A 54,910-nucleotide genomic window follows, 5' to 3' on the forward strand; every position below is an offset into this window, starting at 1 on the left:
TACGGAATTGCGGCATATCTCGTGTTTTTCGTCACCATTCTCTACGCGATCGGCTTCGTCATGGGGGTGATGGTGCCCAAGACCATCGATACCGGTGCCGAAGCGCCCATCGTTCGCGCGGTCGTCATCAATCTGCTGCTGATGTCGCTGTTCGCGGTTCAACACAGCGTGATGGCGCGCCAACAATTCAAGGCATGGTGGACGCAGTTCGTCCCCAAGCCGGTCGAGCGAAGCACGTATGTGCTGTTCGCGAGCCTGTCATTGCTCCTGCTGTTCTGGCAGTGGCGTCCGCTACCCGCGGTCATATGGGAGGTCGAGAACCCCGATCTTGCCGTGACACTGGTCACATTGTCCTTCGCTGGCTGGGTGCTGGTGTTCACCTCGACCTTCATCATCAACCATTTCGAACTGTTCGGCCTGCATCAGGTGACGAATCATCTCGTCGGCAAGGAAATGCAGCCGCCGCGTTTCAAGACGCCGCTGCTCTACAAATTCGTCCGCCATCCGATCTATCTCGGTTTCATCATCGCGTTCTGGGCGGCGCCAGTCATGACCGCGGGTCATCTCTTGTTCGCGGCCGTGACCACGCTCTACATCTTCGTCGGCATCGCGCTGGAGGAGAGCGATCTCGTCGATCTCTTCGGCGACGAGTACCGGCAGTACAAGCAACGCGTCTCCATGCTTATTCCCTGGCGCCGGTCGGTATAGTCTAGGTCAAGCCCCGCGCATCCAATCGAAACGGCGCGCGGGGCGCCGACGCGCGATAACGATCCATCAGAAAAAGGGAGACGTCCAAATGAAACATGTCGGAAACTGCTTCTGCGGCGCGGTCACGGTCGAGGTCACGGGCGCGCCGGAGGCGATGGGCTATTGCCATTGCCGCTCCTGCCGCTCGTGGTCGGGCGGTCCGGTCAACGCTTTCAGCCTTTGGAAGCCGGAAGCCGTGCGCATCATCGAAGGCGCTCAGAATGTCGAGACCTTCGTCAAGACGCCGCTCAGCCAGCGCAAATATTGCAGGAAGTGCGGTGGCCATCTCATGACCAACCATCCGCCGCTCGGTCTGGTCGACGTTTTCGCCGCCACCATCCCCACCCTCGCGTTCACGCCCAGCGTCCACGTCAACTATGCCGAGACCGTGCTGCCGATGCGCGATGGCCTGCCCAAGCTGAAGGATTTTCCCGCCGAGTTCGGCGGAAGCGGCGAAATGATGCAGGAATAGCGGCGCGCCTTTGGCATTTTTTCGAGAGGGCGGCAGAGCGCTGCCCTCTCTGGCTTCTTCCAAGAGAGAAGGATGAACGACTAGCCTCCGCGCGATTCGACCACCTTGCGGCAGGAATCGGACAGCTTCGACTTGTTCTCGCGCAGGCAGGCATTCATCTGCGACGGCTTGCCGATATGCTCGGCGCAGAATTTGCTGGCGTCGCCGCGGCAGGCCATTTGCTCCTGCACAGATGGACCGGACTGTGCGGCAGCAGGCAGGGCGGCAGCTGCGAGCAGCAGCGCGGCAAGAACCGAAATCTTCATAGAGCACCTCTTTGGAATTCTCGTTGGTCCCGACCGGGATCAATCGGGCCGGACCATTCCGCAAAGGCCGGGCGCCGGTCCATGCCATGTTCATGGCAGCGGCCAGTCCTCCCGCCCGCGGTACCCCCATCTTCATGGCATGTATCCGCGCGCCGACTTTTGTCATTCAGGCTGCACCTCGGCTGCGAGACCCGGTGATTGCGTCGGGACGCCGAACGGAACCAGGAGAGCAAGATGTCGAAGAGAGCTGGAGCGCTGGGCGCAGGGCTGACGGTCATGGCGCTGGCGGGCGCGGCGATGGTGTCGCTGGGCACGAGCCCGGCGCAGGCCGTGGTCTATTGCAAGACCGTCGGCGTGCCGAAGGGCTGCGTGGTGCGGCCGACTGGCGCCGTGGTGGTGGGAGCGCCGGTCGCGCGGGCTGCCGTCGCGACCCCCGGTGTCGGCGCGCCCGGTGTCGGTGTGCGTGCCGGCACGCCGATGAATCGCGGCGGCCCGGTCAATCGCGTCGGCGTGCGCTGATATTTCCGCTTCATTGAATTGATGCATCGCTTCGGGCCAAGGGGCCTGCGGACGAACCCCCCGTCCTCCGCAGGCAATTTTACCCGGCCCGTCCCCTCTCTCCGTGCGCCCCACACGTTCGGGGAGGGGGCCCTTTCAGCCCGCGGCCATGTCGCTGTCGGGAAAACGTTGCGGCAATTTCAGCCGCACGCGCGTGCCGGAGGAATCAGACGTCAGGTCGAGCACCGCGCCGCAGCGGGCGGCGCGGCTTTTCATGTTGCGCAAGCCGCGCGCGGTCTGGCCGGCCCCCGCGGCCTCGCCATTGCCGGCCAGCGCAAAGCCGCCTCCGTCGTCAGTCACGCTGATCACGCCGTACGGCCCCTGGCCCGCGTCGAACGTGTCGATGGTCACCGCGATGCGGCGGGCCTGCGCGTGCTTGACCGCATTGGTCACGGCTTCGTCGAGGATGCGCACGATCTGGACGACGTGCCATGGCCTGAGCTCGGGATGCAGCGGCAGGCCCTGCGGCGTCGCCACGCGCCAGTCGAGCGTGATGTCGTGCGGCCGCAATTGGGCCGTGGCGCGCTCGCGCCAGGAGCCGAGCGCCAGCATCAGGTCGCCGCCGATGTCGTCCATGGAATCGATCACGAGACGGAGATCCTTCAGCGCCGCGCGGGCGGCGTCCGTGATGCTCGCGCCCGTGCTGCCGCGTTCGGACAGCGCGACGATGCTCACCAGCTGGCCGCCAAGGCCGTCGTGCAGGTCTCGCATCAGGCGCGTGCGCTCGTTGGCGAGCGCCGCCGCGCGGGCGCGCTCCTCCTCGCGGGCAAAGCTCGCCTTTAGCCGCTCCTCGGCCTCCCGCACCCGCGTCACCAACTGGCCGGCAAAGCTGTCGACCTGGTTCAAGGCGCGGGCAAAGCGCCAGGTCAGCCCGGCGCCGATCGCGACCAGCATCGCCGAATAGGACAGCCGCGAGACGAAGATGCGATCGTTGCTCACGATATCGAGCACCGTGAGCATGTCCTGGACCCAGCAAACCAGCACGATGGTCACCGCGCAGCCGATCGTGAAGCTCGCCGCGTCCTGCCGTCGCACCACCGCGGTTGCGGTGACGCAGGCCATCAGGAACAGGCAGAGCCCGACGGTGGGAATGCCGAGCACCAGGAACAGGATGCGCGGCAGCGGTGGGCCTCCGATCAGCCCGACCACGAACACGAGGACGCCGGGCACGAACAGCAGCGTGCCGTAGCGCGGCCAGCGCCAGCCGAAGAACAGCACGCCGAACACGACGATCAGCGCGCTCTCAATCGGTGCGGAGGCCAGCAGCACCGCGGCCAGGTGCGATACCGTAGCCGGCGGCACCGGCGGCGGCGCGAATGCCTGCACCACGCCGAGCACCATCGCCGTCGCCAGTACGCCATAGACCGGCTCGTGACGCCGCATCAGCCACATGATGGCGAGGATGACGGCAAGGATCGCCTGCCAGGCGGAAAACACCACAGGCAGCGTGACGAACAGCAGCGTGCGTGTCTCATAGGCCGGGCGCAAGGCGGCATCCGGCCCGACATAGACGGTGTCGAGGAAGCCCTTGAGCGGGCCCCATACGAACAGCCGCACCGTGATCTCGTTTCCGCCCTCGCGCAGCAGCGACGCGGGGATGGCGGCGATCTGCGGCGTGTTGCGGTCGGGCCGGTTGGCGTTGGTGTCGCGTCGGGAGTCGAGCACGACGACGCCGTTGACGGCGACCTCCACCGCGTTGCTGAAGCGCGGCAGGAACACCGACCAGCCCGAGGCCGCATCGCCGCTCCGGAACGTGAAGGTGCCGGCGTAGATCGGCGGGTCGGCCAGCGAATAGCGCGACGAGGTGAAATGCGGCAGCGTCACCGGGCGCGTCAGACCGTCCTCCCGCGCCGAGAAATCGTCCACCGCGTAGTCGTCGGGATCGCTCGGCTGCAGCAACCGAATCCCCAGGATCGTGACGATCACGATCAGCGCCTGAAGCAGCACATAGGGCACGAGGCGCGAGGCGATTAGCCGGCGCCGCGGGCGTGTCGGTGCCTTCGTAGGTGCTTTGGCCGCGATCTCGCTCACAGCTTGATCAGGCCCTGCTGCACCGCCTCGAACACCGCCTCGCTGCGCGTATGCACCTCGAGCTTGCGATAGATGTTCTTGATATGCCCAGGCACGGTCTGCTTGGACAGGCCGAGATGGCTCGCGATCTCGGCATAGCTGAAGCCTTTGGCGATGCCCCACAGGATGTCGATCTCGCGCGGGGTGAGCCTTGCCGTGTTGAGCGCGGGGCCGGGCGGCGGCTCCGCCGAATTCTGCGCGGCACCTTGCGTCCTGCGCACGATGAAGCGGGCGATCGAGGCCGAGATCGGCGAATGTCCCGCGACCAGATCGCGTACAGTGGTGGCGATGTCGGTGGGGAAGGCGTCCTTGAGCAGGTAGCCGGTGGCGCCGACCGTGATCGCGGAGATCACGCTTTCCTCGTCGCCCAGCGCGGAAATCACCATGATTTCGGTGTCGGGGAAGCGCTGCCGCATCTCGCGGATCAGCTCGACGCCGTGGCCGTCGGGCAGTCGCAGGTCGGTCAGCAGCACGCGCGGCGCGCCGGCGGCGAGGGCTTGCCGCGCCTCTGCGAGCGTACCGGCGCTGCGCACCTCGTAACCGGCCTTGACCAGCGCATCCTGGAGCCGCCAGCAGGTCGGCGCATCGTCCTCGACGAGGAGGATGGTGATGGCTTCACCCGTCTCGCCTTGTTCGGTCATGATCATGGTCCCGCGATCCGCGTGTCCCCCGCGGCGCGAGGCAAGTCTAACCGCAGCCCGAAGGCCGTGACACCCATAATCATGGGGGCGGGAAAGTCACGGGACTGCCATGTGCCGACCCAACGTTGCCGCGCGACGGAGTGCCGCCGCCAATCCAGCTTACGAAAGATCAACCCGCGGCGGCGGATATCGCCGCGCCAGGACCGATAGCGACAGCGGCCGTTCGTCTTCCGGCAGCTCCAGATAGGCCAGCACGAGCGGCCGCTTCCAATCGCCGACGCCGAAATCCATCGCCGTCCATTTCTGCGGCTCGGGCCCTTCGAGCCCCCGGACCCAGACGAAATAGCGGGGAAGGCCGTCCGTGTCCGTCGTGCGTCTCCTGGCCATCGAAGCGGTCCGCTGCATCAGATCGTTGCCGCACGATATAGGGAATATCTGGGGGAAGTCGAACGCCCGGGGCGATCGGGGAAGCTTGCCGCCCGCGCCGGTGCCGGTTGGCGACAAAAGCGCTGTCATTTGCCCGTTAAGGTTCGATCCGTTCGAGAAATGATCGCGTCAGCGCGACAACCTCATCGAGGTTGGTTTCGAGCAGCCAATGGCCGCCATCCAGGAGATGCAGTTCGGCATCCGGCAGGTCGCGGAGATAGGCCCGCCCTGACTCCTCAGGCATGTAATGGTCCTGCGGCCCCCACAGGATCAATGTTGGCGGCTTGTGCTGCTGAAGATATCGGCGGTGCTCGGGAAACCATTGGCGGTTCGCCTTGAGGCCAAACAGAACGTCTGCGGCGGCGTCTTTCCGCCGCTCGGTCATCAGCGACCAGTGCAATCGCCAAAGGTCCGGCGCGATCAGTCCAGCCATGTCCGCACGCACATCATTCAGGAACTCGTCCCGGAAATTCTCTTCAGTGATAGCTTCCCTCATCGCCGCACGCATCTCCTGATCGGGCAGTGACCAGGACTTCTCGATGTCAGCGTATGCCGGGCCAAGCGCATCTTCGTAAGGTATGTCGCCGTTTTGAATGATCTGGGCCACCACCCTCTCAGGCCGCATGATCGCCAGCCTCGCTCCGATCGGTGAGCCAAAATCATGAAGGTAGATCACGAAGCGTTCGATCTTCAGCTGCTTCACGAACTGGTCGAGCCACGCGGCATAGCCGTCGAAGCTGTAGTCGAAGTCATCAGGTGTCCCGCTATAGCCGAACCCGGGATAGTCGGGAGCAATCAGCCGCCAATTATCGGCCAGTCGCGGCATCAGATTGCGGAATTCGTAGGATGAACAGGGATAGCCGTGCGGCAGCAGAACGACGGGCGCGCGTTCAGGACCGGCTTCTCGGTAGAAGGTATCCACGGATCCGATCCGGACCCTGCAATGTCTGACGCGTGTGTCCATGTCTTGCTTCCTTTGTAGATAAAGCAACTTCGGGGGCGGGGTTCCCGGCATCTGCTTCGTGGTGGGTAGAACCGCAGGCGGCTCTGCGGAACAACGACCGGAAGCTCACCGTTACGAAGCAACACCGGAACGGGAGGTCGTTGTGATCCATCATGTCTCCGTCGGTACGAATGATGTTCAGCGTGCGAAGCGCTTCTACGATGCGGTCTTGCCGGTCGTCGGGATCACGCCGATGGCCGAGGACGAGGGCGGACTGGGCTACGGAAGCGGGACGTTTCACTTCAGCGTTCAAGTTCCGATCGATGGAAAACCCGCGACCGTGGGTAACGGCAGTCATATCGCCTTTGCCGTCGAGAACCGCGCGATGGTCGATCGCTTCTACGCAGCAGCATTAGAGCATGGTGGCAGCGACGCTGGCGCTCCCGGGCTGCGGCCGAGTTACGACCTCAACTATTATGGGGCGTTTGTCCGCGATCCAGACGGTCACAAGATCGAGGCCGTGACCTACTCGGCACAATAGTCGCGAGCGGGAAGGCGCCATGCCGACCATGCCCTATGCAATTATCGAAGCTCCTTCGACGCTCGGCCTTGCGACCGACGGCGTGGAGCGCTTGCCCGAACAGCTGCTGAAGCTTGGACTTGCGGAGCGCATCGGCGCACGCCGCGCCGGGCGGCTGGTGGTGCCTTCGAAAGATCCGGCGCCGGATCCCGAGACCGGCATCTTGAACGCCGGCGCAATAGCGGCGTGGTCGCCCCAGCTCGCCGACGCGGTGGAAGCGGTGCTTGTCGCGGGCGAGTTTCCGCTGGTGCTGGGCGGCGATTGCACGATCTTGCTGGGCTCGATGCTCGCGCTTCGACGGCGCGGCCGCTACGGCCTGTTGTTCATCGACGGCCACGCCGATTTTTTCCAGCCCGAGGCGGAGCCCAATGGTGAGGGCGCCTCGATGGACCTTGCCTTCGTTTCCGGCTACGGCCCGTCCCTCCTGGCCGACATCGAAGGTCACGGTCCTCTGGTCCGCCCTGAAGACATTGTGGCGTTTGGATATCGCGATCACCAGGATCAGGCGGAATATGGAAGCCAGCCGCTTCCCGAAGAGCTCAAGGTGCTTGATCTTCCGGCTGTGCGGGCGCGGGGCATCGAGGCCGCTGCACGCGAAGCCGTCGATTACCTGATGCGAGCCGAGCTGGACGGCTTCTTCATCCATCTCGACGCCGATTGTCTCGACGATGCCATCATGCCGGCTGTCGATTTTCGCGTGCCGGGTGGGTTGTCGTGGGACGAGTTATCGACCGTGCTCCGGGTTGGCTTGGCGAGTGGCAAGGCGGTCGGCCTGGAGATCACCATTTACAATCCGGGCCTGGATGAAGACGGCAGCGCCGGGCGTGGCCTGGCCGATGTGCTCGCAGCAACGCTCGGGTCGTAGTTCGAGTTTGCTGAACCAGTCCGACTTCGCCAAGAGGCTTCGCCGGACACGCTTCGCCCTTCTAGCCCCCACGCGAAGCCCAAAGGGCGAAGCGTGGTGCCCCTGGCCGGAATCGAACCAGCACTCCTTGCGGAACTCGATTTTGAGTCGAGCGCGTCTACCAGTTCCGCCACAGGGGCCCTCGGTCGGCCCCATAGGCGGCGTCGCGAAGCCGGCGGACTATAGCCATGGACGGGACGGGGTCAACCCGCGCCAAAGTGATCCCGGCCGTTCTCGACAGCCGCATGGGCCGGGGCTAGAGGCTTAGGGCGCGCGAGAGATACGAAAGAGGCTGCCGTGACCACCCAGAGTGCCGCCATACCTGCGTTCAAGCCGGGCGCCACGAGCCCCGCGCTGACCGCCGCGGTCCTGGTCACGCTGATCGGCGCAGCCACGATTGCGGGCGCCTGGTTCTTCCAGCTCGTCCTGGAGATCCTGCCCTGCCCATTGTGCCTGGAGCAGCGCTACGCCTATTACCTTGCGATACCGCTCGGTGTGCTGACGGCGCTGGCGGCGCGAAGCGGCGCGCCGCGGCCGCTGCTGCTGGCGGGGCTGGCGATCCTCACCCTGGCCACGCTCGCTAATGCCGGCCTCGGCGCCTACCACTCCGGGGTCGAATGGGGGTTCTGGAAGGGGCCGACCGATTGCTCCGGTCCGGTCGTCAACCTCGGCAGCGCCGCCGATCTCTTGTCGAAGCTCGACACCGTGAAGGTGGTGCGCTGCGACGAGGTGCAATGGCGCTTCCTCGGCCTGTCGCTCGCCGGCTACAACGTGCTGATCTCCCTCGTGATGGCCGCGATCGCCGCGTGGGGATTCGTGCGGACCGCGAAGCGCTAAAGCTCAATCATCCACGTCGTCCTGCGTGCGCCCGAACAGGTGCACGATGCCCGGCGTTGCGATCGTCACGAAGACGAAACGCGACAGGTGGTGGGCGCCGACGAAGATCGGGTCGATGTGCAGCGTCAAGGCCAGCGCCAGCATCGCGTCCATCGCGCCCGGCGCGAAGGCGACGACGACGTCGGAGAATTTCACCTGGGTGGTCAGCGCCACGATGCCGACGAAGATGGCGGAGACGGCGATGGCCACGGCAAACGAGCCCAGCGCAGCGCGGAGGTGGCCGGCGAGCGTCTTGATCCGCATCCGCGCGAAACGGCTGCCGATCAGTGCGCCGATCCCGATCAGCGCAACGCCACGCACCCAGTCCGGCAGGCCGCCCTCGACCCATCCGGCACCATGCAGCACGCTGGAGGCGATCATCGCGCCGAACATCCAGCTCGCGGGAAACTTGATCAGCCGCAACACGAGCGCCGCGGCCAGCGACGCGGCGGCTAGCTCGAGCAGGTCGAGCGGCGAGGCGATGGTCGTTGTCAGCGACGGTGCAGCGGAGGGCGTGACGCCTGCAATCGCCAGCACCATCGGCAGCGCGGCGGTCAGGATGATGACGCGCATGGTCTGCACCACCGCAATGCCCGGAAGGTCGGCGCCGCGCTCGACCGCCAGGATCGTGATCTGCGACAGCGCGCCGGGACTGCCGGCTAGGAAAGCGGAGGTGCGGTCCCAGCCATGCATGCGCTGGAGGTAATAGCTCGACCCGAACGTGGAGCAGAACGTGGCGAGCGCAAGCAGGCCGATGGTGACGGGGTAGGCGCTGACCTGCTGAAGCAAATGGCGCGAGACGACCGAGCCCAGCGAGATGCCGAGCAGCACCAGCACGGTCTGGGTCAAAATCGGCGGCAAGGTCAGCCGACGGCCGGCGATCGCGGCGATCCCGACCGCGATCATCGAGCCGGAGATCAGCCCGCCGGGAAGGCCGGCGAGCAGAAACACAAGGCCGCCGGCGGTGCCGATGACGAGCGTCTCCACCGTGCTCAGGATCGTGGCACGGCTCGGCCATTCGAACGACAGGGAGGCGGTGATGTGCTTCACGCCACCTTATCGCAAATCAGCGCGAGGCGCACAATTGCAGGCTCATCATGCCGCAATGCGCGAGGCCTTCCGCGGAGGCTCGGAAGGAATCGTGACGGGCTTATTTCTTGTCGGCTGCGGGAGCGGCGACTGCGCTGCCGGCCTTCGCCTCCTTTTTGCATTCGCGACGGAATTTCTTGCGCTCCTTCCCCTTCAATCCCTTGGCGTCCGCCTGCCTGGAGCATTCCAGCGATTCCGCCGATCGCTCCTTCGTTGCCTTCTTGTCGTCGACGGTGGCGGCAGTGTCGGTCTTGGCGGCCGGCGCGGCGGTCTGCGCGAAAGCGGTGCCGGTGACGAGCAGGGAGGCGAGAGCAACGGCGGCGAGGCGGGACGTGAAGGTCATGTGGTGCACTCTGCTTGCGAGAATTGCGAAGGGCTGGAACGTTGGCTCGCGTTGCTGAACGCGACATGAATGAGTTGAGCGGCAGGATCACTATATTTTGCCGGCGCAACCCATCGCATCCTTGTCGCAAGCGGCCGGCACGCTAGGATAGCAATCCTCAATTCACTTCCGTCGGGGAAGATCAGGCAGGAGACCCAGGGATGACCATTCAGACGAAATTGTTGTATGCGATCGCAGCGTCCGGTGTCGCGGCATTGCTGACGAGCGCGCCGGCACAGGCACTGACAGCGCAGGAGTGCAGCGCGAAGTACCAGGCCGCCAAGAAGGACGGCTCGCTCGGCACCATGAAGTGGAATGACTTCCGCAAGGCCCAATGCGGTGCCGATGCGACGCCCGCCGCTGCGCCGACAGCGGCTGCGCCCACAGCTCCCGCGGAGCCGAAGCAGGCCAAGAAGGAAGAGGCACCCGCCGCCGCGCCGGCCCTGCCGGCCGGTCCTGCGGTCTACCCAAACGCGGTCGATCCGAAATATGCCAAGGAGACGCCCGGCAAGGCGCGCCTGCACACCTGCGTCGACCAGTACAATGCCAACAAGACCACCAACGGCAACGGCGGCTTGAAATGGATTCAAAAAGGCGGCGGCTATTACAGCGAATGCACCAAGAAGCTGAAGGGCGCCGCCTGAGCTTCGCATTGCTGCGAAGGCCGGAGCGACGCTCCGGCCGATTCGCCTGAAGTGTCGCGCATGATCTTGTCAGAACACCTGCGCTCACCCGGCCCTTGGGGTCCGGATCATGCTCAGTCGAGCAGCTTCTCGGCAGATTTCGCCACGAGCTGCGACCGCTTGCGCGGACCGCTCTCGACGAACAACAGGCTCTGGCCGAAGATGAAGCAGTAGAACAGAAAGGCCTGCGCGTCGGCCTCCTCGGCCGCAAGGCCGGTTGCGCGATAGAGGTCGCCGACGTGCCTGAGCCGCGCCGCGTCGACGCTCGCCACCGCCGCCGCGGCGTTGTCCTCCGATCGGGCCCATTGCCGGATCGCGAGCTCGATCGCCATCCCTTCTGGATTGAGCCGCTCGGAATAAAGCTGGATCACCGCCTTCAGCCGCTCGCGGGGCGCTTGTCCGTCGAGGCTCGTCTGCTGCGCGATCGCGGCGATGCGGCCCTTGCGCCAGGCTTCGAGCATGGCCTCGAGCAGTGCGGCGCGGTCGGCGAAGCGCCGGTAGAAGCCGCCCTTGGTGACGCCGAGATTCTTGGCGAGCACCTCGACCCGCACGCCCTCCACCCCCGCGCGGGCGAGCTCGGCAAACCCAGCCTCGACCCAGACGTCGCCCTTGCCGTCGCTCATGAAGAAAGCCTCACCCGGTCTTGATACGGTGCCGTATTGCTAACGTGACACGGGTTTGATACGCTACCGTATCAACGAGCAAGGACGAAATTGCGGGAGGAAATGCGATGGAGCAGGAGGCGACCTATCGCGGCACGGTCTATCCGTGGCAATGCGACCATGTCGGGCACATGAACATCATGTGGTATGTCGGCAAGTTCGACGAGGCCAATTGGAATCTGTTCGCTCGTCTCGGCCTGACGCCGAGCTATTTGCGCATCTCCGGCCGCGGCATGGCCGCGGTACAGCAGAACATCGCCTACAAGCGCGAGCTGCTCGCCGGCGACATCGTCGAGATCCGCAGCCATCTGCTCGAGATCAGGGACAAGTCGATCCGCTTCCGGCACGACATGACGAATGCGGAGACCGGCGAGCTCGCGGCGACGTGCGAGATCACCGGCGTGCACATGGACCGTCAGCTCCGCAAGTCCGCCCCGTTCGCCGATTGCATTCGCGAAGCTGCCTTGAAGCATCTTGCCGAACCAGCCGAGGTGTGAGCCATGACTGCCTTCGAGCCGAAAAACCCGGGCTATCGCGCGGCGGCCATCGCGATGTTCGATGCCCAACCGGCCATGCGCACGCTCGGTATCGTGATCGTCCGGCTCGCGCCGGGCGAGGTCGAGCTGGCGATGCTGCATGCGCCGGCCCTCACGCAGCAGAACGGTTTCATCCATGCCGGCATCATCACGGCCGGGCTCGACAACGCCTGCGGCGTTGCGGCCTTCAGCTTGATGCCGGCGGAGGCCGGTATCCTCACGGTCGAATTCAAGACCACGCTGCTCGCGCCCGCCCGCGGCGAGCGTTTCGTCTTTAAGGCCGAAGTGGTCAAGCCCGGCCGCACGCTGACCTTCTGCGAGGCAAAGGCCTACGCCGAGCATGACGGCAAGACCACGCTGATCGCCATGATGAGCGGGACCTTGATGGCGATGCTGCCGGCGGCTTAGTCGAGCCGGACGCGATTCGCGTGGCAATCGCGCCCGCGGCATTCTATATGACCCGTAACAATGACCGGTGCGCGGGCGTATATCCGCAAGACGGGACCGGAACGGGACGATATGACAGGATTTGGGAATAATGGCCTTGGGCCGAGCCGGCGCGCAGCCTTGACGCTGATCGGAGCGGGCGCTCTCGCCGTGGGTGGGATCGTTTCGGCGCGCGCCGCCACCGGCGATGACGAGGTGCTGACCGAAGCCAAGGTGCTGCGCGATCCCGACACGCCGGTCGCAGGCAATCCCGACGGCAACATCACCATCGTCGAATGGTCCGACTACAATTGTCCCTATTGCCGCAAGCTCGAGCCCGAGCTGCGCCAGGTGGTCCAGGACGACGGCAAGGTGCGGCTGGTCATGAAGGACTGGCCGATCCTCGGGCCGGTTTCGGTCACCGCGGCGCGGAGCGCGCTGGCGGCCAAGTTCCAGGGCAAGTATCACCAGGCCCATGACGCCCTGATCGGCGTCAGCTCGCGCCTGACCGAGCCGCGCATCAACGAGCTGCTCGCGGCTGCCGGGGTCGACATGGACCGCTTGAAGCGCGATCTCACCGGCCACGCCAAGGACATCGACGCCATCCTCAAGCGCAACAACGAGCAGGCTGAAGCTTTCGGCTTCCAGGGCACCCCGTCCTTCATCGTCGGCAAGTATCGCGTGCCCGGCGTGCTCAGCATGACCGAGTTCGAGCAGGTCATCGCCGACGCTCGCAAGGCCAAGATGAACTGAGCCGGCGATATTTCAGGACGCAATACAAAGGCGCCGTCGCGGGTCTGCGACGGCGCCTCGTTCATGTCGATCGGACGAAATTACTTCGACGAGATCCGGACCCAGTCCTTGTGCGCGCGATCGCGCAGCGCATCCCAATCGGCCTTGGCGACGTCCCAGTTCACGATCGTTCGGTTGGTGGTCGCGATGTCGCCTTTGGCGACTGACGACGTCTGCATGGAATCATAGACGTAGACGCCGCCCGCAAGCAGCAACGCGCCCAGGATCATTCCGAAAAAAGTCTGCATGGCGAACCTCCGGTGACGGGCGATAACGTCGGCCCGGAGTGATGGTTCCGCGACTATGCGGCGCATCCAAGTGAGGTTGTTCATTCTCCATTCAGCCACTCCATCAGCTCCGCATTGATCTCGCGCGGATAGGTGTGGCTGAGGTCGTCGATCTCTCGATAGGTGACTTGGGCACCGGCGGCGGACAGCGCCGCCTGCGTCTGCCGTGCGGTCTGCACCGGAAACATCCAGTCGAGCTTGCCGTGAGTGATGAAGACCGGCAAGCCTTGCAGGCGCGTTGCGTCGGCCATCTCCGCCATCAGCGGATGGAAGGTCGCCGCAACCGGGGCGAGATGCGTGAAGGGCGAGGCGCCGTCGAGGCCGGTGACGTAGCAGAAGGTGCCGCCGTCGCTCATGCCGGTCAGCAGCATGCGCGAGGGGTCGATGCGCCAGCGGCCGCGTACAGTATCGATGATGCGCATGAGGTTCGGTGTGTCGGTGTCGTCGCCCATCAGCGCCCAAGTCGGGCCGGTCGCGGTCGGCGCCACCAGGATCGACCCGAGAGTGCGGGCGTCGCGGAGCCAGCTCCACAGAAAGCCGCGTCCGTTGCCGCTGCCGCCATGCAGCGCCATCACCAGCGGCATGGCACGCTCGGGCGCATAATATTCGGGGACATAGACCGAGAAGCCGCCGCGGCTGCCAGGCTCGTTGTGGTCGTGGAAGATGCCGGTATCTTCGCTCGCGCTGGCTTGGAGCCGCGACAACAAATCCGCATTGTCGCGATTGGCAGCGTTGAGGAAGAAGCCGCTCACGGGCGGAAATTGCGCTGCCAGCGGATAGAGCGCCTCCTGCGCGCGCGGGACATGGCGCAGCGCGCGGAACACCGCGACGAGATCGCCATGGCCACGTTCGACCTCACGAATGCCGGCAAAGGCAGCGAGCGTCTCGCCGCAGGCGCGATCGAGCCGCTCGCGCAAGCCTCCGAACTGCTCCGGCCAATCCCCGATTGCTGCGTGCGCCGTCTGCAGCGCCTCGTCCGGCGTGCCGATCGCATCCATCACCGAGGCGAAGGCCGGTGGATGCAGATGCCGCTGGAAGAAGCCGAGCGCTTCCAGCGCATTGAGCAGCGGCGGCAGCACGGCCACGATGTCGTCCACCACGGCCTCGGTCATCGCCCGCTTCCTCAAAGCCTTTTGGATCAGTGCAGCTTCGGCGCCTTCAGGAGCTTGAAGCGATCGGTCGACGTCACGGTGACGTCGAAGGTGACGCCTTCGTGATGAACGGTGAGCGGCACGTCGACGCCGGCGGCGCCGAGCGCCCACATTTTCTTGTAGAAGGCGGTCTGGCTCGTCACCCTGTCACCGTTCACGGCGAGAATGACGTCGCCGGTCTTGAGCTCGGCGCGGGCGGCCGGGCCATTGGCGGAGATCCCGATCACCACCACGCGGTTGTCGATCTCGGTCGAATAGAGTCCGAGCCAGGGTCGTGCCGGCTTGTTGACACGGCCGAACTTGCGCAAGTCCTCCAGGACCGGCTTCAGGAGGTCGATCGGCACGATCATGTTGACGTGCTCGGCCTCGCCGTCACGTTCGCGATCGAGCTGGAGCGAGCCGATGCCGATCAGCTCGCCGCGTTCGTTGAGCAGCGCCGTACCGCCCCAGTTCGGATGTGCGGGAGCGGTGAAGATGGCCTCGTCCAGCAGATATTCCCAGTAACCGGCGAATTCCTGCTTGGCCACGACCTGGCTCGCGACCGAGCGCGTGCGTCCGCCGGCGCCGCCGACCACGACGCGGTCGCCGATCCGTGTCGCCGCCGACGAGCCGAGCGGCAGCGGCGCAATGTCGAGCTGGCCGAGCGCCTGCACCAGCCCGAACCCGGTCTCGGAATCGAAGCCGAGCGCATGGCCCTCCACCACTCGTCCGTCGGCGCGGTGCAGCCAGACCGACTCTGCCTCGGTGATGAGATAACCTATCGTGAGCACCAGGCCGTCATCGATCACGACGCCGTTGCCGGCGCGTTCGGTGCCCAGCGTCTCGGCACTGAAGGCGTCCGGAGGGATGATGGCGTGCAGGCCGACGACGGAGCCGAGCGCGCGGTCGAGATCGAAACCATAGTCGCTCGCCCGCGGCTGGTTCGCCGGCGGCACTCTCCATTCGGTCAGAGCGCTCATGGAGTTCTCCTGGCTGAGAGCATCGCTCCGGCAAGGCTGGCGGAGCGACGCGCGAAGCACGCCTAATTTAGGCCGGAGCAGGCCGTCTTGAAAGCCTCGTTCCCAACTATTCGGGAGAACGCCGCGTGAAATCTTGGAAAGGCCCGGAAACACATCGTCATCTGATCCGGCGCATGGCTGCTGTCCGGCGCAGTGCTAGGCGCCGTGCAGTGAAGCTGCTAACCATTGCCGCCTCGTTTGACCAAGGGATCACGGACGACAAGCATGGACAACCGCAGCGACATCTGGCGTGGCATCGACACGATCAAGGCACGCTTCATCGACCTCAGCGACAGGGTCTGGGGCATGCCTGAGGTCTGCTACACCGAGGCGCGGTCCGCCGCCGAGCATCTCGCCGAGCTGCGTCATCAGGGCTTCCGCATCACTGAGAACGTCGCCGGCATCCCGACTGCGCTGATCGGCGAGTGGGGCGAGGGCGGTCCGGTCATTGCCTTCATGGGCGAGTACGATGCGCTGCCGGGCCTCAGCCAGGAGGCGGGTGTCGCCGAGCATCGCCCGATCGAGGACGGCGGCCATGGCCATGGCTGCGGTCACAACCTGCTCGGTTCCGCAGCGCTGCTCGCCGCGACCGCGGTGAAGGACTGGCTGGCCGAGAACAAGGTGCCCGGCCGCGTGCGCTATTACGGCTGTCCGGCGGAGGAAGGCGGCGCGGCCAAGGCCTTCATGGTGCGCTCCGGCGCGTTCGAAGACGCCGACATCGCCATCACCTGGCACCCGCACAGCTTCTGGGAGGTGGCGGTAACGCCCTCGCTTGCGAATACGCGCGCGGATTTCATCTTCACCGGCCGCACTTCGCATGCGGCGGCCTCGCCGCATCTCGGCCGTTCGGCGCTCGATGCGGTGGAATTGATGAATGTCGGCGTGAACTACATGCGCGAGCACATGCCGAGCGACGCGCGCGTGCACTATGCCCTGCTCGACACCGGCGGCATCGCGCCGAACGTGGTGCAGGCCCATGCCCGCGTGCGCTATTCGATCCGCGCGCGCGATCTTCCCGGCATGAACGAGTTGGTCGAGCGTGTGTCCAAGATCGCGCAAGGCGCGGCGTTGATGACCGAGACCAAGGTCGAGATGAAGATCATCTCCGCGGTCTCCAACATCCTGCCCAACACGCCGCTGGAGCAGGCGCTGCATCAGGTCATGGAAGAGCTCGGACCGCCGCATTTCGACGATGCGGACAAGAGCTTTGCCGGCCAGATCCGTGCGACCTTGAGCGACAAGGATATCGCCTCGGTCTATTACGCGATCGGCATGGAGCCGACCGATCGGCCGCTGGCCGACTTCCTGGTGCCGCTCGATGCCAAGCGCAATCCGCTGGTCGGCTCCACCGATGTCGGCGACGTGAGCTGGGTGGTGCCGACCGTGCAGGTGCACGCACCGACGGTTGCAATCGGCACGCCCTTCCACACCTGGCAGGTGGTGGCGCAGGGCAAGAGCCCGCACGCGCACAAGGCCATGGTGCAGGCCGCCAAGGCGATGGCAGGTCTCGGCATCAAGGCGTTGACGGAACCGGAGCTGATCAAGGTTGCCAAGGCGGATCTCCAGAAGCGGACGGCCCGCACTCCTTACGTCTGTCCGTTGCCGGATCACGTCGCGCCGCCGCTCGACATGTCCGTGGCGTAGGAATTCGCCTCGATACTTCGTCTGATCCAGCGAATAAATTTTCCGCAGTGCAGCGCGCAATCCGGCAGATTTTGATGCTGGATTGCCGAACGGATGGGCTGCGGAGCGCAATTTTGCCCAACGGACAGCCAATAGACCGTTTGCATACACACGGTCCCAGTTGACGTGCACCCCATTCGGTGTGCCATCTACCGCCAGCCAAACCCGGCGGTCGCGAGCGGCCGCCTGCATCCATGTCGGAACCAGACGGGGGACAACCATGCTGGACAAAGAGCTGCGTTCGATGATCGGTCAGGTGAAGGACGGGCGGATGGACCGCCGCGCCTTCGTCAAGCGCCTCGCCGCGGTCGGTCTCACCGCTCCCCTCGCCAACCAGCTCCTCGCGCTCGGCGGCGTTGCCATGGCGCAGAGCCCCGCGGTCTACAAGCCGACCAAGCGCGGGGGTGGCGGTCCTCTCAAGGTGCTGTGGTGGCAGGGGCCGACGCTGCTCAATCCTCATTTCGCCACCGGCACCAAGGACCAGGACGGATCGCGGCTTTTCTACGAACCGCTCGCCAGCTGGGACGCCGACGGCAATCTCAACCCGATCCTCGCGGCAGAGATTCCCTCGCTTGCAAACGGCGGTCTCGCCGCCGATGCCAAATCGGTGGTCTGGAAAATCAAGCCGGGAGTCAAATGGCACGATGGCAAGCCGCTGACTGCCGACGACTTCGTGTTCACCTGGCAATACGCCAGCGATCCCGCCACGGCTGCCGTCAGCATCAGCACCTATGGTGACATCACGGTCGAGAAGGTCAGCGATCTTTCGATTCGCATCCTGTTCAAGACCCCGACGCCGTTCTGGGCCAACGCGTTCGTCGGCGCTTATGGATGCGTTCTCCCCAAGCATCTGTTTGCCGACTACAAAGGCTCGAAGTCCCGCGAGGCGCCGAACAATCTTGCCCCGGTGGGCACCGGTCCCTACAAGTTCGTCGAGTTCAAGCCGGGCGATGTGGTCCGCGGCGAGCTCAATCCCGACTATCACATGCCCAACCGTCCGCATTTCGACACGATCGAGATGAAGGGCGGCGGCGATGCCGTCTCGGCGGCGCGCGCGGTGATCCAGACCGGCGAATTCGATTTCGCCTGGAACATGCAGGTCGAAGACGACGTGCTGCTGCGTCTGGAGAAGGGCGGCAAGGGCAAGACCGTCTATGCCACCGGCGGCGACATCGAGTTCATTGCGATCAATTTCACCGATCCGAACACTGAGATCGACGGCGAACGGTCCTCGATGAAGACCAAGCACCCGATCTTCTCCGATCCGAACGTGCGCAAGGCGCTCGCCCTGCTCGTCGACCGCGACTCCGTCAAGAAGGCGATCTATGGTCGGGCCGGCCGCACCACGGCCAACTACCTCAACGGCCCCGAGAAGTTCGTCTCCAAGAACACCTCGTGGGAGTTCAACATCGAGAAGGCGTCGAAGATGCTCGATGACGCCGGCTGGAAGGTCGGCGCCGACGGCATCCGCGAGAAGGACGGCAAGAAATTCAAGCTTCTGTACCAGACCTCGACCAACGGTCCGCGCCAGAAGACCCAGGCCATCGTCAAGCAGGCCTGTCAGAAGGCCGGCATCGACGTGGAGCTGAAATCGGTCGTCGCCTCGGTCTTCTTCTCGTCTGACGTCGCCAACCCGGACACCTATCCGAAGTTCTATGCCGACATCGAGGAGTTCCAGATCCCGATGACGCAGCCCGATCCGGCCCTGCACATGCGGCGCTACATCTCCGCCAATGTGGCCACCAAGGAGAACAAATGGCAGGGGCAGAACTTCCCGCGCTACGTCAACAAGGAGTATGATGACGCCATTGCTGCGGCTGAGACCGAGACCGATCCAGTCAAGCGCGCCGCGCTCTACATCAAGTGCAACGACCTGTTGTGGCAGGACACCGTGTTCATTCCGGTGATGCATCGCCTGCTGGTGGATGCCTGCTCCAACACGTTGCGGCCGGCGCTCTCGGGCTGGGCCAATCGGACCGATAACCTTCAGGACTGGTACCGGGAGGCATGAGCGCAGGCTAGACGGGATTCTTCCCTATGAGTCAGTATGTCCTGCGTCGCCTCCTGATCGCCGTTCCGAGCCTGCTGGCGATTTCGCTGGTGCTGTTCGTCGTGCTTGCGCTCGCGCCCGGCGATCCGTTCTCCGAACTGGCCACCAATCCGAACGTGCCGCCCGAAGTGCAGGCGGCACTCCGGGCCAAGTTCGGTCTCGACGACCCGATCTACCTCCGCTACCTGCACTGGCTCAACGCCATGCTGCACGGCGACTGGGGCTTCTCCTTCGTCAGCCGGATGAACGTCGACACGCTGATCCTCCAGCGCCTGCCCGCCACGCTCTACGTGATCGGCTCGGCGCAGATCCTGGCGCTGCTGATCGCGATTCCGGTCGGCGTCTATGCCGCGACCAGGCCGTATTCGCTGTTCGACCAGATCGCGAATACGCTCGCCTTCGTCGGCTTCTCGCTGCCGACCTTCTTCACCGGCATCCTGTTCATCCTGATCTTCTCGGTCACGCTGGACTGGCTGCCTTTCGTCTACACCACCGACATCAAGGCCACCGGCATCCGCTGGGTGCTGGAGATGATCCGTCAGGCGATCATGCCGGTGGCGGTGCTCGGCCTGTTCCAAGCGGCGTCGATGACGCGCTTCGTGCGCTCGGCGATGCTCGACGTCATCCGGCTCGACTACGTCACCACGGCGCGGGCCAAGGGCCTCGGCCAGACCACGGTGATCATCAAGCACGTGATGCGCAACGCTATGATTCCCGTGGTCACGCTGATCGCGTTGCAGATGCCCGCGGTGTTCGGCGGCGCCATCGTCACCGAGCAGATCTTCCGCATTCCCGGCATCGGCTCGCTGCTGATCTCCTCCATCCTTTCCAACGACACGCCGGTGGTGATGGCCGTCACCTTCGTCTTCGCGTGCCTCGTGGTGCTGTTCAATCTCATCGCGGACGTGCTTTATGGCTGGCTTGACCCTCGCATCTCCCTCCGCTGAGCGGCGCGCCTATTCGCCCTGGCGCGAAGCATGGCGGCGTTACAGCCGCCACCGGCTCGCGGTGGTCAGCGCTGTCCTGCTCCTCATCCTGGTGCTCGCCGTCGTGCTTGGGCCGTTCGTGTGGCGTGTGAAGATCAACGAGATCGACATCGTCGCGGGCCTGCAGGGTCCGTCGCTCGCCCATCCCTTCGGCACCGACGATCTCGGCCAGGACATTCTGGCGCGCATGATCTATGGCGGCCGCATCTCGCTCGCGGTCGGGCTCGCCGCGATGCTGGTCGCTGTCATCATCGGCACAGTGATCGGCGCGCTCGCCGGTATGTCGCGCGGCGCGCTCGGACACGGATTGATGTGGCTCACCGACCTGTTCCTGTCGCTGCCGCAGCTGCCGCTGCTGCTGCTGCTGATCTATCTGTTCCGCGACGGGCTGAAGCAGGTGTTCGGACCCGAAGGCGGCATCTTCATCTTGATCGTGCTCGTGATCGGAGGTCTGCGCTGGATGCCGGTGGCGCGGCTGGTGCGTGCCCAGTTCTTGTCGCTCCGCGAAAAGGAGTTCGTCGAAGCCGCCCGTGCGCTCGGTGCCAGTCCGGTGCGGCAGGTGGTACGGCACATCCTGCCCAATGCGGTCGGCCCGGTGATCATCGCCGGCACCATCGACGTCGCCGCCGCGATCATCGCGGAATCGACGCTGTCCTTCCTCGGCCTCGGCTTCCCGCCGGATACCCCGACCTGGGGCCGGCTGCTGTTTGACGCCAAGGATTTTCTCGACATCGGTCCGCACTGGGCGCTGTTTCCGGGCGGCGCGATCTTCGTCGCGGTGGTGGCCATCAACTTCATCGGCGACGGTCTGCGCGACGCGCTCGATGCGCGACGGGTGATCTGATGGCGCCGCTGCTCGAGATCAAGGGCCTGAAAACCCACTTCTCCACGGACGACGGCATCCTCCAGGCCGTCGACGGTGTCGACATCTCCATCAACAAGGGCGAGACGCTCTGCGTCGTCGGCGAATCCGGCTGCGGCAAGACCGTGACCGCGATGTCGATCCTGAAGCTGATCGCAATGCCGCCGGGCCGGATCGCGGCGGGCCAGATCATCTTCGAGGGGCGCGATCTGGTGCCGCTGACCAGCAACCAGCTCGACGAGATCAGGGCGAAGGAGATCGGCTTCATCTTCCAGGAGCCGATGACCTCGCTCAATCCGGTGCTCACCATCGGCGAGCAGATCGCCGAGAGCCTGCGACGGCACGAAGCGGTGACCAGGAAGCAGGCGCTCGAGCGCACCATCGAGATGCTGAAACTGGTGCAGATCCCGAACGCCGAAGGCCGCGTGCACAATTATCCGCATCAGTTTTCCGGCGGCATGCGCCAGCGCGTGATGATCGCGATGGCGCTCGCCTGCAAGCCGAAGCTGATCATCGCCGACGAGCCCACCACCGCGCTCGACGTCACCATCCAGGCGCAGATCCTCGACCTGTTGCAGGACATGAAGGACCGCTTCGGCATGGCGGTGATGCTGATCACCCATGCCATGGGCGTCGTCGCCGAGACCGCGCAGCGCGTCGTCGTGATGTATGCCGGCAAGGTGGTGGAGGAGGCGCCCGTCGACGATCTCTTCGGCGATCCCCGTCACCCCTATACGCAAGGCCTGATCCGCTCGATCCCGCGCATCGATCTCGACAGCGAGCACAAGACGCGGCTCGAGGCGATCGGCGGCTCTGTGCCGATCCTGATCAACCCGCCGGCCGGCTGCCGCTTCGCGCCGCGCTGCAAGTTCGCCATGAATGTCTGCACCGAGAAGGAGCCGCTGCTGCGCGAGATCGCGCCCGGTCACCGCATGGCCTGTCATCTCGGAGATACCAGCGTGGGAGCCGCGTCATGAGCGAGCCCTTGCTCCGCGTTAGCGGCCTGAAGAAACATTTCCCGGTGCTCGGCGGCCTCTTGTCGCGCCAGGTCGGCACCGTCTATGCGGTCGACGGCGTGTCGTTCTCGGTCAACCGCGGCGAGACGCTCGGCCTCGTCGGCGAATCCGGTTGCGGCAAGTCGACGACCGGGCGCTGCGTGCTGCGCCTGATCGAGCCGACCGACGGCGAGGTCACCTTCGACGGCCAGGACGTACGCAAGCTCGGCGGCAACGATCTGCGCGCGATGCGGCGGAACATGCAGCTGGTGTTCCAGGATCCGTTCGCCTCGCTCAATCCGCGCATGACGGTCGGGGCCATTCTCGGCGAGGCCTTTACCATCCACAATCTCGCCTCCTCCTCGAAAGAGCGCGAGGAGCGCGTTGCGGGACTTCTGGTCAAGGTCGGGCTCAAGGCCGAGCACATGCGGCGCTATCCGCATGAATTCTCCGGCGGCCAGCGCCAGCGCATCGTGATCGCGCGCGCGCTCGCGGTCGAGCCGAAGCTGATCGTCTGCGACGAGCCGGTCTCCGCGCTCGACGTGTCGATCCAGGCCCAGGTCATCAACCTGCTGGAGGACCTTCAGGCCGAGCTGAACCTGACCTATCTGTTCGTCGCGCACGATCTCTCGGTGGTCGAGCACATCTCCGACCGTGTCGCGGTGATGTATCTCGGCCGCATCGTCGAGCTCGCGAAAGCCAGCGACCTCTACCGCAACCCGCAGCATCCCTACACCAGGGCGCTACTGTCGGCGGTGCCGGTGCCAGATCCAAAACTCAAGCGCGAGCGCATCCGCCTCAAGGGCGACGTGCCGAGCCCGATGAAGCCGCCCTCCGGCTGTCACTTCCACACCCGCTGCCCGATCGCCCAGCCACGCTGCGCGGAAAGCGCGCCGCCGCTGAAGGAGGGCGCGGGCGGCCATTTCGTGGCGTGCCATCTGGCGTAGTGCTATGTATCCGTAGACGGCCGATCAGCTCACGCGCTTTTCGCGGGCCATGCTATCACCTGGCCCGACATCACCAGCCGGTCTCGGCCGCTCTCCTTGGCGACGTAGAGCGCACGGTCGGCGGCGGCGACCAGCGTACTAGAGTCCATCGCGGTCTGGGACGGAAGAGCCGCGGCGCCGCCGATGCTCGCAGTCACCAGCCGCGAAGGCGGATTTTGCGCGTGCAGCATGGCGAGATCGAGCAGCGCCTGGCGAATCGCTTCGCCGACCTCGGCGCAGCCTTCAGGACCGGTGTTCGGCAGCAGCACGGCGAATTCCTCGCCGCCATAGCGCGCCGCGAGGTCGGCCGGACGCCTGGCCTGGGCGGATAAAATCCGGGCCAGCGCGCGCAAGCAGGCGTCGCCCGCCAGATGCCCATAGAGATCGTTGAATTTCTTGAAATGATCGACATCGATCAGTAGCAGCGAGAGCTGGGTTCCGTCGCGCCGAGCCCGCGCCCATTCGTCGGCAAGGTGGTCGTCGAAGGCGCGACGGTTGGCGAGGCCGGTGAGACCGTCAGTGATTGCCAGCGAGGCGAGCCTGTCCTGAAGATCCTTCTGCTCGGTCATGTCGCGCACGACCGCGACGACGCCGTCGATCACGCCGCTGTCGGACGCCACGGTGACGTGTAGCGCCGCCTCGGCCCAGATCTCGCCTTTGTCGCGATGACGCTGCCGATAGACGAACCGCGCTTCCTCCGCCTCGCCATTCTTCAGCGCGGCGATGGCCTGCTCAACTCGTTCCATGTCGTCGGCGTGAATGCCGGCCAGGGCCGAGGTGCCCATCAGTTCTTCGGCCGACCAGCCGGTGATGCGCGCGCAGGAGGGAGAGACGTAGAGCAACCGGTTATCCAGCCCGATGCGGGTCACCATGTCGCTGGATTGCTCGGCCAGCAGGCGGAAATTGGCTTCCTTGGCGACCAGGGCCTGTGCCGTGCGCTGCCGCTGCAGCAACTGACGGACCAGATAGTAGCCGATCACCGCGATCAAGAGGACGAGTCCGAGGACGAAGCTCATGCGTGCTGCTGCCGCGCGTCGCCAGGGGGCGAGCACGTCGGCCTGCGACTTGCTCGCCAGCACCATCAGGGGATAGCGGCTGCTGCGCTGGTAGTAGCTCAGCCGCTGCGCGCCATCGAGCGGCGATTTGAAGTAATAGACCGCCGCGGCGGGGCGGCTTTTCCAGCTTCTGAACAAGGGCGCATCGGACAGGTCGCGTCCGACGAAGGCGCCGCTCTCGTCACGGCTGCGCGCCAGCATGATGCCGCTGTCGTTGAGCAGAGATGCCGAGCCGTTCGGCCCGATGTCGAACCGCTCGTAGAATTTGACGAAATAGCTGACGTCGATCGTGAGCAGGGCGACGCCGGCGAAGCCGCCGTCGGAATCGTTGATCCGACGGGATGCGGTGACGATCCACTGACCGCCGGAGCGGCTCTTGACGGGTCGCCCGATCAGCGTGCCCGTGTCCGTAGAATCGCGATGGCGTTGGAAATATTCACGGTCGCTGTTGTTGAGCTTGGAGAAATCGAGGTGCTCCGTCGTGGCGAGCCAGCGGCCGGTCGCATCATAGATGAAGATGCCGCGGATGCGTTCCGATGATTTGCGGGTGGGCAGATAGGCCTGGAGCTTCATGATCGTGTCCGGGCCCATCCCGTCGATCTCGAGCCGGTGGACCAGCCCGACGAGAATCGTATCGGCAAGCTCGAACGTGTCGTCCGCGTGCTGGATCAGCGACTGAGCGAGGTTGGTGACGTCGATTTCGGCGTTCCTCAGATCGGCGTTGCGCGCCTCCCATTCGCGCCACGCACTCAGGCCGAGGATAGCCACGCAAGTCAGCACGACGAATCCGGCCGCCCAGAGCGGAAGGCGCGTCTTGCCGAGTTCGCGGCTTGTGACCATCAGGCTTGCTCCAAATCGGAGCAAACCTCTCACTTTCACCTTAACGGCCTGTTGCAATATCCGCGATGATTGTGCGGGGTCCGTACTCGACCGGGAACATGGCCGACATCGAGTTCCACTCTCGTCGGCCCGCGTTCATCATGGTGCCGCGGCGCGATGGGCGGCCTGACGTCTCATCCTTCCAACGTGAAGCCGACGCGCAGCGTCACCTGAAAATGACGCACGGCGCCGTTCTCGACATGGCCGCGCGTTTGCACGACCTCGAACCATCTTATTTCGCGAACGGTCTTGGAGGCGCGGCTGATGGCGTTCTTGATCGCATCCTCGATCGAGGTCTCGGATGATCCGACGAGGTCCAGGATCTTGTAGACGTGATCGTGCTCGGCTGTGGGCATGGCCTTCCCTCATTTGGTATATTGCCATCCGAAACATGCGTATGGCGGAACGTGCGCAGGCGAGCGTGCCTGGCCCACGGTCTGAACGGTCGTGGGAGCTTCGGGTTCCTTGCTCCGCGATGGCCCGCATGCACCAGGCGAGGTGGAGCGGCCGGCGCCGGCCTGCTAAGCGCTGGGTATGGACACGGCGCGACGCGACAGGACGATCGGCTCTCTCTGCCTGTGCGTAACGGCGTTCGGCTGGGCTTTGAACTGGCCGCTGATGAAGCTGCTGCTGCAGCAATGGCCGCCTTTGTTCGCGCGCGGCCTTGCGGGTGTTTGCGCCTCGCTCATTCTCGGCACCCTGGTGCTGATCCGGAAGGAATCCTTCGCCGTTCCGCGCGAGGCGGTGCCGCGGCTCTTGTTTGCGACCTTCACCAACGTCTTAGCCTGGATGGGTCTCGGCACGGTCGCGATGAAATATGTGAGCGTGAGCGAGGGCGCACTGCTCGCCTATACGATGCCGATCTGGGCGATGCTGCTCGCCTGGCCGGTAATGCACACGCAGCCGGCGCGACGGGATGTTTTCGGGCTTGTCCTCGGCATTGCCGGCGTCACGCTGCTCCTGAGCGGCAACGGTCTTGCGTTCAGCACCGACAAGCTGGTCGGCATTGCGCTCGCACTGCTCTGCGCCATCCTGTTCGCGCTCGGCAATGTGCTCAACCGCAAGCCGCTGCCGATGCCGCCGCTGGTCGTCGTCGCCTGGCAGGTCGGGCTGGGCTGCGCCACGATGCTGGTCCTCGGCGTGCTGTTCGAGCGCCCTGACGTCACCGCCATCACTCCGCTGGGGCTCGGCTGCTTCGTCTACATGACGCTGGTGCCGATGGGCCTCTGCTACGTCACCTGGTTCGAGACGCTGCGCCGTCTGCCCCCAACCACGGCGTCGACCGGCATGCTGATCGTGCCCGTGATCGGCGTCGTCTCAGCGGCGATCATTCTCGGCGAGCCGCTCGGCTATCGCGAATGGACGGCGATGGCGCTCACGCTCGGCGGCGTGACGCTGGCGTTGCAGCGGGGGTAGCAGAGCGCGCTGGCTCGCACCTACGGATCCAGCTCCGTATCCCAGTACAGATAGTCCAGCCAGCTGTCGTGCAGATAGTTCGGCGGAAACAGCCGGCCATTGCGGTGGAGCTGGTGCACGGTGGGCGCGAACGCTGTCTGGCGCGGAAACATTTTGGACTGCGCCGGTGTGAGATTGCCCTTGCGCAAATTACACGGCGAGCACGCCGCGACCACGTTCTCCCAGGTGGTCTGGCCGCCTTTGCTGCGCGGGATGATGTGATCGAAGGTGAGGTCTTCGGGCGAGCCGCAATATTGGCAGGCGAAACGATCGCGCAGGAAGACGTTGAAGCGGGTGAAGGCGGGGTGGGTGGTCGGCTTGACGAAGGATTTGAGCGAGACGACGCTGGGCAGCTGCATTTCCAGCGTGGGACTTCGAACCGCCTGATCGTAATGTGCGACGATGTTGACGCGGTCGAGGAACACCGCCTTGATCGCGTCTTGCCACGACCACAACGACAGTGGGTAGTAACTCAGCGGCCGGAAGTCCGCATTCAGCACCAACACCGGCCAACTGCCTTGCGAGACATGTGCGTTCAAGTAACGCTCCCGGCCTCCAATATACGCTGCGAAGCAGCATGTAGTGACATACTACATGCAGCGTGACGGGATTGTGAAGCCCGTTGAGCGACTTATTCAAGCGCAAGCAATGCGGCGGCGGGGTGGCAAACGTGCTCAAAAAGCCGCGATCCCGGGGGCGCGCGGAACCGCCCCAGCGTGGGCTGGCGTTGCCATGGCAGCTACTCCCGTACCCGCTCCAGCTTCTGCAGGCAGCGCGTCGCGCGCACCGCGGCCGGCATCTCCTCGTCCGGAAAGCTGGTCTCCCAATTGGTGACGCCGACCTCGCCGACATAGATATCGCCCTTCGAGTCCAGCGCGATGCCGTGCGGCGCCAGGAATTTGCCGCTGGCGACGCCCGGCCCCTCCTCGCCGCCGAGCCGCGCGATGCGATTTCCCTTGGTGTCCACGATCGACAGCCGCGGGCCGAGATTGGGTACATTGCGGTTGATGGCGAGGCCGGGGCCGAGCTCGCCGATCACGAAGGTCGGGCTCTTGGCCCCGCCGCAGCAGCACAGCGCGCAGGGTCGGTGCAGATTGTTCCACTGCGTCTCGTATTTGCCCTCGCCGTCGAACACCTGGACGCGGTGGTTCTCGCGATCGGCGACATAGACCCAGCCGTCGGCATCGGTGGCGATATTGTGCACGATGTTGAACTGACCGGGATCGGTGCCCGGCTCGCCCCAGCTCTTGATCAGCTTGCCGTCGGGCGTGAATTTGTGCACGCGCGCATTGCCATAGCCGTCGGAGACGTAGATCTCGCCCTTCGGCGACAGCGCGGTGTGGGTGCAGCGGTGGAACGGCTCGCCGCTCATGAACGGCGCCGGCTTTGCAGGAATGCCGATCGTCAGCAGCACCTTGCCGTCAGTGGTGCATTTGCGCACGGTATGGTCGCCGTCGTCGGTGCAATAGAGATTGTCGTCGGCGTCGATGTGCAGGCCGTGCGCGCGGGAAAACAGTCCTTCGCCCCAACTGCGCAGGAAATTGCCGTCGCGGTCCAGCACCACCATCGGGTGGGCGCCGCGGTTGAAGACGTAGACGCGGTCCTTGCTGTCGACCGCGACCGAGGCGACGTCGGTGAGTTGCCAGCCGTCCGGCAATTTCGCGAAGTTGTCGACGACGCGGTAGCGGTGCTCGCCGGTGCCGAGAATGGCTGGCATTGATCTCTCCTCTTGTCATTCCGGGGCGCGCGAAGCGTGACCATGATGCGCAATTGCGCATCTGAGAATCCATTGGGCAGCATACTCTGTGGTTAGATGGATTCCGGGTTCGCGCTTCGCGCGCCCCGGAATGAAGGCTGTAGCTATATTCGTGCCAAAATCCCTTCCTCGATCGCCTTGATCTGCAGCGCCAGATATTTCGAGTTGATCCGGCATTGCGCCAGGCTCCCGGCGATGAACCAGAGGCCGGGCTGCCTGGTGCGCGCATACATGTTGCGCAGCTCGAAGCCGTCGCCAAAACCCCAGATCGGCCCGACGCGGTCGGCGATGCCGTCGCCGAACAGCTTGCGCACCAGATATTCCTGCGGCTTGTAGCCGGTCGAGAGCACGACCAGGTCGGCGGTAATGATCGAGCCGTCCTTCATCCGCGCGCCCTCAGCGTTGAAGCTTTCGATGTCGGAGAACTGCCTGAGGCTGATCTTGCCCTCGACGATCAGGTTGGAGCAGCCGACGTTGAAGTAATAGCCGCCGCCGCGGGTGAGGTATTTGAACTGCCAGCCGGTGCCGGCTTCGCCGAAATCGAGCTTGAAGCCGACGCGCGCGAGGCCGTCGAGTAGCTCCTTGTCGAGCTGCTTGGATTGCTCGGTCAGCATCACATGCGTCTTCTTCGCGAGCGGCGTCGGCATCGACGCTGCGATCAGGTCGTTGTCCTCGAGCGTGCCCTCGTTGTAGGTCGCGTAGGCCAGCTGCGCCGACGGCTCGATGTTGGTGACCAGCGTCGGCGAACGCTGCACCAGCGTCACCTCGGCGCCGCTGGAATGAAGATCCTGCGCGATGTCATGACCGCTGTTGCCGGTGCCGATGACGATGGCGCGCTTGCCGGTCCAGTTCTCGCCGTCCTCGTAGCCGCTGGAATGCACCAGCGTCCCCTTGAAATTGTCGAGGGTCGGAATGTCGGGAATGTTGGCGATGCCGCTGACGCCGGTCGCCATGATCACATGGCGCGGATGCATGGTGCGCTTGCTGCCGTCGGCGCGCCGCAGCGTGACGGTCCAGTGGCCCTTGGCCTCGTCATAGGCGCCGCCCTCGAACTCGGTGCCGGTCCAGAAGTTCAGCTCCATCGCATCGACATAGGCCTCGAACCAGTTGGCGAGCTTGTCCTTGGGGATATAGACCGGCCAGTTCGGTGGAAACGGCATATAGGGCAGGTGATTCACCTGCACCTGGTTGTGCAGGGTCAGCGCGTGATAGCGCTTGCGCCAATTGTCGCCGATCCGCGTCTCGCGATCGACGATCAGCGTGTCGACCTTGAGCTGCTTCAGCCGCGCGGCGATGGCGAGCCCGGCCTGGCCGCCGCCGACCACCAGCACGGCCGGGTCGTGATCGGCATAGGCGCGCGAGGCGTTGCGCTGGTCGAGCCAATTCGGCCCGCGGAAGTCGCGAGAATAGGCCTGCCCCCGCGGGCGCGAGGTGCCGAGCTGTTCCTCGAAGCCCTTGAGTTCGTCGAGCGCGGTCAGCAGCGTCCAGGCCTTCAGGCGGTCGCCGTCGGCAGTATCAGGCACGAGCCGTACGATGCCGTTGCCGCGACCGAGCGCGGTCTCGAAGTTGAAAATCGCCTCGATGCAGTTGGTGCCGGCCCGCGTCACCCAGCGCGGCGGGGCCCGGTTCGGAGCGAGCTTGAAACTGATCGGCTCTGCCTTGGACGCGAGCGCGGCCAGCGCTTGCGCAATCGTCTCGCGCCCGGCGAGCGTTTGCAGGTTCCAGCTCAGCGCCAGCACGTCGCGCCAGAAGCCGTCGGCGAGGAAGAGCGGGCCCAGCGTCGCGGGATCAGGTCTGCTTAAGGTGCGCTCGAAGTCGTCGAGCCAGGCCTGTGCGGCGATGGAAATATCCTGCGTCCGGTCCAGCATGCGCGACCTCATGGCCGTCTTCGCGGCGTTTCCTCAGAGATCGAACGCTATACGGTTTCGCCGCCCGCCAAAAGCCGCGGACCTGAGCGAGGCCGGCATGCGGCCCTGCCCGGACGGAATATGGCCCGGAATTCCGCACGTGCGGACGCGGCCGGAGAACGACTTAAGCGCCGGCCGGCCTGTGGTCCGCCCAATAGGGGTCGCGCAGCTTGCGCTTGAAGATCTTTCCGGTTGCCTCGCGGGGCAGCGCATCCAGGAACTTGACCTCCTTCGGCACCTTGAAGTTGGCCAGACGCTCGCGCAGATAAGCCTGCACCGCGGCGGCGGAGAGCTGCTCGGCCCTGTCGGGCTCGATGCAGGCGCACAGCCGCTCGCCATATTCCGCGTCGGGGATGCCGAACACGGCGCAATCGCGCACGCCGGGCATCGCGATCAACACGTTCTCGATCTCGGCGGGATAGATGTTGACGCCGCCCGAGATCACCATGTCGCGCTTGCGGTCGCACAGGAACAGATAGCCGTCCTCGTCGAGATAGCCGACGTCGCCGACGCTGACGAGACCGTCGCGCCCGGCCTCGGCGCGCGCCTGCGCCTTGCCGTGATAGTCGAAATCGGGCACCGCGGTCTGGCGCATATAGATCTCGCCGACCTCACCAGCATCGCAGAGGCTGCCGTCGTCGCGAAAGATCTTGACGATGCCACCTTCGATGGCGCGGCCGACCGTGCCGGGCTTCTTCAGCGCCTCTTCGGCCGAGTGCCAGACCGGGATGCCGGTCTCGGTCGAGCCGAAATATTCGTTGATGACCGGTCCCCACCACTCGATCATGGCCCGCTTCACCTCGGGCGGGCAGGGCGCCGCGCCGTGCACAACGAAGCGCAGCGACGACAGGTCGTAGCGCTGCCTGACCGCTTCGGGCAGGCGCAACAGGCGCACGAACATGGTCGGCACCATGTGGATATGCGTCACACGGTGGCGCTCGATCAGCGCCAGCAGCTCCTCGGCGTCGAACCGCGGCTGAAGCACGATGGTGCAGCCGTTGCGGAAGGCCATCATGCCGTAGGAATGCGGCGCCGAGTGATACATCGGACCGTTGATCAGCACGACCTGGTCCTCGCGCGGCTTGATGCCGTAGGCGATCGCGCCGACGCGCTCCGAGGCGGCGGCCTGCTCCGGCGGCATCGGCATGCGCCGCACGCCCTTCGGCATGCCTGTGGTCCCCGACGTGTAGATCATCGCCGCGGCCCGGCGCGGCGGCTCCTCTGTTTCCGTGTGGCCGTCGCGCCAGCGGTCCCAATCGGTCAGGCCCGAAGAGACCTCGGTCAGCTCACGGGGAATGGCGAAGGTCGCCGCCAGCTCGGGCGGGGTTGCGACCACGAGCAGGCGGACATCCTCCGGAATGCCGCCGCGGATTTGTGGCAGCAGGTCGGCGTGGCAGATCAGGATCTTCGCGCCACTGTCGGTCAGGATGTAGCGGACCTCCTCGGCCTTCAGGTGCCAATTGATTGGCACCACGGGGCTGCCCAGTGCGGCCGAGGCCGCGACCACCTCGAACAAGGCGAAGTCGTTGCGCAGCATCATGGCAACCGGTGCGCCTGCGGCAAGGTCGAGGGCGCGCAGCCCGCTCGCCGCGCGTCTGATGCGCGCCTGGATCTCGTCATGGCCGATCCGGCGTTCGCCGCTGATGATCATGGTCATTCCCATTCCGTTGGAGTCAGCGATCGTCCAGCACGTCGCCGAAGCCGACCCAGCTCTTGCCGTTGAAGCGCCGCAGCTGCAGCTGCTGGAACGGCAGATAGTCGTCGGCGGCGGTGCTGACGGATATGCCGGGCAGCAGCAGCGGCAGCTTCACCTCTTTCAGCGAGGCGGACTGGCGCATGATGTTGTCGCGGCTGAAATCGTCCTTGCACGCCTTCAGCACCGTCATAAGCAGCGTCGCGTAATGGTAGCCGGCCGCATAGTTGGAGTTGGAGAGATCCGCGTTCGGCATGTACTGCTTCATGAAGGCGAAATACTCCTTCACGCCGGGATCGCTGGCCCATTGCGGGTCCATCGTGTCCTTCTGGTTGCTCGACGAGATCAGGCCGACGGCGTTGTCGAGCCCGGCCGGCTCCAGGAACGAGATCGACGAGGCCGAGGTCGGCACGAAGAACAGCTCGGGCTTCCAGCCGAGCTCGGCGACGCCCTTGATCATCTGCGAGGTGAACTTGCCGAGCACGACGCCGAACAGCACGTCGGCGCCCGATGCCTTCAGGGTTGAGAGCTGCGAGCTGATCGTCGGCGCGCTGGTCTCGTAGGTCGCTTCCGCAACGATCATGCCGGCAGCCTTGTCGCCGAGCGCGCGCTTGAAGCCGGCGACGTAGTCGCGGCCGAAATCGTCGTTCTGGGAGAGGATGGCGATCTTGGCGCCCGGCTTGGTGCGCAGCACGTGCTTGGCATAGACCACGCCTTCGGATCCATAGGCGGCCATGCCGGGCATGGTCCATGGATATTTCTGCGGATCGGCCCATTTGGTCGCGCCGGAAAGCACGAACAGCTGCGGCACCTTCTTGCCGTTGAGGTAGCGATGCACGGCGCTGTTGGTGGCGGTGCCGAGCGAGCCGAACAGCATCAGCACTTCGTCCTGCTCCACCAGCTTGCGGGTCTGCTCGACCGTCTTCGGCGGCGAGTAGGCATCGTCCAGCGTGATGAACTTGACCTTGCGGCCGTTGACGCCGCCTTCGGCATTGATCTTCTCGAAGAACGCCTCCTGCGTGCGGCCGATCGCGCCGAAGCCGGAGGCCGGGCCGCTATAGGGCAGGGTCTGTCCGATCCGGATCTCCGTGCCTTCGGCGTGGGCGCTGTCCGTGGCGAGTGCCAGCAGGGACAGACCGATCAGTGCGGCTGCCAGCTTCATGATATCCTCCCGTTTGTCTTTCAGTTGGAGACGTCAGGCGCTGACGCGCATCAGGAAATCCTGCCTCGCCTGATCGAATTCACGCTTCATGCGGTCGACGAGCTCCGCGACGGGCGGGGCATCGGTGATCTGGCCGATGCCCTGGCCCGATCCCCAGATGTCGCGCCACGCCTTGGATTTCATGTTGCCGCCGGAGCCGAAATTCATCTTCGATTTGTCGGCGGCGGGGAGGTTGTCCGGATCGAGGCCGGCGGCAGCGATCGACGGACCGAGATAATTGCCGTGCACGCCGGTGAACAGGTTGGTGTAGACGATGTCGTGCGCGGCGTGCTGCGTCAGCGCCGATTTGTAGGCTTGGTCGGCATTGGCTTCCTGCGTCGCGATGAAGCGCGTGCCCATATAGGCGAGGTCGGCGCCCAGCGTCAGCGCCGAGGCGATGCCATAGCCGTCGCTGATCGCGCCCGACAGCAGGACGGCGCCGTCAAACCATTGCTTGACCTCGCGCACCAGCGCAAAGGGCGACAGCGTGCCGGCGTGTCCGCCCGCACCGGCGCAGACCAGGATCAGGCCGTCGACGCCCTGCTCGGCCGCTTTGCGCGCGTGCTTGACGTTGATGACGTCGTGGAACACCAGTCCGCCATAGGAATGCGCGGCCTCGACGATCTCCGCCGGCGGCCGCAGCGAGGTGATGATGATCGGCGCCTTGTGCTTGACGCAGGTCTCCATGTCCTTCATCAGCCGGTCGTTGGAGGCATGGCAGATCTGGTTGACGGCGTAGGGCGCGACCTTCTTGCCGGGATTGCGCGATTTGTACTCGCCGAGCTCGTCTTCGATCAGGCTCAGCCATTCGCCGAGCTTCTCGACCGGACGGGCATTGAGCGCGGGAAAGGAGCCGACGACGCCCGCCTTGCACTGGGCGATCACCAGTTCCGGGCCGGAGACGATGAACAGCGGCGAGCCGACCACGGGCAGCTCGAGCGAATCCTTCAAGAGATTGGGCAGTGCCATCATGTCCTCCCGAAACGCGGCCCCGCCGGCGGGCGGATGACGAGGCGTTTCCGTATTGATTGTCGCGCGGGCGGATGGGCCGCCCGTGGCCGCGGATTTGATCCCATTATAAGGTTGGACGGCGCCGCCCGGGCCGTTCAATAATGAACGGACGATCATTCAGGTATGAACAGGGCCGCCGATGGATTGGGACCTTTGCAAGACCTTCGTCGCGGTCGCCGATACCGGCAGCTTCACCGCCGCCGCCCGCCGCCTGCACACCAGCCATCCCACCGTCAGCCGCAAGATCGCGGCGCTGGAAGCCCAGCTCGGCACCAGATTGGTGGCGCGGGCTGCCGATGGCCTGGCGCTGACCGCGGATGGACGGACCTTGCGCGAGCACGCCGAGGCCATGGCGGCCGCAGCGCTGCGGGCCGAAACCGCAGTGGCGGCGGGTGGACACAAGGCGCGCGGCATCGTCAAGCTGTCGATCGGCGCGACGCTGGCCTCGCACTGGCTGATGCCGCGCTTGCCAGCCTTCCTGCGCGCGCACGATCATATCCAGCTCGAGATCATCACCCATCCATTTCCGGCGAGCGTGCGCCGGAGTGAGGCGGACGTGGTGCTGCGGCCCTTCGATACCGGGGAGGAGAACCTGGTCGGCCGCAAGATCGGCCGTCTCGGCACCGGCTTCTATGCCTCGCGCGATTATGCCGCCGGGCGGTCCCTGCCGGAAAGGCGCGGCGATTGGAAGGAGCACAGCGTCATCGGCTTCGCCGACCAGACGTCCAATGCGCAGCTTGCGCGCTGGAGCGACGTCGTCACGCGGCAGGCAAGGGTGGCGATGCGCTGCTCGTCCCAGGGGGACATGCTGGCGGCGGTCCGCGCCGGCATCGGAATCTCCGCGCTGTCGTGCTTCGTCGCCGAAGCTTATTCCGATCTCGTGCGCGTCGCCCCGCAGAAGCTCGCCAGCGTTGCGGATCTCTGGCTGCTGGCCCATCCCGACCTCGTCGAGCTGCCGGCGGTGCGCGCCGTAATCGAATTCGTCGCCGAATGCGCCCGGACCGACCGCGCGCGGCTGCGGGGTTAGCCCGATTCCGCGAGCACGCCCTCGCGCTTCTTCACCGCGCGGTAATAGCTCCACCACAGATGCGCCGCCGCACCGCGCAGCGGACGCCAGGGCTCGGCGATCGGCGCCATCTGCTTCTCCGTCGGCCGCGCCTTGAGGCCGAGGCCGATACGGATGCCTTCCTGCACGGCGAGGTCGCCGGCCGGCCAGGCATCGCCGTGGCCGAGGCAGAACAGCAAGTAGAGGTCGGCCGTCCAGGGGCCGATGCCGGGCAGCGCGATCAGGGTGTGATGCGCGGCGTCGGCATCCTCCTCGGCGAGCACGTCGAGATTCAGCCGCTGCGCGGCGACCTCGCGGGCGAGATGCTTGAGCGTCTTGATCTTGGCGGCGGAGAGGCCGAGCCGCCCCAGCCGGTCGGCGCGGGCGCGGCGCACGGCGTCATGGTCGAACGGATCGAATGCGGCCGACAGCCGCCCCCAGATCGCCGCGGCGCTCGCGGTGGAGAGCTGCTGCCCGCAGACGATGTGCGCGAGCCCCGTAAACCCGGGCTCGCGCCGCCGCAACGCCGGCATGCCCGCGATCTCGAGCACGGGCTTGAGCCGCGGATCGCGCTTGATCAGCGCGTGGACGGCCTCTTCGAGATCGGACTGGGTTTCGAGGTGGATGGTCATGGCGGGCGGGTTCTCTCCAGCGTCATGGCGGGCTTGTCCCGGCCATCCACGTCTTTCTCACCGCGAGGCACTGTGTAGCATGAGCGGTGATCGTGGTGTTTGTTCGTGACGTTGACACCATCGGTCTGTGGTACCGAAGAACGTGGATGGCCGGGACAAGCCCGGCCATGACGAGATTCATGTGATGGCACCACCCGTTTTCCGATTCGCCCCGAGCCCGAACGGCTTCCTGCATCTCGGCCACGCCTATTCCGCGCTGCTCAACTTCGATCGTGCGCGAAAGACGGGCGGGCGGTTGTTGCTGCGGATCGAGGACATCGACGTGACGCGGTGCCGGCCGGAGTTCGAGACGGCGATCTACGAGGATCTCGCCTGGCTCGGGATTGCCTGGGAGACGCCGGTGCGGCGGCAGTCGGAGCATTTCGCCGATTATCGCGCTGCGCTGGACAAGCTGTCTGCGCTCAGTCTCGTCTATCCCGCCTTCGAAAGTCGGGCCGAGATCGCAAGGCTGGTCACGGCGCGCGAGGCCGACGGGCCGTGGCCGCGCGATCCCGACGGCGCGCCGCTTTATCCGGGCGAGGCCAAATCGCTGTCGGTTGACGAGCGCTCGCGGCTGATCGCCTCGGGCGCGCCCTATGCGCTGCGGCTCGACATGGCGGCCGCCTGCCGTCACGCCCCCGGCGTGAGCTGGAACGAGCTCGGCGAGGGGCCGGACGGCGAGCGCGGCGTGGTGCCGGCGCGGCCGGAGGCCTGGGGCGATGTCATCCTGGCCCGCAAGGAGACGCCGACCAGCTACCATCTCTCGGTGGTCGTCGACGACGCGCTCCAGGGCGCCAGCGAGATCGTGCGGGGGCAGGACCTGTTTTACGCCACCGCGGTGCACCGCCTGCTCCAGGTTCTGCTCGGCCTGCCCGAGCCGGCCTATCGCCATCACCGGCTGATTCGCGATGAGGCGGGTCGGAAGCTGTCGAAATCGGGCCGCTCGACCGGTCTGCGCGAATTGCGCGCGGCCGGCCTCACGCCTGCCGCGATCCGCCGGCTGGTGGGATTAGGTTAAGTTTCTCTGGGGGTTAGCGAAACGTCGCCGTGACTCCGGGCGTTCCTCCGTGCCATGCTTGGCCAGCGCGGGGTTCGAAGAGGGTACTTCGAAGGGGATTCATGGCGGCGAAGACGCGTCCAGTGCGCACCACCCGGACGTCCAGGCGGCGGCCGCTTCGGAAGCGGCCCAAGGCGGCCGGCCAGTTGCGCAAGCGCAGCACCAAGGCGGCTGCGCCTGATGTCGTCCAGGCGGCGCTGGCCGCGTTTGCCCATGAGGTCCGCACCCCCCTGACCGGCATTCTCGCGATCAGCGACCTGCTCGCGACCTCCGATCTCGGCGAGCGGGAGCGGCGCTGGGCCGACACCATCAAGGCCGGCGCCGAGCATCTGGCGAGCCTCGCCACGCTGTTCGTGGATGCTGCCAGAACGGAGAAGGGCGGCAGCACGCCGCGCCAGGATCTGTTCGATCTCAAGGCGCTCGCCCGCACCGCCGGCGATTCCCTGGCCGGCCGCGCCGCGGCCAAAGGTCTCCAGGCCAAGGTCGAGATAGCCGACAAGATCCCAGGGCTCGTGGTCGGTGATTCCGTCCGCCTGCGCGCCGCGCTCGAGAACCTGATCGACAACGCCGTGAAATTTACCGACCAGGGCGGAGTGGCCCTCGCCGTCGAGCCGTGGCGTCCCGCCAAAGGCAAAGCAAAGGGCAGGGTCGGCGTCGCTTTCGCCGTGTCCGACAGCGGCATCGGCCTGACCATGGCCGAGATCAAGCGGCTTTTCCGCCCGTTCACCCAGGCCAATGTCACCATTGCCGCGCGCTTCGGCGGCGCCGGCTTGGGGCTCTCCTCGGTCAAGCAATTGGCGCGGGCGATGGGCGGCGACATCACCGTCGCTCCGCGCCGCGGTGGCGGCGCCACCTTCACATTGACGGTGTCGCTGGACGCGGCGGGACCGGGCAAGACCCGCAAGGCAAAGGACGGCAGCGAGCCCGAGCCGGCCGCTGCGCTTCGCGTTCTCAGCGTCGAGGACAATCCGTTCGGCCGCGTCGTGCTCAACACCATCCTGACCGAGCTCGGCCATCACGCCGAGTTCATCGGGCGCGGCGAGGACACCGTGAACCGGCTGGAGCAGGGCGCATTCGACGCGGTGCTGATGGACATGGTGCTGCCGGGCATCGACGGCATCGAGGCCATCCGGCGGATCCGCAGGCTGACAACGCCGCTGGCTCGGATCCCGATCATCGGCGTGTCCGGCCGCGGCGAGGACGAGGCCGCCTCGCGCGAAGCCGGGGCCGACGCCTTCCTGGTCAAGCCTGTGTCTCCGAGGGCTTTAGCGACTGCGCTGCTTGAAGCGACACGCCGTGAGGAAGCCGCGACTTGATGATCGCGGCATTGAGCTCGCCGCCGTAAACGAAGATCGCGGCGATGAAGTACAGAAACACCAGCGCGATGATCACCGAGGCGAGCCCCGCATACATGGTCACGTAGTTGTTGGCAAAGCGGGCCAGGTATTGGCCGAACACGATGCTGGAGATCAGCGACGCCACGATGGTGAAGACGATGCCGGGCAGTATCTGCAGGAAGCTGCGCCGTCCCGCCGGCAGCCAGGCGTGCAGGATGATCAGCGCCACCACCAGCGCGCCGATGGAGATGCCGTAGCGCACCCAGGTGAGGATGCTCTCGTTGGATTCGACGAACAGCGGAATGTGGCGCCGCGCCGCCTCGATAATGAGCGGACCGAGCACGATCAGGAACGCCATAGCGAGCGCTGTGAAGGCCGCAATGATCGTATAGGCAATCGACTCCAGCCGAAGCCAGTACCAGCTTCGCATCTCCACCACCGCATAGGCGCGGTTGAGCGCCACCCTGAGCGCCTCGACGCCGTTCGAGGCGAAATAGACCGACAGCGCCGCGCCGATGGTCAAAAGGCCGGTCCGGGTGGTGGTCAGCACGTCATGCACCTCGCCCGAGATCGAATCGGCGACCTGCTTGGGCCAGACCTGGAGCATCAGGCTGGCGGCCTGGTCGGCGAGTTCCTTGGAGCCGAAGAAGCCGGCGAGCGCGGTCAGCACGATCAGGAATGGGAACAGCGCCATCAGCGTCGAGAGCGCGATGTGGCTCGCGATCGCCCAGCCGTCATCGGCGAGGAACGTGTAGAACGCGTCCTCAGCGACGCAGTAGATGTAGCGGATGGCTTTCACTTGGCACCTACGCCGCTGCTGTCTCCTTCTGAACGTAGGGAGAGGCCAGGAGAACAAGCAATGGGCGCAAATCGAAAAATCATCGCGCTACCATCTGATATTCTTGGCCCAAAAGCCAGTTCGCGAAGCCCCCTTTGTCATTCCGGGGCGCGCGCAGCGCGAGGCCGGAATCCATCTAGCCGCGGCGCAAGTGGCGCGATGGATTCCGGGCTCGACGCGCCGGGTCTCGCTTCGCTCGATCCCGCCGCGTCGCCCCGGAATGACGAGCTGGGGAGATGGCGGACCGGCACACACGGTGTTATCTACCCTCAAATGGCATCTTTTCTGAGTACTTTCATCCTGCCGGCCGCAGCCGGCGCCGTGGCGCTGGTGCTGCTGCTCGGGCTCATCAACATGATGCGCGGCGGCTCGCCCAACACCTCGCAGAAGCTGATGCGTTGGCGCGTGCTGCTTCAGTTCGTGGCGATCATCGTCGCGATGCTCGCGGTCTGGGCGATGGGACGCTGATCATGGTGGTGCTGAACCGCATCTACACGAAGACCGGTGACGACGGCACGACGGCGCTGGGAACCGGCGAGCGGCGGCCGAAATACGATCTGCGCATCGAGGCCTATGGCACGGTCGACGAGACCAATGCCGCGATCGGCCTGGTCAGGCTCCACACCGCGGAGATGCCCGAGCTCGATGCGATGCTCGGCCGCATCCAGAACGATCTGTTCGATCTTGGTGCCGATCTCGCCGTGCCGGAGCGGGAAGGCAAGGACAAGGGCAAGGCCGAGCGGCTGCGGGTGGTGGCGAGCCAGGTCGAGCGACTCGAGCACGACATCGACGCGCTCAACGACAAGCTCGCGCCGCTGACCTCCTTCGTGCTTCCCGGCGGCACGCCGGCCGCGGCCCATCTGCATGTGGCGCGCACGATATGCCGCAGGGCGGAACGCGTGATCGTGGAACTGGCGGCCCAGCCGGGCGAGCCGGTCAGCGCGGCTGGCATCCAATATATGAATCGCCTGTCCGACTTTCTCTTCGTGGCCAGCCGGGTCGTGAACGGCAATGGCGCCGGCGACGTGCTCTGGGTTCCCGGCCAGAACCGCTGACCCATCGCGCTCCCGCATTTCAGAAGGCCAAAATTAGACCCGTTCGCGCGTTGACCGGGGCAGATCGGGCCTTTAGGTTCCGCGCCAGTTGATAACCCCCCTCCCAAATTGAGTGAAAGAGGATCGATGAAGGTCTTAGTGCCGGTAAAGCGGGTGGTCGATTACAACGTCAAGGTCCGCGTCAAGGGCGATGGATCGGGCGTTGAACTCGCCAACGTCAAGATGTCCATGAACCCCTTCGACGAAATCGCTGTCGAGGAAGCGCTGCGCCTGAAGGAAGCCGGCAAGGCCACCGAGGTCGTGGTGGTCTCGATTGGACCTGCGCAGGCGTCCGAAACGATCCGCACCGGTCTTGCCATGGGCGCCGATCGCGGCATCCTGGTGAAGGCGGACGGCACCGTCGAGCCGCTCGCCGTCGCCAAGATCCTGAAGAAGGTTGCGGACGAAGAGCAGCCGGGCCTGATCATTCTCGGCAAGCAGGCGATCGACGATGACTCGAACCAGACCGGCCAGATGCTGGCCGCGCTGCTCGGCTGGTCGCAGGCGACCTTCGCCTCCAAGCTCGAGGTCGAAGGTACCGACTTCAAGGTGACGCGTGAAGTCGATGGCGGTCTGCAGACCGTGAAGCTGAAGGGACCGGCGATCATCACCACCGATCTCCGCCTCAACGAGCCGCGCTACGCCTCGCTGCCCAACATCATGAAGGCGAAGAAGAAGCCGATCGCGGAGAAGACGGTCGCCGATTACGGCGTCGACATCGCCGCGCGCCTCGAAGTTCTGAAGACGGCTGAGCCCGCGGGCCGCAAGGCCGGCGTCAAGGTCAAGGACGTCGCCGAGCTGGTGTCGAAACTCAAGAACGAAGCCGGGGTGCTCTGATGACGACGCTTCTGATTGCCGAACACGACAATGCGTCGCTCAAGGACGCCACCAACAAGGCCCTGACCGCAGCTGCCGCGCTTGGCGCGGATGTCGAGGTGCTGGTCGCCGGCCAGAACGCCAAGGCCGCGGCGGATGCCGCTGCCAAGCTCGCTGGCGTGAAGAAGGTGCTGCTCGCCGATGGCGACCTCTACGCGCACGATCTCGCTGAGCCGCTGGCTGCGCTGGTGGTGTCGCTGGCGTCCGGCTATGACGCCATTGTCGCGCCGGCGACCTCGCGCTTCAAGAACGTGATGCCCCGCATCGCCGCTCTGCTCGACGTCATGCAGGTCTCGGAGATCACCAGGGTGGTCGCGCCCGATACCTATGAGCGCCCGATCTACGCCGGCAACGCCATCCAGACGGTGAAGTCGAAGGACGCCAAGAAGGTCATCACGGTCCGCACCTCGACCTTCGCCGCAGCAGGCGAGGGCGGCAGCGCCCCGGTCGAGACCGTGGCGGCGGCGGCCGATCCGGGCCTGTCGACTTTCGTCGGTGAGGAAGTCGCCAAGAGCGATCGCCCCGAGCTGACCTCGGCCAAGATCATCGTATCCGGTGGCCGCGCCATGCAGAGCCGCGAGAACTTCGCCAAGTACATCGAGCCGCTCGCGGACAAGCTTGGGGCCGGTGTCGGTGCCTCGCGCGCCGCGGTCGATGCCGGCTATGCGCCGAACGACTGGCAGGTCGGCCAGACCGGCAAGGTGGTGGCCCCCGAGCTCTATGTCGCGGTCGGCATTTCCGGCGCCATCCAGCATCTGGCCGGCATGAAGGACTCCAAGGTGATCGTTGCGATCAACAAGGACGAGGACGCGCCGATCTTCCAGGTCGCCGATTACGGCCTGGTGGCCGATCTCTACCAGGCGGTTCCGGAGCTGACGGCCGAACTCGGCAAGCTCGGCAAGTAAAAGGCATCGAAAACACCGGCCGGAGGTATAAACTCCGGCCGGTGCTGCGTTCCTGAGGCGTTTTCTTTGGCGTGGGCGCGCCTTGGAGACGATCCAATCTAGGTTTCGAGCCAAGGTTCTGATTAAATCGGACCTCCCGGCTCGAGGGGAAAGGCAGGGCGCGCCCCCCGCGCGCCGTTCCGGTGGATGACAATATGGCGGCAGTGATCAAGAAGGTCGGCGTGATCGGCGCGGGTCAGATGGGCAATGGCATCGCGCATGTCGCGGCGCTCGCTGGCTTCGACGTGGTGCTCAACGACGTTTCGGCCGACCGCCTCAAGTCGGGCATGGCCACCATCAACGGCAATCTGGCGCGTCAGGTCTCCAAGAAGGCCGTCACCGAGGACGACAGGGCCAAGGCGATTGCGCGTATCAAGCTAGCCGAGAAGCTGGACGATCTCGCCGATTGCGACCTCGTCATCGAGACCGCGGTCGAGAAGGAAGAGGTCAAGCGCAAGATCTTCCACGAGCTCTGCGCCGTATTGAAGCCGGAGGCGATCGTCGCCTCCGATACGTCCTCGATCTCGATCACGCGCCTCGCCGCCGCCACCGACCGCCCGGAGCGCTTCATCGGCATTCACTTCATGAATCCAGTGCCGTTGATGGAACTGGTCGAGCTGATCCGCGGCATCGCCACCGACGACGCCACCTTCGAGACCGCCAAGGACTTCGTCGGCAAGCTCGGCAAGCAGGTCGCGGTCTCCGAGGATTTCCCGGCCTTCATCGTCAACCGCATCCTGCTGCCGATGATCAACGAGGCGATCTACACGCTGTATGAAGGCGTCGGCAACGTCGAGGCGATCGACGCGGCGATGAAACTGGGCGCCCACCATCCCATGGGTCCGCTTGAGCTTGCCGATTTCATCGGGCTCGACACCTGCCTCTCCATCATGCAGGTGCTGCACGAGGGGCTAGCCGACTCCAAGTACCGCCCGTGCCCGCTGCTGGTCAAATACGTCGAGGCCGGCTGGCTCGGCCGCAAGACCCAGCGCGGCTTCTACGACTACCGCGGCGCCAAGCCGGTGCCGACGCGGTAAGGTGGTCTTGTGCCCCGGACGCAGCGCGGAGCGCTGCAGAGCCGAGGCCCAGGAGCCGCGCGCTGAAGGCTAGGTCCCGGCTCTGCGGTGCGTCACTTGCGTGCCGCCCCTTGTCCGGGACACGATTGCCCGTACTGCTCCATGACAATTCATGTCGCGTTAACCTCTCGCGCCTAGGTTACGGCCGGTAAGAGGGTTCGCGTAATGGACATGATGGCAATGGTCAGCAGCATGCTGGCCGCGCAGCAAGGCGCGCTGCAGTCGAATATCGCGGCGACGCTGACCAAGCAGAACGCGGATATGGAGAAATCCACCGTCCTGACGCTGCTCGGCACCGGCCAGCCCTCGCTCGCCAATGTCGCCCCCGGCGTCGGCGGCAATCTCAATGTGACGGCCTAAACCCTTAAAGCGCCGCGGCGGCCTTGCCGGTTGCCGCGCGGATCAGCTTGAGCGCGTCCTCACTCGCCCATTCCGCCGGCCCCGCGATCGTCGCGATTTCACACCCCTGCGGGTCGACCAGCACGGAGGTGGGCATGCCCAGTGCCCGTCCCACGGCCTTAAGATCCTGGAACACCTTGGCTTTCTGGTCGCTGAAATAGGCGAGCCGGGTCAGGTTGGCCTCTTTCAGGAAGGTTTTCGGCTTCTCCAGGTCGCGGGTGTCGATGTTGATCGCCACCACCTCGAAATTCGGGCCCGATAGCTTGCCCTGGAGCTCGTCCAGCGCCGGCATCTCCTTGCGGCAGGGCACGCACCAGGTGGCCCAGAGATTCACCAGCAGGGTCTTGCCGCGGAAGTCGGACAGCTTCTTCGGCTTGCCCTCGGCATCCTCGAAGGTGAGGTCGGGCAGCTTCAGCGGGGCGCTCGCCATGGTCAGCGCCGCCACCTCGCCATGGGCGAGCGGGGCGATCTTCTGCGCCGTCGCCACCGCCGCCTTGCAGGTCGGATCGCCCAAGGGCGCCCGGCTCGGGCCGAGCCCGTACAGCGCGGCGAAGCCGGCCAGCCCGACGATCGCCACGGCGGCGATGACGAAGGGGATGCGGCGCGTGGCGGAGGGCTTCTGGTCGAGCATATCGTTTGTCATCCGGTCGCAGATATGGCTATCAGGGGCCTCTTAATACGGCTGGCCGCGGCCAGCAAACGTGCGGCAAATCAGGCGTGAGCAGGGGATCATGAGCAACAAGATGTGGGGCGGCCGGTTCTCGGAACGCCCCGACGAGATCATGGAAGAGATCAACGTCTCCATCGACGTCGATCGTCACCTCTTCGCCCAGGACATTGCCGCGTCCAAGGCCCACGCCGCGATGTTGGCCAATCAGGGCATCATCACGGCTTCTGATGCGAAAAATATCGGCAAGGGTCTAGACACAATCCTGTCAGAGATCGGCAAGGGCGGCTTCGAATTCAAGCGCGCGCTCGAGGACATCCATATGAATGTCGAGAGCCGCCTGTCGGAGCTGATCGGCCCGGCCGCCGGAAGGCTGCACACCGCGCGTTCGCGCAACGACCAGGTCGCCACCGACTTCCGTCTGTTCGTCCGCGACGTCATTGACGAGACCGATGCCGCGCTCGCCGCGTTCCAGCAGGCCCTGGTGGACCGCGCGCTGGAGCACGCCGCAACCGTGATGCCCGGCTTCACGCATCTGCAAACGGCGCAGCCCGTCACGTTCGGCCATCACCTGCTGGCTTATGTCGAGATGGCGGCGCGCGACCGCGGCCGCTTCCAGGACGCCCGCAAGCGGCTGAACGAATCGCCGCTGGGCGCGGCTGCGCTCGCCGGCACCTCGTTCCCGATCGACCGCCATGCCACCGCGAAGGCGCTCCTGTTCGACCGCCCGATGGCGAACTCGCTCGATGCCGTCTCCGACCGCGATTTCGTGCTGGAGACGCTGTCGGCCGCCTCGATCTGCGCCGTGCACATGTCGCGCTTTGCCGAGGAGATCGTGATCTGGACCTCGCCGCTGGTCGGCATGATCCGGCTCAGCGACAAGTTCACCACGGGATCCTCGATCATGCCGCAGAAGCGCAACCCGGATGCCGCCGAGCTGGTGCGCGCCAAGACCGGCCGCGTCATCGGCGCGCTCAACGGCCTCCTGATCGTCATGAAGGGCCTGCCGCTCGCCTATCAAAAGGACATGCAGGAGGACAAACAGGGCGCCATGGAGGGTTTTGCCGCGCTGTCGCTGGCAATCCGCGCCATGACCGGCATGGTCCGTGATCTCGTTCCGGACGAAGCCAAGATGAAGGCGGCCGCGGGCGAGGGCTATGCCACGGCGACCGACCTCGCCGACTGGCTGGTGCGGACGCTGAAGATGCCGTTCCGCGAGGCGCACCACGTCACGGGCCGCATCGTCGCCAAGGCCGCCGAGGGGGGCGTCGCGCTGCACGAGCTGCCGCTCAAGGAAATGCAGGCGATCGAGCCCAAAATCACCAAGGACGTGCTCGGTGTGCTGTCGGTCGAATCGTCGGTGAAGAGCCGCACCAGCTTTGGCGGCACCGCGCCGAAGAACGTGGCGTCCCAGGCCAAGGCTTGGGCGAAGCGGCTGGAAAAAGAGCGAAAATTGGGCTGAGGGCAAAATTTCGCTTATGTTTCATGGTCATCCGGCTCTCGCCAGAACGCGCCAATCTCTGTATGGTGCGCCGCGCGTAGTGGGGATTTTCGTCGTGACGTCAAAGTTTCGCCCGGCCGGCTCGGGGTGGGCCATCATTGTCTTGAGCCTGACGGCGCTCGCGCTTGCAGGTTGCGGCCGCAAGGGCCCGCTGGATCTGCCGCCGACCGCCTCCAACGCCCCCGCAGCCACCGGCGCCGCACCCGTCGAGCCCGAGACCGCGGCCCAGAAGGCGCCGAGCCTGTTCGAACCCACGGCCAGCGCGGATGCTGCGCCCGCGGCGGCCAAGGGCCGGAAGAAATCGTTTATTCTCGACCCGCTCCTGGACGAACCTCCCGGCAAGAAATAAGCCGGGACAACCGAGCCTGCGCCATGAACCATTTCGACTATCGCAACGGCGTGCTGCACGCCGAGGCGGTGAACCTGTCCGAGCTGGCCGCCACCGTCGGCACGCCGTTCTACTGCTATTCGACCGCAACGCTGGAGCGGCATTACCGCGTCTTCACCGAGGCCTTTGCCGGCGAGAAGGTGCTGGTCTGCTACGCCATGAAGGCGAACTCCAACCAGTCGGTGCTGCGGACGCTGGCCAAGCTCGGCGCCGGCGCCGACGTGGTTTCGGGCGGCGAGCTGAAGCGCGCTTTGGCCGCCGGCATTCCCGCCAGCAAGATCGTCTTCTCCGGCGTCGGCAAGACCGAGGCAGAGCTGCGCGCGGCGCTCGCCGCCGACATCCTCTGCCTCAACGTCGAATCCGAGCCGGAACTCGAACTACTGTCGCGCCTCGCGACCGAGATGGGCAAGACCGCGCGCATCTCGCTCCGCGTCAATCCCGACGTCGATGCCGGCACGCACGCAAAGATCTCCACCGGCAAGTCCGAGAACAAGTTCGGCATCCCGATCGTGCATGCCCGCGAGGTCTATGCGCGCGCGGCGAAGCTGCCCGGAATCAAGGTGACCGGCACCGACGTGCATATCGGCAGCCAGATCACCGACCTGTCCGGCATGGAGACCGCGTTCCGCATCCTCTCCGAATTCGTGCAGACCCTTCGGGCGGACGGCCACGACATCAGCCACGTCGATTTCGGCGGCGGTCTCGGCATCCCCTATTACATGGATCGCGAGGCGCCGCCTGCGCCCGCCGCCTATGCCGCCATGGTCAGGCGCGTCAGCCACAATCTCGGCTGCACGCTGATGTTCGAGCCGGGCCGCATGATCGTCGGCAATGCCGGCATTCTGGTCGCCAAGGTGATCTATGTGAAGCACGGCGACGGCAAGAATTTCGTCATCATCGACGCGGCCATGAACGACCTGATCCGCCCGACACTGTACGAGGCGCATCACGACATCCTGGCGGTGAAGCAGCCGGCCAAGGGCGCCGCCACCATCAAGGCCGATGTCGTCGGCCCGGTCTGCGAGACCGGCGATTATCTCGCCCTCGACCGCACGCTGCCAACGCCCGCGCCCGGCGATCTCCTCGCCATCATGACCGCCGGTGCCTATGGCGCCGTGCAGGCCGGCACCTACAACACCCGGCCGCTGGTGCCCGAGGTGCTGGTGAAGGGCGACCAATACGCCGTGGTGCGCCCGCGCATCGAGGTGGAGCAGCTCATTGCTATGGACACGCCGGCGCCGTGGCTGTGAGGCCGCTACCAAAACCTGCAAAACAACCCCATGCACAGTAGACCGGGGCTTTCGCGATGATGCGTGGTCGTCGGGCAAAACCGCTTGAACTGTCGGGTAAATTTAGCACGACCGCGCTATTTCGCTGAACGTCAGTTTTTTCCGCCTACGATCACACCCGCCTTCTTCTCGATCGGCTTGATCGCCGCGGTGAAATCGGACTCGGCGCCTTCGGCGCTGATCACCGTTTCCCACAACCGTCCGACCGCGTCGGCGACCTCCATCGACAGGCCGAGCTGCTTCATCTCCTCCAGCGCCAGCCGCACGTCCTTCACCATCAATCCCGTGGCGAAGCCGAAGTCGAAGGTGCGCGGCAGCACCGCGCGCGGAAACTTGTCGCGGCTCGCGGTGTTCATGCCCGAGCCGGCATTGATGACGTCGATCATCACGGCGGGATCGAGCCCGGCCTTCACGCCCATCACCATGGCTTCCGACGTCGCTACGATCGCGGTCGCCGACAGAAAATTGTTGGCCAGCTTCATGGTCTGCGCCGCGCCCGGCTTCTCGCCGATGAAGAACACCTTTCCGATCACCTCGAGCGCGGGCTTGAGCAGCGCGAACTCGGCTTTCGGGCCTGACACCATCACGGCAAGCGTGCCCTTCTCGGCGCCGCCGACGCCGCCGGAGACGGGACAGTCGATCTGCACGATGCCGCGCTCGGCGAGCAGCCCGTGAATCTTCACAGCCATTGCCGAGCCGACGGTGGAGAGATCGACGAAGCGTTTGGCGCGCCTGCCCTCGATCACGCCGTTCGCTCCCGTTGCGACGTCGAGTGAAGCCTGCAGCGAAGGCAAACTCGCCATGACGGTCTCGGCCTGGTCAGCGACGTCCTTCGGCGACGACGCGGCAAGGGCACCGCGCGCGACCAGCTTGCCGATAACCTCCTTGCGCGTGTCGAATACGACGAGCCTGTGCCCCGCCTCGATCAGCCGCCGCGCCATCGGGAAACCCATGTTTCCGAGCCCGATGAATCCGATGTCCATGGTGTTTCCTTATCTCTTCGTCGTTGTACGTGAAGCGGCGATCGTTCTCCGCTCGTCGTCCCGGGGCATCGCGAAGCGATGAGCCCGGGACCCATAACAACAAGGAGGAATCGTCCCGCAAAGGCGCCGCTCCGAGTCGTCGTAGCAACATCGTCCTGTGGCTATGGGTCCCGGGCTCGCGCTTCGCGCGCCCCGGGACGACAGTTGAGATTGGCGCTGGGTCTCACGCCTTCCCGTCGATCTCTGCGAACACCTCGCGCGCGATGCGGAAGCTGTCGACCGCGGCGGGCATGCCGCCATAGATCGCGACCTGCATCAGGATCTCGCGGATCTCCTCGCGGGTGACGCCGTTGGTCAGCGCGCCCTTCAGGTGCGCGCGAAACTCGTGCTGACGGTTGAGGATCGCGATCATGGCGATGTTGAGCATGCTGCGGGTCTTGCGCGGCAGCTCCTCGCGGCCCCACACCGTGCCCCAGCAATATTCGTTGAGCATCTCCTGGAACGGGCGGTTGAAATCGTCGACGTTCTTCAGGGCGTTTTTGACATAGGCCTCGCCCAGCACAGCTTTGCGGACTTCCAGGCCCTTGTCGTGCATCTTCTTGTCCATGGCGTTTCCTTCGTTTCCCTCGAGATTGGCGCGCGGAAATTACGGGGTTGCACCCGGCCAGTCACGTCCTCGTGTTATGCGGGAAAAGGAGGCGCTCCCGTACGGGAACGGATGCCTCAGTGCTGCCGTTGTGATAGGCTCTGCTCTACCGGGCAACCTGGAGAGTTGATTGAACGGCGTCCCCCCCGAGCCGTCAGACCCGATCCGCAACGGCGATGCGCTGTCGCGGCTGAAGCTGGCGCAGGCCCTTGATCGGGCAACTTATGCCATCGCGTGGGAGCGTGCCTGGCCCAATGCGGCGCGCCTTCTGACCGTCGTCGGCCTGTTCCTGGTGGTGTCCTGGGCCGGCCTCTGGCTGGCGCTGCCGTTCACGGCCAGGGCCGTCGGTCTCGCCCTCTTCGCCGCGATCGCGGCGGCCGCCCTGTTCCCGCTGATTCGCTTCCGCTGGCCGAGCCGCGAAGAAGCGCTCGCCCGGCTCGACCGTGGCTCCGGCATCCGGCACCGCCCGGCCACCACGCTCACGGACACGCTGACCTCACAGGACCCGGTCGCGCAGGCGCTGTGGCAGGCGCAGCGCGAGCGGACGCTTGCCTCCATTAAGCGCATTCGCGCCGGTGTGCCGCACCCGCGACTCGCGCTTCACGACCCCTGGGCGCTCCGGGCTCTGGTCATGGTGATGCTGGTCGCGACCTTCTTTGCCGCGGGTGACGAGCGTGCGATGCGCCTTGGCGCCGCCTTCGACTGGAACGGGGTGCTGGCGCCGGCCAATGTTCGCGTCGATGCCTGGGTCACGCCGCCGCTCTACACGGGTAGGCCGCCGGTCATCCTGTCGGCCGCCAACAAGGAAGCCGCGGCGCTGCCCGCCAGCGGCCCGCTTGCCGTTCCCGCCGGCTCGACCCTGATCGTGCGCTCCTCCGGCGGCAATTTGGATGTCGCCGTCTCCGGCGGCCTCAAGGAGGTCGCCCCGGCCGAAGCCAGCCCCAAGGGGACCAACGAAAGGCATTTCGCGATTTCCGGCGACGGCACCGCGCATGTCCGGGCGCCCTCCGGCCAGCCGCAATGGGCCTTCGCCGCCACGCCGGATCGTCCGCCGACGATCGCGCTCGCGAAGGACCCGGAGCGCCAGGCGCGCGGCGCGCTCCAGCTCTCCTACAAGATCGAGGACGATTACGGCGTCACCGGCGCCGAGGCGAAATTCGCCCCGCGGCCGACCGACGCCAAAGATGGTGCCAAGGATGGCCCCAAGGATGGTCCGAAGGCCGCCGCCGGTGATGGCGACAGCACGGCGCCGCGGCCGCTGTTCCAGCCGCCGAAATTCCCGCTCGCGCTGCCGAATGCGCGCACCCGCAACGGCGTCGGGCAATCCGTGAAGGATCTCAGCGAGGATCCCTATGCCGGCGCCGAGGTCACGCTGACGCTCACGGCCAAGGACGAGGCCGGCAACGAGGCCGCCAGCGAGCCGTTCAACATGCGCCTGCCCGAGCGGCTCTTCACCAAGCCGCTGGCCCGTGCATTGATCGAGCAGCGCCGCATCCTCGCGCTCGACGCCAACAAGAATTCGGACGTCTATGCCGCGCTCGACGGGCTGATGATCGCGCCCGAGATGTTCACGCCGGAGCCGGGACAATATCTCGGACTGCACAGCGTGGCCCGGCAGCTCGAAGCGGCGCGTACCGACGATGCCTTGCGCGAGGTCGTGGCGAGCCTGTGGGCGCTTGCGGTGACGATCGAGGACGGCAAGATCTCCGACGTCGAGAAGGCGTTGCGCGCGGCTCAGGAAGCGCTGAAGCAGGCGCTGGAGCGCGGCGCGAGCGACGAGGAGATCAAGAAGCTCACGCAGGATCTGCGTCAGGCGCTGAACGATTTCATGCGTCAGCTCGCCGAGCAGTTCCGCAACAACAATGACCCGCAGCAGCTGGCGCGGCCGCTCGATCCGAACACCAAGATCCTGCGTCAGCAGGATCTGCAGAACATGATCGATCGGATGGAGCGCCTGTCGCGCTCCGGCGACAAGGATGCGGCCAAGCAGTTGCTCGACCAGCTCCAGCAGATGCTGGAAGGCCTGCAGATGGCGCAGCCGGGGCAGTCCGGCGAGAGTGACATGGAGCAGGCGCTCAATGAGCTCGGCGACATGATCCGCAAGCAGCAGCAATTGCGCGACAAGACGTTCAAGCAGGGCCAGGATTCCCGGCGCGACCGCTCGCGCGGCAAGCAGCAGCAGGGCGATCAGTCCATGTCGGAGCTGCAGCAGGACCAGCAGGGACTGCGCGACCGCCTGAAGAAGCTGCAGGACGAGCTTGCCAAGCGCGGCCTCACTCAGAAGGGGCAGAAGGGTCAGCAGGGCCAGAAGGGCCAGAAGGGTCAGCAAGGCGAGCAGGGCCAGCCCGGCCAGAACGGCGATCAGGATGGCGACCAGGGCGATGACGGCAGCCTGGATGCAGCCGACGGTGCCATGGGCGATGCCGGATCAAAGCTCGGCGAGGGTAATGCCGACGGCGCCGTGGACTCGCAGGGCAAGGCACTCGACGCCATGCGCAAGGGTGCGCAGAAGATGGCCGAGGCGATGCAGCAGGGCGATGGCGACGGCCAGGGCGACGGCCCCGGCCAGCGTGCCGGCCGGCAGCAGAGCGGCGGCAACCAGACCGATCCGCTCGGCCGGCCGCTGCATGGGCGCGAATATGGCGACGATTATACAGTCAAGATTCCCGGCGAGATCGACACGCAGCGTGTCCGCCGCATTCTCGAAGAGCTCCGCCGCCGTCTCGGCGATCCTTCGCGGCCGCAGATCGAGCTCGACTATCTCGAGCGGCTGCTGAAGGAGTTTTAACTCCACACTCGGTGTCATCGCCCGGCTTGGCCGGGCGATCCAGTACGCCGAGACCGCAGTGATTGAATCGAGAAGCAGCGGCGTACTGGATGCCCCGCCCCCCGTGCGCAATTGCGCACTAGGCGGGGCATGACAGCGGCATGTGTGGCGAATGCCGACGCTAGCCCTTCTTCGCCGCCAGCGCGTCGGCGACCGCCGTGCGGATATCGGCGACCGAGAACGGCTTGGTCACGACGTCATGCACCAGCGCGTTCAGGTTCGAGGCGCGCTCGCGCTGGTCGGCGAAGCCGGTCATCAGCAGGATGGTCAGGTCGGGAAAATCGCGCGCCGCGGAGAGCGCCAGCGCGATGCCGTCCATCACCGGCATCTGGATGTCGGTGAGCAACAGGTCGAAGGCGCCATCCTCGCGGGTCAGGATCTCCAGCGCCTCTGCGCCGTCCTGGGCGGTGACGGTCTCGTGGCCGTCCATGGCAATGGCGCGCGCCACCAGCGCGCGCATCGAATCCTCGTCGTCGGCGATCAAGATCTTCGGCATGAGACGAACCTTGGTATCAACCTCCCCTGGGGGGCGATTATACGCTGCCGCCGGCAATGTCGCGCCGGTTGAAGAAACGAACGTCGATGTTGCGGCCTTCCGGCGGCGGTGAGGCCAGGCGCGAGCGGAAGAAGGCGCGCTCACCTGGCCGCAGCACGGTCTGCTCCAGCACCGCATTCCAGGCATAGATCTCCGCGCCCTGGGCGTCGCGCACGGCAAAACGCAGCCGCGGAATGTCGAGCGGCTTCTTGCCCTCGCCGACGATGACGCCCTCGATCACCAACACCTGTTTACCGTCCACGGTCTCGCTGGAGAGCTTGACGTCCTTGAAGGCGAGACCCCGCAAGTTCACCTCGAGCCCGACCATCTTGTAGAACGCTGCCGTCTGCGGCAGCAGCCGCACCACGTCGCCGCGCCAGAGCACCAGTGCCAGCACCAGCGCGCCCATCGCGGCGCAGGCGGTCGGCAGGCCAAGATAGGATTTGCGCGGAGCTGTGGTGGCGACCGGGCGGCTCACCCGCGCGCCGCGGCGGGGGAACAGGCTGCGGAACCAGGACTGGTGTTGCGCGCCGACGGCCTCCTCTTCGGCCTGCCGGGCCGCTGCCGACCATTCGTCCTCAGTCTCGCGGGTCTCCTCATCCGGCCAGTCGCTGGCGATCGAGGGACTATCGACGACCGGCGTATCAGTGGCGCCGTCGTCCTTGGCATAGGAGTTCCATTGTTCGGCGAGGTCGGACTGGTCGTCGGCTCGGCTGGCCGCGGCCATGGCCGGAACGGACGCCTCCTCGATAGCATCCTCGGCGTGGGCGATCCAGGTCTCCTTGCAGCGGGAGCAGCGGACCGCCCGCCCGTTCGCCCCAAGGCTCGCGAGCTTGATGGCGTAGGATGTCATACAATGGGGGCAGACGATATGCATGGACGAGCCTTGATGCATGAACGAAGGTCTTGACGATGCCACGGTCGCGGAGACCGGGCGCCCCTTATGCTACTGGGCGACCGTTAACGAACCGGAAACCATAACGGCGGCAAAACCCGTTGATCGCGTATGGCGGAGCGCCGCAAGGCGGCCCGCGCCTCCTCTCGAACGGAGCTGAGCTTGGTTCGGTTCGAAAATGTCGGATTGCGTTACGGTCTGGGGCCGGAGATTTTGCGCGACCTCACCTTCCAGATCCCCGCGCATTCCTTCCAGTTTCTCACCGGACCGTCCGGCGCCGGCAAGACGTCGCTGCTGCGCCTGTTGTTCCTGTCGCATCGACCGACGCGGGGCCTCGTCAATCTGTTCGGCCACGACATCTCGCAGCTCGGCAAGGACGAGATCGCAGACCTGCGCAAGCGCATCGGCATCGTACTCCAGGATTTTCGCCTGCTCGATCACATGACGACCTATGAGAACGTCGCGCTGCCATTCCGCGTCATGGGCCGCAGCGAGTCGAGCTACCGCAAGGAGGTGATCGATCTGTTGCGCTGGGTCGGCCTCGGCGACCGCATGGACGCGCTGCCGCCGATCCTGTCGGGCGGCGAGAAGCAGCGCGCCGCGATCGCGCGCGCCGTGATCTCGCGGCCGCAGCTGCTGCTCGCGGACGAGCCGACCGGCAGCGTCGATCCGACGCTCGGCCGTCGGCTGCTGCGGTTGTTCATCGAGCTCAACAAATCAGGCACCGCCGTCATCATCGCGACCCACGACATCGGCCTGATGGACCAGTACGAGGCGCGGCGCCTGGTGCTGCACCAGGGACGGCTGCACGTCTATGAGTAGGCTGGACGAGCGCGGCGTGCTGGTCGATCTCGGGCAGGAGCGTCCGCAGCTTCCGGCCAAGGCGCGCAACATGTCGCCGATCGTGCCGCGCGCCTCGATCCACGGCAGAGCGCTGCTCGCGGTGGTCGCCATCATGACGTTCCTCGCCTCGATGGCCACGGGCACGGTGCTGCTGGTGAGTGCCTCCGCCGCCGAATGGCAGTCGGATGTCGCGAGCGAAATCACCATCCAGATTCGTCCGCAGGCCGGCCGCGATCTCGATCGCGACACCGCCGCCGTGGCGGAAGCGATGCGCACGCAAGCCGGCATCGTCGAGGTCAAGCCGTTCACCAGGGACGAGAGCGGCAAGCTGCTCGAGCCCTGGCTCGGCACCGGCCTGTCGATGGACGATCTGCCGGTGCCGCGCATGATCATCGCGCGCGTGCAGCCGGGCACGCCGCTCGATCTCGGCGCCTTGCGCGCGCGCGTGGCGCAGGTCGCCCCTAGCGCCAGCGTCGACGATCACCGCGCCTGGATCGAGCGCATGCGCCTGATGACGAACGCCACCGTGCTGGCCGGCCTCGGCATCCTCGCGCTCGTCATCGTCGCAACCATCATCTCGGTGTCGTTCGCGACGCGCGGCGCAATGGCGGCGAACCGTCCGATCGTCGAGGTGCTGCATTTCGTTGGCGCCGGCGACCGCTACATCGCCAACCACTTCCTGCGTCATTTCCTCAGGCTGGGCCTGGAGGGCGGCGTGATCGGCGGCGGTGCCGCCATGCTGATGTTCGGCTTCTCCGAGTCCATCGCAGGCTGGTTTTCCGGGACTCCCGTCGGCGACCAGTTCGCCGCGCTGCTCGGCACCTTCTCGCTGCGCCCTTCCGGCTACATCGTGCTCGCGGTTCAGGCCGTCCTGATCGGCGCCATTACCGCAGTCGCCTCGCGCCAAACGCTGTTCGCGACATTGAATGATGTTGATTGAGTTTCTTTTCTT

At 65.6% G+C, this 54,910-nt stretch carries 58 protein-coding genes and 1 tRNA gene (1 of these 59 only partly in view); 32 read left to right on the forward strand and 27 right to left on the reverse strand.

Going from position 1 to position 54,910, the window contains the following annotated elements:
* Positions 1-708, forward strand: the 3' portion of a protein-coding gene (gene mddA, locus I6F20_RS26725; RefSeq protein WP_225128537.1) for a methanethiol S-methyltransferase. Its footprint begins 81 nt before the window's first position; the window shows 708 of its 789 coding nt (coding positions 82-789); its start codon lies off the left edge, out of view; its stop codon occupies positions 706-708.
* A gap of 88 nt (positions 709-796) precedes the next feature.
* Positions 797-1,219, forward strand: coding sequence for a GFA family protein (locus I6F20_RS26730; protein WP_035996716.1), 423 nt, complete (start codon positions 797-799; stop codon positions 1,217-1,219).
* An 80-nt stretch (positions 1,220-1,299) separates the two neighbouring features.
* On the opposite strand, the gene I6F20_RS26735 is transcribed toward I6F20_RS26730, so the two are convergent.
* Positions 1,300-1,524, reverse strand: a complete 225-nt coding sequence (locus I6F20_RS26735) for a hypothetical protein (protein ID WP_035996719.1) — start codon at positions 1,522-1,524, stop codon at positions 1,300-1,302.
* A gap of 234 nt (positions 1,525-1,758) precedes the next feature.
* Here I6F20_RS26735 and I6F20_RS26740 point away from each other — a divergent pair, with 234 nt between their 5' ends.
* Positions 1,759-2,043, forward strand: coding sequence for a hypothetical protein (locus tag I6F20_RS26740; RefSeq protein ID WP_035996722.1), 285 nt, complete (start codon positions 1,759-1,761; stop codon positions 2,041-2,043).
* Between the two features lie 135 nt (positions 2,044-2,178).
* Here I6F20_RS26740 and I6F20_RS26745 read toward each other — a convergent pair whose 3' ends face one another.
* The 4 genes from I6F20_RS26745 to I6F20_RS26760 form a co-directional block, all read right to left on the reverse strand.
* Entirely contained in the window at positions 2,179-4,113 is a 1,935-nt protein-coding gene (locus tag I6F20_RS26745; RefSeq protein WP_225128538.1) for a sensor histidine kinase, read from the reverse strand.
* Positions 4,110-4,793 carry a response regulator gene (locus I6F20_RS26750; RefSeq protein ID WP_035996793.1) on the reverse strand — a complete coding sequence of 228 codons (684 nt, stop codon included), beginning with the start codon at positions 4,791-4,793 and terminating at the stop codon, positions 4,110-4,112. The genes I6F20_RS26745 and I6F20_RS26750 overlap by 4 nt, the downstream gene beginning before the upstream one ends.
* Before the next feature lie 159 nt (positions 4,794-4,952).
* Positions 4,953-5,180, reverse strand: a complete 228-nt coding sequence (locus tag I6F20_RS26755) for a hypothetical protein (RefSeq protein WP_225128539.1) — start codon at positions 5,178-5,180, stop codon at positions 4,953-4,955.
* 136 nt (positions 5,181-5,316) lie between these two features.
* Complete coding sequence (locus I6F20_RS26760; RefSeq protein ID WP_225128540.1) at positions 5,317-6,183, reverse strand: alpha/beta fold hydrolase; 867 nt, start codon at positions 6,181-6,183, stop codon at positions 5,317-5,319.
* A 142-nt stretch (positions 6,184-6,325) separates the two neighbouring features.
* On the opposite strand from I6F20_RS26760, the gene I6F20_RS26765 reads away from it, so the two are divergent.
* Entirely contained in the window at positions 6,326-6,703 is a 378-nt protein-coding gene (locus I6F20_RS26765; protein WP_035996730.1) for a VOC family protein, read from the forward strand.
* A 19-nt stretch (positions 6,704-6,722) separates the two neighbouring features.
* Positions 6,723-7,607 (forward strand): arginase family protein, encoded by an 885-nt coding sequence (locus I6F20_RS26770; RefSeq protein WP_057028400.1) that lies wholly within the window; start codon positions 6,723-6,725, stop codon positions 7,605-7,607.
* A gap of 94 nt (positions 7,608-7,701) precedes the next feature.
* Here I6F20_RS26770 and I6F20_RS26775 read toward each other — a convergent pair.
* A tRNA-Leu gene (locus I6F20_RS26775) sits at positions 7,702-7,786 on the reverse strand.
* Positions 7,787-7,943: 157 nt separating this feature from the next.
* Here I6F20_RS26775 and I6F20_RS26780 point away from each other — a divergent pair.
* The gene (locus tag I6F20_RS26780; RefSeq protein ID WP_036020670.1) at positions 7,944-8,483 is read left to right on the forward strand and encodes a disulfide bond formation protein B; all 540 of its coding nucleotides are present in this window, start codon (positions 7,944-7,946) and stop codon (positions 8,481-8,483) included.
* Positions 8,484-8,486: 3 nt separating this feature from the next.
* Here I6F20_RS26780 and I6F20_RS26785 read toward each other — a convergent pair whose 3' ends face one another.
* Positions 8,487-9,572, reverse strand: coding sequence for an AbrB family protein (locus I6F20_RS26785; protein ID WP_225128541.1), 1,086 nt, complete (start codon positions 9,570-9,572; stop codon positions 8,487-8,489).
* 100 nt (positions 9,573-9,672) lie between these two features.
* Positions 9,673-9,954 (reverse strand): PsiF family protein, encoded by a 282-nt coding sequence (locus I6F20_RS26790; RefSeq protein WP_036020676.1) that lies wholly within the window; start codon positions 9,952-9,954, stop codon positions 9,673-9,675.
* Positions 9,955-10,154: 200 nt separating this feature from the next.
* On the opposite strand from I6F20_RS26790, the gene I6F20_RS26795 reads away from it, so the two are divergent.
* Positions 10,155-10,637, forward strand: a complete 483-nt coding sequence (locus tag I6F20_RS26795) for a hypothetical protein (RefSeq protein ID WP_225128542.1) — start codon at positions 10,155-10,157, stop codon at positions 10,635-10,637.
* A 113-nt stretch (positions 10,638-10,750) separates the two neighbouring features.
* Here I6F20_RS26795 and I6F20_RS26800 read toward each other — a convergent pair whose 3' ends face one another.
* A complete protein-coding gene (locus tag I6F20_RS26800; RefSeq protein ID WP_035996748.1) occupies positions 10,751-11,299 on the reverse strand; it encodes a TetR/AcrR family transcriptional regulator in 549 nt (182 codons plus the stop codon).
* A gap of 107 nt (positions 11,300-11,406) precedes the next feature.
* Here I6F20_RS26800 and I6F20_RS26805 point away from each other — a divergent pair, with 107 nt between their 5' ends.
* The 3 genes from I6F20_RS26805 (at position 11,407) to I6F20_RS26815 (ending at position 13,053) form a co-directional block, all read left to right on the forward strand.
* Positions 11,407-11,835, forward strand: a complete 429-nt coding sequence (locus I6F20_RS26805; RefSeq protein WP_035996751.1) for an acyl-CoA thioesterase — start codon at positions 11,407-11,409, stop codon at positions 11,833-11,835.
* Positions 11,836-11,838: 3 nt separating this feature from the next.
* On the forward strand, positions 11,839-12,282 hold the full coding sequence (locus tag I6F20_RS26810; protein ID WP_036020678.1) for a PaaI family thioesterase: 444 nt from the start codon (positions 11,839-11,841) through the stop codon (positions 12,280-12,282).
* A 111-nt stretch (positions 12,283-12,393) separates the two neighbouring features.
* Entirely contained in the window at positions 12,394-13,053 is a 660-nt protein-coding gene (locus I6F20_RS26815) for a DsbA family protein (RefSeq protein WP_035996797.1), read from the forward strand.
* An 80-nt stretch (positions 13,054-13,133) separates the two neighbouring features.
* Here the strand turns inward: I6F20_RS26815 and I6F20_RS26820 are convergent, their stop codons facing one another.
* From I6F20_RS26820 to I6F20_RS26830, 3 genes are all read right to left on the reverse strand, one after another.
* Positions 13,134-13,340 (reverse strand): hypothetical protein, encoded by a 207-nt coding sequence (locus I6F20_RS26820; RefSeq protein ID WP_035996755.1) that lies wholly within the window; start codon positions 13,338-13,340, stop codon positions 13,134-13,136.
* An 80-nt stretch (positions 13,341-13,420) separates the two neighbouring features.
* Positions 13,421-14,491: a carboxylesterase family protein gene (locus I6F20_RS26825; RefSeq protein ID WP_225128543.1), complete on the reverse strand. Its 1,071-nt coding sequence runs from the start codon at positions 14,489-14,491 to the stop codon at positions 13,421-13,423.
* 26 nt (positions 14,492-14,517) lie between these two features.
* Positions 14,518-15,489, reverse strand: coding sequence for a S1C family serine protease (locus I6F20_RS26830; RefSeq protein WP_225113025.1), 972 nt, complete (start codon positions 15,487-15,489; stop codon positions 14,518-14,520).
* Positions 15,490-15,753: 264 nt separating this feature from the next.
* Here I6F20_RS26830 and I6F20_RS26835 point away from each other — a divergent pair, with 264 nt between their 5' ends.
* The 6 genes from I6F20_RS26835 (at position 15,754) to I6F20_RS26860 (ending at position 23,051) form a co-directional block, all read left to right on the forward strand.
* Positions 15,754-17,172, forward strand: coding sequence for a M20 family metallopeptidase (locus I6F20_RS26835; protein ID WP_225113026.1), 1,419 nt, complete (start codon positions 15,754-15,756; stop codon positions 17,170-17,172).
* A gap of 259 nt (positions 17,173-17,431) precedes the next feature.
* Positions 17,432-19,222, forward strand: coding sequence for a peptide ABC transporter substrate-binding protein (locus tag I6F20_RS26840; protein ID WP_035996767.1), 1,791 nt, complete (start codon positions 17,432-17,434; stop codon positions 19,220-19,222).
* Between the two features lie 26 nt (positions 19,223-19,248).
* Complete coding sequence (locus I6F20_RS26845) at positions 19,249-20,208, forward strand: ABC transporter permease (protein ID WP_025033623.1); 960 nt, start codon at positions 19,249-19,251, stop codon at positions 20,206-20,208.
* Positions 20,174-21,091, forward strand: coding sequence for an ABC transporter permease (locus I6F20_RS26850; protein ID WP_035996800.1), 918 nt, complete (start codon positions 20,174-20,176; stop codon positions 21,089-21,091). Before I6F20_RS26845 ends, I6F20_RS26850 begins: the two co-directional genes overlap by 35 nt.
* Positions 21,091-22,086 carry an ABC transporter ATP-binding protein gene (locus I6F20_RS26855; RefSeq protein WP_035996773.1) on the forward strand — a complete coding sequence of 332 codons (996 nt, stop codon included), beginning with the start codon at positions 21,091-21,093 and terminating at the stop codon, positions 22,084-22,086. The genes I6F20_RS26850 and I6F20_RS26855 overlap by 1 nt, the downstream gene beginning before the upstream one ends.
* On the forward strand, positions 22,083-23,051 hold the full coding sequence (locus I6F20_RS26860; protein WP_035996776.1) for an ABC transporter ATP-binding protein: 969 nt from the start codon (positions 22,083-22,085) through the stop codon (positions 23,049-23,051). Before I6F20_RS26855 ends, I6F20_RS26860 begins: the two co-directional genes overlap by 4 nt.
* A gap of 29 nt (positions 23,052-23,080) precedes the next feature.
* Here I6F20_RS26860 and I6F20_RS26865 read toward each other — a convergent pair whose 3' ends face one another.
* Complete coding sequence (locus tag I6F20_RS26865; protein WP_225128544.1) at positions 23,081-24,985, reverse strand: sensor domain-containing diguanylate cyclase; 1,905 nt, start codon at positions 24,983-24,985, stop codon at positions 23,081-23,083.
* Between the two features lie 173 nt (positions 24,986-25,158).
* Positions 25,159-25,380 carry a dodecin gene (locus I6F20_RS26870; RefSeq protein ID WP_036020706.1) on the reverse strand — a complete coding sequence of 74 codons (222 nt, stop codon included), beginning with the start codon at positions 25,378-25,380 and terminating at the stop codon, positions 25,159-25,161.
* A gap of 178 nt (positions 25,381-25,558) precedes the next feature.
* Between I6F20_RS26870 and I6F20_RS26875 the strand changes: the two genes are divergently transcribed.
* The gene (locus I6F20_RS26875; protein ID WP_225128546.1) at positions 25,559-26,440 is read left to right on the forward strand and encodes a DMT family transporter; all 882 of its coding nucleotides are present in this window, start codon (positions 25,559-25,561) and stop codon (positions 26,438-26,440) included.
* Between the two features lie 20 nt (positions 26,441-26,460).
* Here the strand turns inward: I6F20_RS26875 and I6F20_RS26880 are convergent, their stop codons facing one another.
* From I6F20_RS26880 to I6F20_RS26905, 6 genes are all read right to left on the reverse strand, one after another.
* Positions 26,461-27,018, reverse strand: coding sequence for an HNH endonuclease (locus I6F20_RS26880; protein ID WP_057028390.1), 558 nt, complete (start codon positions 27,016-27,018; stop codon positions 26,461-26,463).
* Positions 27,019-27,218: 200 nt separating this feature from the next.
* Positions 27,219-28,196 carry a peptidyl-alpha-hydroxyglycine alpha-amidating lyase family protein gene (locus I6F20_RS26885; protein ID WP_225128547.1) on the reverse strand — a complete coding sequence of 326 codons (978 nt, stop codon included), beginning with the start codon at positions 28,194-28,196 and terminating at the stop codon, positions 27,219-27,221.
* A 143-nt stretch (positions 28,197-28,339) separates the two neighbouring features.
* Entirely contained in the window at positions 28,340-30,103 is a 1,764-nt protein-coding gene (locus I6F20_RS26890) for a flavin-containing monooxygenase (RefSeq protein WP_225128550.1), read from the reverse strand.
* A 163-nt stretch (positions 30,104-30,266) separates the two neighbouring features.
* Positions 30,267-31,793 (reverse strand): acyl-CoA synthetase, encoded by a 1,527-nt coding sequence (locus I6F20_RS26895; protein ID WP_035996868.1) that lies wholly within the window; start codon positions 31,791-31,793, stop codon positions 30,267-30,269.
* 22 nt (positions 31,794-31,815) lie between these two features.
* Positions 31,816-32,997, reverse strand: a complete 1,182-nt coding sequence (locus tag I6F20_RS26900; protein WP_225128552.1) for an ABC transporter substrate-binding protein — start codon at positions 32,995-32,997, stop codon at positions 31,816-31,818.
* A 33-nt stretch (positions 32,998-33,030) separates the two neighbouring features.
* The gene (locus I6F20_RS26905) at positions 33,031-34,005 is read right to left on the reverse strand and encodes an NAD(P)H-dependent flavin oxidoreductase (protein ID WP_225128592.1); all 975 of its coding nucleotides are present in this window, start codon (positions 34,003-34,005) and stop codon (positions 33,031-33,033) included.
* Positions 34,006-34,186: 181 nt separating this feature from the next.
* Here I6F20_RS26905 and I6F20_RS26910 point away from each other — a divergent pair, with 181 nt between their 5' ends.
* On the forward strand, positions 34,187-35,074 hold the full coding sequence (locus I6F20_RS26910; protein ID WP_225128555.1) for a LysR family transcriptional regulator: 888 nt from the start codon (positions 34,187-34,189) through the stop codon (positions 35,072-35,074).
* Here the strand turns inward: I6F20_RS26910 and I6F20_RS26915 are convergent.
* Positions 35,071-35,724, reverse strand: coding sequence for a DNA-3-methyladenine glycosylase family protein (locus I6F20_RS26915; RefSeq protein ID WP_225128557.1), 654 nt, complete (start codon positions 35,722-35,724; stop codon positions 35,071-35,073). The two genes, I6F20_RS26910 and I6F20_RS26915, sit on opposite strands and share 4 nt — an antisense overlap.
* Positions 35,725-35,908: 184 nt before the next feature.
* Here I6F20_RS26915 and gluQRS point away from each other — a divergent pair, with 184 nt between their 5' ends.
* Positions 35,909-36,781, forward strand: coding sequence for a tRNA glutamyl-Q(34) synthetase GluQRS (gluQRS, locus tag I6F20_RS26920; RefSeq protein ID WP_225128559.1), 873 nt, complete (start codon positions 35,909-35,911; stop codon positions 36,779-36,781).
* A 101-nt stretch (positions 36,782-36,882) separates the two neighbouring features.
* A complete protein-coding gene (locus tag I6F20_RS26925) occupies positions 36,883-38,136 on the forward strand; it encodes an ATP-binding protein (RefSeq protein ID WP_225128560.1) in 1,254 nt (417 codons plus the stop codon).
* Here I6F20_RS26925 and I6F20_RS26930 read toward each other — a convergent pair.
* Positions 38,063-38,956: a YihY/virulence factor BrkB family protein gene (locus tag I6F20_RS26930; protein WP_109142243.1), complete on the reverse strand. Its 894-nt coding sequence runs from the start codon at positions 38,954-38,956 to the stop codon at positions 38,063-38,065. The two genes, I6F20_RS26925 and I6F20_RS26930, sit on opposite strands and share 74 nt — an antisense overlap.
* 312 nt (positions 38,957-39,268) lie before the next feature.
* Between I6F20_RS26930 and I6F20_RS26935 the strand changes: the two genes are divergently transcribed.
* From I6F20_RS26935 to I6F20_RS26960, 6 genes are all read left to right on the forward strand, one after another.
* Positions 39,269-39,463, forward strand: coding sequence for a twin transmembrane helix small protein (locus I6F20_RS26935; RefSeq protein ID WP_036020744.1), 195 nt, complete (start codon positions 39,269-39,271; stop codon positions 39,461-39,463).
* Between the two features lie 2 nt (positions 39,464-39,465).
* Entirely contained in the window at positions 39,466-40,050 is a 585-nt protein-coding gene (locus I6F20_RS26940) for a cob(I)yrinic acid a,c-diamide adenosyltransferase (protein WP_225128563.1), read from the forward strand.
* Between the two features lie 126 nt (positions 40,051-40,176).
* Complete coding sequence (locus I6F20_RS26945) at positions 40,177-40,926, forward strand: electron transfer flavoprotein subunit beta/FixA family protein (RefSeq protein WP_109142244.1); 750 nt, start codon at positions 40,177-40,179, stop codon at positions 40,924-40,926.
* Positions 40,926-41,870 carry an electron transfer flavoprotein subunit alpha/FixB family protein gene (locus tag I6F20_RS26950; RefSeq protein ID WP_225128565.1) on the forward strand — a complete coding sequence of 315 codons (945 nt, stop codon included), beginning with the start codon at positions 40,926-40,928 and terminating at the stop codon, positions 41,868-41,870. The genes I6F20_RS26945 and I6F20_RS26950 overlap by 1 nt, the downstream gene beginning before the upstream one ends.
* A 194-nt stretch (positions 41,871-42,064) precedes the next feature.
* Complete coding sequence (locus I6F20_RS26955; RefSeq protein WP_035996839.1) at positions 42,065-42,946, forward strand: 3-hydroxybutyryl-CoA dehydrogenase; 882 nt, start codon at positions 42,065-42,067, stop codon at positions 42,944-42,946.
* 204 nt (positions 42,947-43,150) lie between these two features.
* Positions 43,151-43,345, forward strand: coding sequence for a glutathione S-transferase family protein (locus I6F20_RS26960; protein ID WP_036020754.1), 195 nt, complete (start codon positions 43,151-43,153; stop codon positions 43,343-43,345).
* A 4-nt stretch (positions 43,346-43,349) separates the two neighbouring features.
* Here the strand turns inward: I6F20_RS26960 and tlpA are convergent, their stop codons facing one another.
* Positions 43,350-44,015 carry a thiol:disulfide interchange protein TlpA gene (gene tlpA, locus I6F20_RS26965; protein ID WP_225113053.1) on the reverse strand — a complete coding sequence of 222 codons (666 nt, stop codon included), beginning with the start codon at positions 44,013-44,015 and terminating at the stop codon, positions 43,350-43,352.
* 100 nt (positions 44,016-44,115) lie between these two features.
* Between tlpA and argH the strand changes: the two genes are divergently transcribed.
* The 3 genes from argH to lysA all read left to right on the forward strand — a co-directional run bounded on the left by argH (position 44,116) and on the right by lysA (position 47,190).
* The gene (gene argH / locus I6F20_RS26970; RefSeq protein ID WP_225128567.1) at positions 44,116-45,513 is read left to right on the forward strand and encodes an argininosuccinate lyase; all 1,398 of its coding nucleotides are present in this window, start codon (positions 44,116-44,118) and stop codon (positions 45,511-45,513) included.
* A 94-nt stretch (positions 45,514-45,607) separates the two neighbouring features.
* Positions 45,608-45,901: an LPS translocon maturation chaperone LptM gene (gene lptM / locus I6F20_RS26975; protein WP_035996882.1), complete on the forward strand. Its 294-nt coding sequence runs from the start codon at positions 45,608-45,610 to the stop codon at positions 45,899-45,901.
* Between the two features lie 23 nt (positions 45,902-45,924).
* Positions 45,925-47,190, forward strand: coding sequence for a diaminopimelate decarboxylase (gene lysA, locus I6F20_RS26980; RefSeq protein WP_035996848.1), 1,266 nt, complete (start codon positions 45,925-45,927; stop codon positions 47,188-47,190).
* A 131-nt stretch (positions 47,191-47,321) separates the two neighbouring features.
* On the opposite strand, the gene I6F20_RS26985 is transcribed toward lysA, so the two are convergent.
* Positions 47,322-48,212, reverse strand: coding sequence for an NAD(P)-dependent oxidoreductase (locus tag I6F20_RS26985; RefSeq protein ID WP_225128568.1), 891 nt, complete (start codon positions 48,210-48,212; stop codon positions 47,322-47,324).
* Between the two features lie 223 nt (positions 48,213-48,435).
* The gene (locus tag I6F20_RS26990) at positions 48,436-48,819 is read right to left on the reverse strand and encodes a carboxymuconolactone decarboxylase family protein (RefSeq protein WP_225128570.1); all 384 of its coding nucleotides are present in this window, start codon (positions 48,817-48,819) and stop codon (positions 48,436-48,438) included.
* 169 nt (positions 48,820-48,988) lie between these two features.
* Here I6F20_RS26990 and I6F20_RS26995 point away from each other — a divergent pair, with 169 nt between their 5' ends.
* Positions 48,989-51,646 carry a TIGR02302 family protein gene (locus I6F20_RS26995; protein WP_225128572.1) on the forward strand — a complete coding sequence of 886 codons (2,658 nt, stop codon included), beginning with the start codon at positions 48,989-48,991 and terminating at the stop codon, positions 51,644-51,646.
* 160 nt (positions 51,647-51,806) lie between these two features.
* Here I6F20_RS26995 and I6F20_RS27000 read toward each other — a convergent pair whose 3' ends face one another.
* On the reverse strand, positions 51,807-52,181 hold the full coding sequence (locus I6F20_RS27000) for a response regulator (protein ID WP_035996894.1): 375 nt from the start codon (positions 52,179-52,181) through the stop codon (positions 51,807-51,809).
* A 37-nt stretch (positions 52,182-52,218) separates the two neighbouring features.
* The gene (locus tag I6F20_RS27005) at positions 52,219-53,097 is read right to left on the reverse strand and encodes an MJ0042-type zinc finger domain-containing protein (protein WP_225128574.1); all 879 of its coding nucleotides are present in this window, start codon (positions 53,095-53,097) and stop codon (positions 52,219-52,221) included.
* A gap of 180 nt (positions 53,098-53,277) precedes the next feature.
* On the opposite strand from I6F20_RS27005, the gene ftsE reads away from it, so the two are divergent.
* Positions 53,278-53,937, forward strand: coding sequence for a cell division ATP-binding protein FtsE (gene ftsE, locus I6F20_RS27010; protein WP_057028593.1), 660 nt, complete (start codon positions 53,278-53,280; stop codon positions 53,935-53,937).
* Entirely contained in the window at positions 53,930-54,898 is a 969-nt protein-coding gene (locus tag I6F20_RS27015) for a cell division protein FtsX (RefSeq protein WP_035996909.1), read from the forward strand. Before ftsE ends, I6F20_RS27015 begins: the two co-directional genes overlap by 8 nt.
* The last annotated feature ends 12 nt before the right edge of the window (positions 54,899-54,910 follow it).

Source organism: Bradyrhizobium sp. IC3123, from assembly GCF_020193625.1.
GTDB classification, from domain to species: Bacteria; Pseudomonadota; Alphaproteobacteria; order Rhizobiales; family Xanthobacteraceae; genus Bradyrhizobium; species Bradyrhizobium yuanmingense.

Coding starts and splice junctions, on each gene's coding strand:
- I6F20_RS26730 (WP_035996716.1), top strand. CDS start 797: ATGAAACATGTCGGAAACTGCTTCTGCGGCGCGGTCACGGTCGAGGTC.
- I6F20_RS26735 (WP_035996719.1), bottom strand. CDS start 1,524: ATGAAGATTTCGGTTCTTGCCGCGCTGCTGCTCGCAGCTGCCGCCCTG.
- I6F20_RS26740 (WP_035996722.1), top strand. CDS start 1,759: ATGTCGAAGAGAGCTGGAGCGCTGGGCGCAGGGCTGACGGTCATGGCG.
- I6F20_RS26750 (WP_035996793.1), bottom strand. CDS start 4,793: ATGACCGAACAAGGCGAGACGGGTGAAGCCATCACCATCCTCCTCGTC.
- I6F20_RS26755 (WP_225128539.1), bottom strand. CDS start 5,180: ATGGCCAGGAGACGCACGACGGACACGGACGGCCTTCCCCGCTATTTC.
- I6F20_RS26760 (WP_225128540.1), bottom strand. CDS start 6,183: ATGGACACACGCGTCAGACATTGCAGGGTCCGGATCGGATCCGTGGAT.
- I6F20_RS26770 (WP_057028400.1), top strand. CDS start 6,723: ATGCCGACCATGCCCTATGCAATTATCGAAGCTCCTTCGACGCTCGGC.
- I6F20_RS26790 (WP_036020676.1), bottom strand. CDS start 9,954: ATGACCTTCACGTCCCGCCTCGCCGCCGTTGCTCTCGCCTCCCTGCTC.
- I6F20_RS26795 (WP_225128542.1), top strand. CDS start 10,155: ATGACCATTCAGACGAAATTGTTGTATGCGATCGCAGCGTCCGGTGTC.
- I6F20_RS26800 (WP_035996748.1), bottom strand. CDS start 11,299: ATGAGCGACGGCAAGGGCGACGTCTGGGTCGAGGCTGGGTTTGCCGAG.
- I6F20_RS26805 (WP_035996751.1), top strand. CDS start 11,407: ATGGAGCAGGAGGCGACCTATCGCGGCACGGTCTATCCGTGGCAATGC.
- I6F20_RS26810 (WP_036020678.1), top strand. CDS start 11,839: ATGACTGCCTTCGAGCCGAAAAACCCGGGCTATCGCGCGGCGGCCATC.
- I6F20_RS26815 (WP_035996797.1), top strand. CDS start 12,394: ATGACAGGATTTGGGAATAATGGCCTTGGGCCGAGCCGGCGCGCAGCC.
- I6F20_RS26820 (WP_035996755.1), bottom strand. CDS start 13,340: ATGCAGACTTTTTTCGGAATGATCCTGGGCGCGTTGCTGCTTGCGGGC.
- I6F20_RS26825 (WP_225128543.1), bottom strand. CDS start 14,491: ATGACCGAGGCCGTGGTGGACGACATCGTGGCCGTGCTGCCGCCGCTG.
- I6F20_RS26830 (WP_225113025.1), bottom strand. CDS start 15,489: ATGAGCGCTCTGACCGAATGGAGAGTGCCGCCGGCGAACCAGCCGCGG.
- I6F20_RS26835 (WP_225113026.1), top strand. CDS start 15,754: ATGGACAACCGCAGCGACATCTGGCGTGGCATCGACACGATCAAGGCA.
- I6F20_RS26840 (WP_035996767.1), top strand. CDS start 17,432: ATGCTGGACAAAGAGCTGCGTTCGATGATCGGTCAGGTGAAGGACGGG.
- I6F20_RS26845 (WP_025033623.1), top strand. CDS start 19,249: ATGAGTCAGTATGTCCTGCGTCGCCTCCTGATCGCCGTTCCGAGCCTG.
- I6F20_RS26850 (WP_035996800.1), top strand. CDS start 20,174: ATGGCTGGCTTGACCCTCGCATCTCCCTCCGCTGAGCGGCGCGCCTAT.
- I6F20_RS26855 (WP_035996773.1), top strand. CDS start 21,091: ATGGCGCCGCTGCTCGAGATCAAGGGCCTGAAAACCCACTTCTCCACG.
- I6F20_RS26860 (WP_035996776.1), top strand. CDS start 22,083: ATGAGCGAGCCCTTGCTCCGCGTTAGCGGCCTGAAGAAACATTTCCCG.
- I6F20_RS26865 (WP_225128544.1), bottom strand. CDS start 24,985: ATGGTCACAAGCCGCGAACTCGGCAAGACGCGCCTTCCGCTCTGGGCG.
- I6F20_RS26870 (WP_036020706.1), bottom strand. CDS start 25,380: ATGCCCACAGCCGAGCACGATCACGTCTACAAGATCCTGGACCTCGTC.
- I6F20_RS26875 (WP_225128546.1), top strand. CDS start 25,559: ATGGACACGGCGCGACGCGACAGGACGATCGGCTCTCTCTGCCTGTGC.
- I6F20_RS26885 (WP_225128547.1), bottom strand. CDS start 28,196: ATGCCAGCCATTCTCGGCACCGGCGAGCACCGCTACCGCGTCGTCGAC.
- I6F20_RS26890 (WP_225128550.1), bottom strand. CDS start 30,103: ATGCTGGACCGGACGCAGGATATTTCCATCGCCGCACAGGCCTGGCTC.
- I6F20_RS26895 (WP_035996868.1), bottom strand. CDS start 31,793: ATGATCATCAGCGGCGAACGCCGGATCGGCCATGACGAGATCCAGGCG.
- I6F20_RS26900 (WP_225128552.1), bottom strand. CDS start 32,997: ATGAAGCTGGCAGCCGCACTGATCGGTCTGTCCCTGCTGGCACTCGCC.
- I6F20_RS26905 (WP_225128592.1), bottom strand. CDS start 34,005: ATGGCACTGCCCAATCTCTTGAAGGATTCGCTCGAGCTGCCCGTGGTC.
- I6F20_RS26910 (WP_225128555.1), top strand. CDS start 34,187: ATGGATTGGGACCTTTGCAAGACCTTCGTCGCGGTCGCCGATACCGGC.
- I6F20_RS26915 (WP_225128557.1), bottom strand. CDS start 35,724: ATGACCATCCACCTCGAAACCCAGTCCGATCTCGAAGAGGCCGTCCAC.
- gluQRS (WP_225128559.1), top strand. CDS start 35,909: ATGGCACCACCCGTTTTCCGATTCGCCCCGAGCCCGAACGGCTTCCTG.
- I6F20_RS26925 (WP_225128560.1), top strand. CDS start 36,883: ATGGCGGCGAAGACGCGTCCAGTGCGCACCACCCGGACGTCCAGGCGG.
- I6F20_RS26935 (WP_036020744.1), top strand. CDS start 39,269: ATGGCATCTTTTCTGAGTACTTTCATCCTGCCGGCCGCAGCCGGCGCC.
- I6F20_RS26940 (WP_225128563.1), top strand. CDS start 39,466: ATGGTGGTGCTGAACCGCATCTACACGAAGACCGGTGACGACGGCACG.
- I6F20_RS26945 (WP_109142244.1), top strand. CDS start 40,177: ATGAAGGTCTTAGTGCCGGTAAAGCGGGTGGTCGATTACAACGTCAAG.
- I6F20_RS26950 (WP_225128565.1), top strand. CDS start 40,926: ATGACGACGCTTCTGATTGCCGAACACGACAATGCGTCGCTCAAGGAC.
- I6F20_RS26955 (WP_035996839.1), top strand. CDS start 42,065: ATGGCGGCAGTGATCAAGAAGGTCGGCGTGATCGGCGCGGGTCAGATG.
- I6F20_RS26960 (WP_036020754.1), top strand. CDS start 43,151: ATGGACATGATGGCAATGGTCAGCAGCATGCTGGCCGCGCAGCAAGGC.
- tlpA (WP_225113053.1), bottom strand. CDS start 44,015: ATGCTCGACCAGAAGCCCTCCGCCACGCGCCGCATCCCCTTCGTCATC.
- argH (WP_225128567.1), top strand. CDS start 44,116: ATGAGCAACAAGATGTGGGGCGGCCGGTTCTCGGAACGCCCCGACGAG.
- lysA (WP_035996848.1), top strand. CDS start 45,925: ATGAACCATTTCGACTATCGCAACGGCGTGCTGCACGCCGAGGCGGTG.
- I6F20_RS26985 (WP_225128568.1), bottom strand. CDS start 48,212: ATGGACATCGGATTCATCGGGCTCGGAAACATGGGTTTCCCGATGGCG.
- I6F20_RS26990 (WP_225128570.1), bottom strand. CDS start 48,819: ATGGACAAGAAGATGCACGACAAGGGCCTGGAAGTCCGCAAAGCTGTG.
- I6F20_RS27000 (WP_035996894.1), bottom strand. CDS start 52,181: ATGCCGAAGATCTTGATCGCCGACGACGAGGATTCGATGCGCGCGCTG.
- I6F20_RS27005 (WP_225128574.1), bottom strand. CDS start 53,097: ATGCATATCGTCTGCCCCCATTGTATGACATCCTACGCCATCAAGCTC.
- I6F20_RS27015 (WP_035996909.1), top strand. CDS start 53,930: ATGAGTAGGCTGGACGAGCGCGGCGTGCTGGTCGATCTCGGGCAGGAG.